At 62.2% G+C, this 57,671-nt stretch carries 36 protein-coding genes (1 of these 36 only partly in view); 27 read left to right on the top strand and 9 right to left on the bottom strand.

The genetic code is table 11. The features are described from left to right. A protein-coding gene (gene creD, locus HMPREF1022_RS05720) for a cell envelope integrity protein CreD (RefSeq protein ID WP_009302297.1) crosses the window boundary here: on the top strand, window positions 1-980 show its 3' portion. 622 nt of this gene lie to the left of the window's left edge; 980 of the gene's 1,602 nt are visible here — the last part of the coding sequence; its start codon lies beyond the left edge, outside the window; its stop codon occupies window positions 978-980. A gap of 77 nt (window positions 981-1,057) precedes the next feature. Here the strand turns inward: creD and HMPREF1022_RS05715 are convergent, their stop codons facing one another. Next, complete coding sequence (locus HMPREF1022_RS05715; protein ID WP_009302295.1) at window positions 1,058-2,314, bottom strand: competence/damage-inducible protein A; 1,257 nt, start codon at window positions 2,312-2,314, stop codon at window positions 1,058-1,060. A gap of 196 nt (window positions 2,315-2,510) precedes the next feature. On the opposite strand from HMPREF1022_RS05715, the gene HMPREF1022_RS05710 reads away from it, so the two are divergent. The 19 genes from HMPREF1022_RS05710 to HMPREF1022_RS05615 all read left to right on the top strand — a co-directional run bounded on the left by HMPREF1022_RS05710 (window position 2,511) and on the right by HMPREF1022_RS05615 (window position 22,814). Continuing rightward, complete coding sequence (locus HMPREF1022_RS05710) at window positions 2,511-3,797, top strand: O-acetylhomoserine aminocarboxypropyltransferase/cysteine synthase family protein (RefSeq protein WP_009302293.1); 1,287 nt, start codon at window positions 2,511-2,513, stop codon at window positions 3,795-3,797. A 708-nt stretch (window positions 3,798-4,505) separates the two neighbouring features. Further along, a complete protein-coding gene (locus tag HMPREF1022_RS05700; protein ID WP_009302291.1) occupies window positions 4,506-5,090 on the top strand; it encodes a flavin reductase family protein in 585 nt (194 codons plus the stop codon). A gap of 279 nt (window positions 5,091-5,369) precedes the next feature. Then, window positions 5,370-5,825: a hypothetical protein gene (locus tag HMPREF1022_RS05695; RefSeq protein ID WP_008685008.1), complete on the top strand. Its 456-nt coding sequence runs from the start codon at window positions 5,370-5,372 to the stop codon at window positions 5,823-5,825. A 348-nt stretch (window positions 5,826-6,173) separates the two neighbouring features. After that, complete coding sequence (locus HMPREF1022_RS05690; protein ID WP_008685009.1) at window positions 6,174-6,944, top strand: DUF4198 domain-containing protein; 771 nt, start codon at window positions 6,174-6,176, stop codon at window positions 6,942-6,944. Between the two features lie 153 nt (window positions 6,945-7,097). After that, window positions 7,098-7,709 carry a cobalt transporter CbiM gene (gene cbiM / locus HMPREF1022_RS05685; RefSeq protein WP_009302287.1) on the top strand — a complete coding sequence of 204 codons (612 nt, stop codon included), beginning with the start codon at window positions 7,098-7,100 and terminating at the stop codon, window positions 7,707-7,709. A gap of 26 nt (window positions 7,710-7,735) precedes the next feature. Then, window positions 7,736-8,419, top strand: coding sequence for a hypothetical protein (locus tag HMPREF1022_RS05680; protein ID WP_009302285.1), 684 nt, complete (start codon window positions 7,736-7,738; stop codon window positions 8,417-8,419). 198 nt (window positions 8,420-8,617) lie between these two features. Then, on the top strand, window positions 8,618-9,379 hold the full coding sequence (locus HMPREF1022_RS05675) for an energy-coupling factor transporter transmembrane component T family protein (RefSeq protein WP_008685014.1): 762 nt from the start codon (window positions 8,618-8,620) through the stop codon (window positions 9,377-9,379). Continuing rightward, on the top strand, window positions 9,372-10,127 hold the full coding sequence (locus HMPREF1022_RS05670; protein WP_008685016.1) for an energy-coupling factor ABC transporter ATP-binding protein: 756 nt from the start codon (window positions 9,372-9,374) through the stop codon (window positions 10,125-10,127). Before HMPREF1022_RS05675 ends, HMPREF1022_RS05670 begins: the two co-directional genes overlap by 8 nt. Window positions 10,128-10,492: 365 nt before the next feature. Continuing rightward, complete coding sequence (locus tag HMPREF1022_RS05665) at window positions 10,493-12,190, top strand: sensor domain-containing diguanylate cyclase (protein ID WP_009302280.1); 1,698 nt, start codon at window positions 10,493-10,495, stop codon at window positions 12,188-12,190. 237 nt (window positions 12,191-12,427) lie between these two features. Beyond that, the gene (locus HMPREF1022_RS05660) at window positions 12,428-13,441 is read left to right on the top strand and encodes an RluA family pseudouridine synthase (RefSeq protein WP_009302277.1); all 1,014 of its coding nucleotides are present in this window, start codon (window positions 12,428-12,430) and stop codon (window positions 13,439-13,441) included. Next, complete coding sequence (locus HMPREF1022_RS05655) at window positions 13,420-14,034, top strand: CDP-alcohol phosphatidyltransferase family protein (protein WP_009302275.1); 615 nt, start codon at window positions 13,420-13,422, stop codon at window positions 14,032-14,034. Before HMPREF1022_RS05660 ends, HMPREF1022_RS05655 begins: the two co-directional genes overlap by 22 nt. Window positions 14,035-14,489: 455 nt before the next feature. Continuing rightward, window positions 14,490-15,146 (top strand): lysophospholipid acyltransferase family protein, encoded by a 657-nt coding sequence (locus HMPREF1022_RS05650; protein WP_009302274.1) that lies wholly within the window; start codon window positions 14,490-14,492, stop codon window positions 15,144-15,146. A gap of 7 nt (window positions 15,147-15,153) precedes the next feature. After that, a complete protein-coding gene (locus tag HMPREF1022_RS05645; RefSeq protein WP_009302272.1) occupies window positions 15,154-16,068 on the top strand; it encodes a phosphatidate cytidylyltransferase in 915 nt (304 codons plus the stop codon). Window positions 16,069-16,112: 44 nt separating this feature from the next. Beyond that, window positions 16,113-17,471 carry a ribosome biogenesis GTPase Der gene (gene der, locus HMPREF1022_RS05640; RefSeq protein WP_009302270.1) on the top strand — a complete coding sequence of 453 codons (1,359 nt, stop codon included), beginning with the start codon at window positions 16,113-16,115 and terminating at the stop codon, window positions 17,469-17,471. Window positions 17,472-17,884: 413 nt separating this feature from the next. Further along, window positions 17,885-19,015, top strand: coding sequence for a branched-chain amino acid ABC transporter substrate-binding protein (locus tag HMPREF1022_RS05635; RefSeq protein ID WP_009302268.1), 1,131 nt, complete (start codon window positions 17,885-17,887; stop codon window positions 19,013-19,015). A 188-nt stretch (window positions 19,016-19,203) separates the two neighbouring features. After that, window positions 19,204-20,112, top strand: coding sequence for a branched-chain amino acid ABC transporter permease (locus HMPREF1022_RS05630; RefSeq protein ID WP_009302267.1), 909 nt, complete (start codon window positions 19,204-19,206; stop codon window positions 20,110-20,112). A 2-nt stretch (window positions 20,113-20,114) separates the two neighbouring features. After that, on the top strand, window positions 20,115-21,335 hold the full coding sequence (gene livM, locus HMPREF1022_RS05625; RefSeq protein WP_008685034.1) for a high-affinity branched-chain amino acid ABC transporter permease LivM: 1,221 nt from the start codon (window positions 20,115-20,117) through the stop codon (window positions 21,333-21,335). Continuing rightward, window positions 21,332-22,117, top strand: coding sequence for an ABC transporter ATP-binding protein (locus tag HMPREF1022_RS05620; RefSeq protein WP_009302266.1), 786 nt, complete (start codon window positions 21,332-21,334; stop codon window positions 22,115-22,117). The genes livM and HMPREF1022_RS05620 overlap by 4 nt, the downstream gene beginning before the upstream one ends. Next, window positions 22,110-22,814, top strand: a complete 705-nt coding sequence (locus HMPREF1022_RS05615; RefSeq protein ID WP_008685036.1) for an ABC transporter ATP-binding protein — start codon at window positions 22,110-22,112, stop codon at window positions 22,812-22,814. Before HMPREF1022_RS05620 ends, HMPREF1022_RS05615 begins: the two co-directional genes overlap by 8 nt. Before the next feature lie 16 nt (window positions 22,815-22,830). Here HMPREF1022_RS05615 and HMPREF1022_RS05610 read toward each other — a convergent pair whose 3' ends face one another. Both HMPREF1022_RS05610 and HMPREF1022_RS05605 read right to left on the bottom strand, forming a co-directional pair. Continuing rightward, window positions 22,831-23,250, bottom strand: a complete 420-nt coding sequence (locus tag HMPREF1022_RS05610; RefSeq protein ID WP_009302265.1) for a pyridoxamine 5'-phosphate oxidase family protein — start codon at window positions 23,248-23,250, stop codon at window positions 22,831-22,833. A 110-nt stretch (window positions 23,251-23,360) separates the two neighbouring features. Further along, the gene (locus HMPREF1022_RS05605) at window positions 23,361-24,446 is read right to left on the bottom strand and encodes a glycosyltransferase family protein (protein ID WP_008685038.1); all 1,086 of its coding nucleotides are present in this window, start codon (window positions 24,444-24,446) and stop codon (window positions 23,361-23,363) included. Window positions 24,447-24,612: 166 nt separating this feature from the next. On the opposite strand from HMPREF1022_RS05605, the gene HMPREF1022_RS05600 reads away from it, so the two are divergent. The 4 genes from HMPREF1022_RS05600 (at window position 24,613) to HMPREF1022_RS05585 (ending at window position 31,978) form a co-directional block, all read left to right on the top strand. After that, complete coding sequence (locus HMPREF1022_RS05600) at window positions 24,613-25,635, top strand: glycosyltransferase (RefSeq protein ID WP_009302264.1); 1,023 nt, start codon at window positions 24,613-24,615, stop codon at window positions 25,633-25,635. A gap of 266 nt (window positions 25,636-25,901) precedes the next feature. Next, window positions 25,902-26,492, top strand: a complete 591-nt coding sequence (locus HMPREF1022_RS05595) for a tetratricopeptide repeat protein (protein ID WP_008685040.1) — start codon at window positions 25,902-25,904, stop codon at window positions 26,490-26,492. 186 nt (window positions 26,493-26,678) lie between these two features. Then, on the top strand, window positions 26,679-27,959 hold the full coding sequence (locus HMPREF1022_RS05590) for a metallophosphoesterase family protein (protein ID WP_009302263.1): 1,281 nt from the start codon (window positions 26,679-26,681) through the stop codon (window positions 27,957-27,959). Then, window positions 27,959-31,978, top strand: a complete 4,020-nt coding sequence (locus tag HMPREF1022_RS05585) for an AAA family ATPase (RefSeq protein WP_009302262.1) — start codon at window positions 27,959-27,961, stop codon at window positions 31,976-31,978. Before HMPREF1022_RS05590 ends, HMPREF1022_RS05585 begins: the two co-directional genes overlap by 1 nt. Before the next feature lie 61 nt (window positions 31,979-32,039). On the opposite strand, the gene HMPREF1022_RS05580 is transcribed toward HMPREF1022_RS05585, so the two are convergent. After that, window positions 32,040-32,981, bottom strand: coding sequence for a DMT family transporter (locus HMPREF1022_RS05580; RefSeq protein WP_232221555.1), 942 nt, complete (start codon window positions 32,979-32,981; stop codon window positions 32,040-32,042). A 184-nt stretch (window positions 32,982-33,165) separates the two neighbouring features. Between HMPREF1022_RS05580 and HMPREF1022_RS05575 the strand changes: the two genes are divergently transcribed. Then, entirely contained in the window at window positions 33,166-33,573 is a 408-nt protein-coding gene (locus tag HMPREF1022_RS05575; RefSeq protein WP_008685044.1) for a hypothetical protein, read from the top strand. A gap of 173 nt (window positions 33,574-33,746) precedes the next feature. Beyond that, window positions 33,747-35,366: an outer membrane homotrimeric porin gene (locus HMPREF1022_RS05570; protein WP_008685045.1), complete on the top strand. Its 1,620-nt coding sequence runs from the start codon at window positions 33,747-33,749 to the stop codon at window positions 35,364-35,366. A 136-nt stretch (window positions 35,367-35,502) separates the two neighbouring features. Here HMPREF1022_RS05570 and HMPREF1022_RS05565 read toward each other — a convergent pair whose 3' ends face one another. The 3 genes from HMPREF1022_RS05565 to HMPREF1022_RS05555 form a co-directional block, all read right to left on the bottom strand. Further along, a complete protein-coding gene (locus HMPREF1022_RS05565) occupies window positions 35,503-36,360 on the bottom strand; it encodes a DegT/DnrJ/EryC1/StrS family aminotransferase (protein WP_008685046.1) in 858 nt (285 codons plus the stop codon). A gap of 73 nt (window positions 36,361-36,433) precedes the next feature. Then, window positions 36,434-38,593 (bottom strand): RelA/SpoT family protein, encoded by a 2,160-nt coding sequence (locus HMPREF1022_RS05560; RefSeq protein ID WP_009302260.1) that lies wholly within the window; start codon window positions 38,591-38,593, stop codon window positions 36,434-36,436. A 167-nt stretch (window positions 38,594-38,760) separates the two neighbouring features. Beyond that, window positions 38,761-40,446: a peptide-binding protein gene (locus tag HMPREF1022_RS05555; RefSeq protein ID WP_156802856.1), complete on the bottom strand. Its 1,686-nt coding sequence runs from the start codon at window positions 40,444-40,446 to the stop codon at window positions 38,761-38,763. Between the two features lie 124 nt (window positions 40,447-40,570). Between HMPREF1022_RS05555 and HMPREF1022_RS05550 the strand changes: the two genes are divergently transcribed. Continuing rightward, window positions 40,571-43,828, top strand: a complete 3,258-nt coding sequence (locus HMPREF1022_RS05550; RefSeq protein WP_008685049.1) for a DEAD/DEAH box helicase — start codon at window positions 40,571-40,573, stop codon at window positions 43,826-43,828. Between the two features lie 159 nt (window positions 43,829-43,987). On the opposite strand, the gene HMPREF1022_RS05545 is transcribed toward HMPREF1022_RS05550, so the two are convergent. Further along, complete coding sequence (locus HMPREF1022_RS05545; RefSeq protein ID WP_009302258.1) at window positions 43,988-52,420, bottom strand: VCBS domain-containing protein; 8,433 nt, start codon at window positions 52,418-52,420, stop codon at window positions 43,988-43,990. A gap of 624 nt (window positions 52,421-53,044) precedes the next feature. Then, window positions 53,045-57,658 carry a VWA domain-containing protein gene (locus HMPREF1022_RS19065; RefSeq protein ID WP_156802855.1) on the bottom strand — a complete coding sequence of 1,538 codons (4,614 nt, stop codon included), beginning with the start codon at window positions 57,656-57,658 and terminating at the stop codon, window positions 53,045-53,047. Window positions 57,659-57,671: the final 13 nt, after the last annotated feature.

Below are 57,671 nucleotides of genomic sequence, written 5' to 3'. Positions count from 1 at the left end.
GCTCCCTGGTCTACACCGCCAGGCTGCGCATGGCCGGGCATTTCACGCTGCCGCCTCTCGAAAGCCTGAAACGCATTGCCCCGGACCTGGAAAGCGTGGACTTTCAGCGGGCTTTTGCCGTCGTGGGGCTCTCCTGGCCCAGCGCCCTGCGCACGGTGGGCCCCTTTGTCTGGAACCGGGCCGAACTGGCCGCAGAACCCGGCACTCAGCCCTTTAGCGCCGTGAAGGAGGGCTTTCGCATTCCCGTGCCGCTGTCGCCGGACGTCAAACAGTATGATTTCTCCCAGGAGCTGGTTTTCAACGGCAGCAGCGGCATTTCCTTCACGCCCGTGGGCGGCGTCACGGCTGTCAGCCTGAGCTCGCCCTGGCCGCACCCCAGCTTCAGGGGCGACATCCTGCCCGTGAAGCGCGAGGTTTCCGCCACAGGCTTCACGGCGGTTTGGGACATTCCCTCCCTGGCCCGTTCCTACCCCAATCTGGGCACGCTCAAAACCTGGCCGGACCGCTTCACCTCCTTCGCCGCCGGAGTGGCCTTGTACGAATCCGCCAGCCATTACCATCTGATAGAACGCTCGGTGAAATACGGCATCCTGTTCATCGGACTTACCTTCCTGGCCTTCATCATTTTCGAATTGAGCCTGAATGCCCGCCTGCACCCGGTGCAATACGGCCTGGTGGGTCTGGCCATGGTGGTTTTTTATCTGGTGCTGCTTTCGCTTTCCGAGCATTTCACCTTTCTGCCGTCCTATGCGGCGGCCTCGGCCTGCACGGTGCTGATGATCGCGTTGTACGCCGGTGCGGCCATGCGCAGCGTACGGCAGGGCTTCAGCGTGGGACTGCTGCTCACGGCCCTGTACAGCCTGTTGTACGCCATCCTGCAAATGGAGGACTATGCCCTGCTCATGGGCACGGCCCTGGTGCTGGTCATGCTCGGCGTGCTCATGGTGGTGTCGCGCAATCTGGCTTTTGAGCGGACATGAACGAGCGCGGGGCGGTCTCCGTACTTCGGAGACCGCCCCGCGCTGAAAAAAAGCCGTTTAGTTCAGGGAGTGCGGCCCTATTGTTCCAGATCCGGGGACAGGCCGAAAAGATAACGCCGCAAAAGGTCCAGAGCGTGGCTGGCGGCCCGGTTGCGGGTCCAGTCCCGGCCGAGATAGCGGCCCTGGGGGCGCATGACGCGCAGCCGGACGCCGTCTTCGGCGCTGAAGGCGATATAGACCAGGCCCACGGGCTTTTCGGGCGTGCCGCCGTCCGGTCCGGCAATGCCCGTAATGCCCAGGCCGAAATCACTGTTGTAGCGCGTGCGCGCGTTTTCAGCCATGCAGCGGGCCACTTCCGGGCTCACGGCCCCGTGCGCGCGCAGCATGTCCCCGGGCACGCCCAGCAAACGGGTTTTGGCCTCATTGGCATAGGTCACCAGGCCCGTGCCGAACACCGCCGACGCGCCGGGCTGATCCGTGATCCGCTTGGCCAGCAGGCCGCCGGTGCAGGATTCCGCCGTGGTCAGGGTCAGCCCGCGCCGGATCAGCTCCGGCAGCACCACGCTTTCCAGGCCGGCGACATTCACGCCGTAAACCACGTCCCCCAGACGTTCGCGCACAGCCGCCACCAGAGGCGCGGCCAGCGCCTCGGCGGCTGCGGGGTCGTCAGCCTTGGCCGTGACCCGCACAAACATTTCCCCCTCGGTGGCGTAGGTGGCGGCCGTGGGATTGGCCCCGTCCGTCAGGTCCTTGATGCGCATGGCCGCCGCGCCTTCGCCGATGCCGAAGGTGCGCACCATGAAGGAAGCGATGGCCCCGTGGGCGTAGCGCTGCAAAAAGGGCGTCACGCCCGTCCGCAGCATGGGCAGCAACTCTGACGGCGGGCCGGGCAGCAAAAGTACGAACTTGCCGTCCCCGGCAGGCACGGCGCAGCCCGGCGCGGTGCCCACGGCATTGGGAAAGGCCACGGCCCCGCGCGGCAAAAAAGCCTGCTTGCGCTGATTGGCGCCCATGGGGCGGCTGCCGAAATACTCTTTGAGCCGCTCCAGGCTGTCCGCGTCTTCCTCCAGCGGCGCGCCGGTCACGCGGGCCACGGTTTCCTTGGTCAGATCGTCGTCCGTGGGTCCCAGGCCGCCGGTGGTGATGACCAGATCGCTGCGCGTGAGCGCCTCGCACAGCACGGCTTCCAGACGCCCGGCATTGTCGCCCACCACATGAACGTGCAGCAGATCCACGCCTAGGGCCGAAAGTTCGCGCGCCACATGGGCCGCGTCGGTATTGATGGTATGGCCGAGCAAAAGCTCGGTGCCCACGGAGATGATTTCCGCCTTCATATGACCTCGCTTGCTTCTGAATGATCCACCAAGCGAAGTCTACGCCTCAGACCTCCTGGCCGCAACGCCCGGAAGCCGGGAGTATCGCGCTTTTTTCTTGACAGGACGCCGGGTTCCGGAGAAAATAATTCTTATTTATTTAATAAGATTTAGGCATTTGATTTCCGTCCAAACCCGCCTTTTCCGGAGCAAGCCCATGAGCGCCACCCGTCCCCTGCACTTTGAAACCCTGCAAGTTCACGCCGGTCAGGAACAGGCTGATCCGGCCAGCGGCGCCAGGGCCGTGCCCATCTATCAGACCACGTCCTATGTGTTCGGCAACTGTGACCACGCCGAGGCCCGCTTTAATCTGAGCGAGCCCGGCAACATTTACGGCCGCCTGACCAACCCCACCCAGGAGGCTTTCGAAAAACGCGTGGCCGCCCTGGAAGGCGGCGTTGCGGCTCTGGCCATGTCCTGCGGCGCGGCGGCGGTCAGTTGCACACTGCTCAATCTGGCTGGAGCGGGTCAGCATATCGTGTCGGAAAAAACCCTCTACGGCGGCACCTACAATCTGCTGGCCCACACCTTGAAAACCTGGGGCATTACGACCACCTTCGCGGACCCGGACGTGCCCGGCTCCTTTGCCGAAGCCATCCGGCCCGAAACCAGGGCCATTTATATCGAAAGCCTGGGCAATCCCCACAGCAACATCGTGGACATCGAAGCCCTGGCCGCTCTGGCCCACAGCCACGGCATCCCCCTGGTCGTGGACAATACCTTTGCCACGCCCTGGCTGCTGCGCCCGCTGGAATACGGCGCGGACATCGTGGTCCATTCGGCCACCAAGTTCATGGGCGGCCACGGCGCGGCTCTGGGCGGGGTGATTGTGGACGGCGGGCGCTTCGACTGGACGGCTTCGGGCAAGTTTCCCCAGTTCAGCGAGCCGGACCCCGGCTACCACGGCCTGAGCTTCGTACAGGCCGCCGGAGCGGCGGCCTTTGCCGCGCGGGCACGGGCCGTGCTGTTGCGGGACATGGGCGCGACAATCGCTCCCCTGCACGCCTTTCTCTTTTTGCAGGGGCTGGAAACCCTTTCCCTGCGCGTGGAACGCCATGTGTATAACGCCCTGGCCGTGGTGGATTTTCTGCGCGCGCATCCGTGCGTGGAGCGGGTCAATCATCCCAGTCTGTCGGAAAGTCCCAGCCACACCCTGTACAAAAAGTACTTTCCCAGGGGGGGCGGTTCCATTTTCTCCTTTGAAGTCAAGGGCGGCGCGGCCGAGGCAAGGGCCTTCATCGACCGGCTGCGCATCTTTTCCCTGCTGGCCAATGTGGCGGACGTCAAATCTCTGGTCATCCATCCGGCATCCACCACCCATGCCCAGCTCAGCCCGGTGGAGCTGGCCGAAACCGGCATTAGGCCCAACACCGTGCGCCTGTCCATCGGCATCGAGCATATCGACGACATCCTGGCCGATTTGGGTCAGGCCCTCAGAGGCTAACGCCTGTCATCCGGAAACGAACCGGCGGGGCAGGCCCCAGGGCAGACACATCTAAAAAGTCTTTATTCCCCGATAGATCAGGGAACGAACAAAAAGAGGCGAAACCACCTTTGCTCCGCTGCTCCGCCGGAGCGAAGCGCAGGCGGATGGCTGGTGCCGGGAGAATCCTAAAAAATGCGCTGGCCGTTGCCGCGTCAGCGGCTTGCTTGAGCCGTTCACGGCGAAGCCGTGTTACGGATCAAGACAGCACCGCCACGGATAGCGACAGCGATTTTCCTAGATATAATTTTGTGTAGCCAATTGCTGTCGTTATCCGTACGGCTAAAGCTCCTGAGCCGCAACGGCTGAAGCAAGATTTTTGCGTGCCGACAAGGAAAATGGCGCTTTTTGCGCGGAAACCGACCAAAAGGCGGCCCAAAGGGCCGTGCCCGTTGGCGAGCCGTGCGAGCCTTACGGGCATCGAGAGCAGGGCTGTACTCAAGTACATGAGCAGCAAAAAGCACCAGATGACGTCGCCAGCGCCAAAAAGGCTGGTTTTGACGGATAATCCCGTCAAATAAGAGGTCAGCAAAAGCTGAAATTAGATGCGTCTGCCCTGGGGCAGGCCCTGGGACGTCTTGCCCTCCGTTCCGCCAAAACATAACATACTTAATAGCCCGCCATGCGCGGGCCGCTTTGTTTCCAGCCCCTCAGCCCAAGGAGTCCGCCATGTTCGCATCTCTGGGAGCACTGCCCTTTGCCCTGCCCGCGCCCGCCTTTCTTGTCGGCAGTTATGACCGGGACGGGCGGCCCAACATCATGACCGCCGCATGGTCCGGCATCTGCTGCTCGCGCCCGCCCTGCATCGGCGTGGGCATTGCCCGCGAACGCTGGAGCCATGCCGCCCTGCAGGAACGCCGCGCCTTTACCATCAGCATCCCCTCCGCCGCCATGGCCGCACAGGCCGACGCCGCCGGGATGCGCTCCGGGCGGGATACGGACAAGTTCGACCTCCTGGGCCTCACGCCCGTCAAAGGCGAGCTGGTGGACGCGCCCTATGTGGCCGAATGCCCGGCCGTGCTGGAACTGCGCCTGCGCGAGCAGCATGAACTGGGCACGCACACCTTTTTCATCGGCGAAGTCCTGGACGTGAAGATCCGCGAGGATTGCCTGGACGCCAAGGGCAGGCCGGACCCTGCTCTGATCTCCCCGTTGCTCTACGCGCCCGTGAGCAGAAATTACTGGTGCCTGGGCGAAGATCTGGGCAAGGGCTTCTCCCTGGGCAAGGAGGCCGCCGGTCTCGGACAGCCCTGAACCAGACGGCCCCGGCATGGGCCAAGGTCTCATTTGGAAAATCAGACACACAAAACCCGTAGGCTTTTCGGCGGCGCAACCGCCATGAGGCAGCAAAGAAGCACGTTTTTTCGCAATCAGATACGCGAGAGCTTATCTTGTCATTTGAACAGGCATTGGATAAACTTATGCAAGGCCCGGTGTCCGGGGCCTTGGCGCGGAACAAAATGTTTTGTCCGCTGCCGCGCAGCACAGACTGCCAGCCGATTTGCAGGCGCATCATTCGCAGGAGAAATCTTCATGTTGAAAAAATGTGTGGCCTTTGTGTTCGTCATGCTGCTGGCCCTGCCCGCCATGGCCGAGGAGCTGAGCACGAAATATTTCACGGTCAATGTGCCTGACGGCTGGAAGGCCGTCATGCCGCCCACGGAAAATCAGGGCATGACCAGCGCCATCTTTGCCAAAGCCACGAGCGGCGTTTCCGTAACCATGGTGGTGGGCCCCAGCAGCGGCTCCGACGCCAAAACCATTGCCGGCATGTTCGCCACCCAGTTCAAGGCGGAAAAGCCCCCGGTGGAAAAGAACGGCCAGTACACCTTCAACTTCACCCAGCAGGGCGTGCCCTGCCAGGCCTGGGTCGCCACCCAGGGCGACGTGTTCATGGTCACCTCTTTGGCCGGCAACCACAAGGAAGCGCTGGACTTCATCAAAAAGAACGTCAAAAGCGCCGACTTCCCCAAACTGCTTCCGCAATAGGCGAAGCAGCCGCAGTAGTGAAAAGCGCCCCGCAAGGGGCGCTTTTTTTACGCGATCTCCTACCGGCCGACGCCGGAAAAAGGAACCCGAGGCCGGCCGGGTTTCAGCCAGGACCGGCTCCCAACGCAAAAAAGGATAGCTATCCTCCCGCCCCACGCCGATTGGGACCGCCCGGAATGACCACCAGTGCGGCGTCCCGCCGGTCCGCCGTAGCCTCCGCGCGTGCGGATTCGCTTCAAATATCTATTGCTACTTTTTTAAAATTTGTGTTACCTATAGATTCGCATATGCACGCGGGCGGGTCTGAGTCGGTATCCGCCGTCATCACAAGCCATAAAGGACAAAACTATGTGGAAAATCTGTTGCGCAAGCCTGGCCCTCTTGTTCTGCGTCGCCGCGCAGGCCGAGGCGCATTTCGGCATGGTCATTCCCTCCACCGCCACGGTGACGGAGAAAAAAGACGCTGATCTGAAACTGGATATTTCCTTCTCCCATCCCATGGAAATGCAAGGCATGGATATGGCCGCGCCCAAGGCCTTTACCGTCACCCTGGACGGCAAGAGCGAAGACCTCAAGGCAAGCCTCAAGCCCGCCACCGTCATGGGCCATAAGGCCTGGCAGGCCGCCTATAAGATCAAGAAGCCCGGCGTCTACCAGTTTGCCGTGGAACCCGAGCCCTATTTCGAACCCGCCGAAGATACTTACATCATCCACTATACCAAAACCGCCGTTGCGGCTTTCGGTGGCGAGGAAGGCTGGGATGAGCCTTTGGGCCTGAAGACGGAAATCGTGCCCCTGACCCGGCCTTTCGGCAATTATGCGGGCAACGTCTTCCAGGGTCGCGTGCTGCTGGACGGCAAGCCCGTGCCCGGCGCTGAAGTGGAAGTGGAAAGCTACAACAAGACCAAGGGACATACGGCGCCCAATGAATATTTCGTCACCCAGGTGGTCAAAGCCGATGAAAACGGCGTGTTTTCCTACGGCGTGCCTTGGGCGGGCTGGTGGGGTTTCGCGGCCCTGAACACGGCCAAGGAAAAGCTGGACTACAAGGGCGAGCCCAAGCCCATTGAGCTGGGCGCGGTGCTCTGGCTGGAATTCGTGGCTCCCAAGACCAAATAATTCCAGAGTCGGTTTTTAGAAGGATTTGGCAGACGGGCTTTGCCCTGTCGCGGACGAGCATTTCAGGCGTTGCTCTAAAGATGTGCCGCAATCCCGCGCCGGGCCGAACACTCCCTCCCCCGGCCCGGCGCGGGATTGCTCCAAGGAAACAGCATGCATATCGCGGAAGGCGTTCTTTCCCCCGCCGTGCTCGGCGCGGGTGCGGTCCTGGCGGCGGTCGGCACGGCCATCGGCCTGCGCAGGCTGGACTATGACCGGCTGATGACTGTGGGCATTCTTTCAGCGGCTTTTTTTGTGGGCTCACTGATCCACGTGCCCGTGGGTTTTTCCAGCGTCCATCTGATCCTCAACGGCCTGGTGGGCGTACTACTGGGCTGGGCGGCCTTTCCCGCCATTCTGGTGGCGCTGCTCCTGCAGGCTTTGCTCTTCCAATTCGGCGGCCTCACAGTGCTGGGCGTGAACACCTTTACCATGGGCTTTTCCAGCGTGCTGGCCTGGTATTGCTATCGGGGCATCGCCCACATCTGGCCCGGCCCGGCGGGCATCCGCGCGGCCGCCTTCTGCGGCGGAGCGCTGGGCGTGGCCCTGGCCGCCGTGCTTACCGCCCTGGCCCTGGCCTTTACCAGCGAAGGCTTCTGGGCCGCCGCGCAACTGCTGCTTCTGGCCCATCTGCCCATCATGCTGGCCGAAGGACTGATCACCATGTTCACTGTGTCCTTTATCGCGCGAGTGCGGCCCGAGATGCTCCAGACCGCGCACGCCTGAATCCGCCGCATCCGAAGGAATTTACCATGAACAACGCTCCCTTCCTCGCCCCATGCCGCCCGGCGGCCGCGCTTTTACCGCTTCTGCTGCTGGCCGTGCTGGCCGCGGCGCTGCTGGCTCCGGCACCCGCCCTGGCCCACAGGGTCAATATCTTCGCCTGGCTGGAAGGCGGCGACGTGGTTGTGGAATGCGGCTTCAACCGTAGTTCGCCGGTCAAGAACGGCTTGATTACCGTCTTTGACGCGGTGGACGGCAAGGAACTGTTGCAAGGGCACACCGACGACGCGGGACGGTTCAGCTTCCCCGTGCCGCAGGCGGCGCGCGAAGGCCACGGCCTGCGCATCCGGATCAACGCCGGTGAAGGGCATCAGAACGAATGGGGCATGGACGCCTCCGAATTTTCCGGCGCGGCCGCACCCACGGCAAGCCCTGCGGAAAAGGTGGAAGGGACGGAAAAGACTGAGGGCGCGGCGGCCCCTGCCACAACCGCCGCGCCTTCCGCCCCGGCGACTCAGGCCGTTTCAGGCGCCACGCCGGACCAGGTGCGCGCCATCGTCAACGCCGCTCTGGACGCCAAGCTGGGACCCATCCGGCGCGATCTGGCGGCCCAGGTCAATGCCGGACCGGGCATTCAGGAAATTATCGGCGGCATCGGCTGGATTCTGGGGCTGGTGGGCATAGGCCTTTACTTCAAGGGACGCCGCATGTAGAGGACAGCCTAGCTAAATACCGGAGCGGGCGTCCTCAACACTTTGAAATTGTACAATCTCAAAGGTAATCTGCTCTAACGATCAGTACGGACGGCTTTTGCCGTGCGCACTGAAAACATGCGACGGGGAGCCGCAAGCGGCGGATACCAATCGCGGCACGCGACTTTTATTGAGAATTCGCATACAAAAGAATGCATCGTGTTCGACCAGCCCTTTGTCCGACCGTCGCCCCTCCAGGCCATTGACCCGCGCGTGCGCTTGGCGCTCGCCGCACTGACCGCCGTATGTCTGGCCCTTTTGCAGAATCTGACGGCCTGCTGGCTGGGTCTGGCCCTAGGGGCGGTTCTGTTGGCGGTTGCTCGTCCTCCGTTGCTGCCCCTGTTGCGACGGCTGGCGACAGTAAACCTCTTTATTCTCTTTCTCTGGTGCGTGACGCCCTGGACCACCCCGGGCGCGGTTCTGGCCCAATGGGGCATCTTTGCCGTCAGCGTCGAGGGCGTGCGTCTCTCCCTGCTGGTGAGCATCAAATCCAACGCCATTGTCTGCGTTTTTCTGGCCCTGGTCGCCAACATGGATTCGCCCACTGTGGGCCATGCCATGGAACGGCTGTGCTGCCCCCGGAAACTGGTTTTTCTCTTTCTGTTCACGGGCCGCTATGTACACGTGCTGGCCACGGAATGGCAGACGCTCAACGTGGCCGCGCGCCTGCGCGGTTTTACGCCGCGCACCAACCTGCACACCTACCGCACATTGGCCTCCCTGCTGGGTCTCCTGCTGGTACGCAGCTACGAGCGCTCCTTGCGCGTGCGCGAGGCCATGCTGTTGCGCGGCTTCGAGGGTCGTTTCCGGTCCGTGGCCGTATTTCGCGCCCGCCCCGTGGACGCGCTGTTCGCTCTGGGTCTGCTGCTCTGCCTGGCGGGCATTGTCTGGACGGAGTATGAAGGAGGCCCGCATGTCTGACACCCCTCTTTCCGGCGCTTGCGAATCCGCCATCTTCAGCCTGGAGCAGATGCACTTCGCCTACGCCCGTGAGGGCGAGGCCCGCACGGTGCTGCGCGATGTGAATTTCTCCCTTTTCCCCACGCAAAAAGTCGGCCTCTACGGCCCCAACGGCAGCGGCAAGACCACTTTTTTCCGCTGCATCACCGGACTGGCCCGGCCGCAACAAGGGGTGATCCGTTTTCACGGACACATCCTGAGCGCAGAAAAAGACTTCCGCGAGCTGCGCTGCAAAGTGGGTTTTGTGCTCCAGCACGCCGAGGACCAGCTTTTTTTTCCCACCGTGCTGGAAGACGTGGCCTTCGGCCCGCTCAACCTGGGACTCACGCCCGACGAGGCGCGCCAACGGGCTTTGGAAACCCTGGAAAATCTGGGGCTCGCGGGTTTTGAGCAGCGTCTCACCCACCGTTTGTCCGGCGGCGAAAAAAAACTGATCTCCCTGGCCACGGTGCTGGCCATGCGGCCCGAGGCCCTGCTGCTGGACGAGCCTACCAACGGTCTGGACAACGACGCGCGCCAACGGATCATTGACATCTTGCGCGGTCTTTCCACAGCCCGGATCACCATTTCCCACGACTGGGATTTTCTGGCCCAGACCTCCACGGAATATCTGACCATTCTGGACGGACGCCTCACCTCCTGCGCCCCTTCCTTCGCCCACGCCCATATGCACGCGCATCCGCTGGGCAACGAACCCCATGAACATTAGAGTGGATTCCCTTTGAAACGCCTCGCGTTTTAAAGATTCATTCAGCCGAGCACCGCGGTTTTCGGCTGAATCCCCGCCGCCTCGCATTTCAACTTTGAAATGTTCTAACACCGCATAGCTGCTGCCGATGCCCGCAAGCGGCCCCCTGCCGCGCCCGGCGTCTTATCAGCTGCCCTGTAATTATTTTCTGGACTCAAACGCCTTTTACGCATAGTATTGAGATATAAGTCCTATAGTCGCCGCTGCTGCGGCAATCGTCCTGTTCCGCGAAATAGCGTCTCTGAAGGCTTGCCCGACGCGGAAGTTTACGATAAAAAGTGGCCCTTTCGTTATCCTGCCCTCCAAAGCCGGAAGAGGTTCCTGCCATGGTCCATTTGCCCCGCCCCACAGGCTGCCAGATACAACTCGGCTCGCCCGACCCATTGTGGGAATGGCATATTCCCACGGACGCGCTTTTTCTGAGCGAGGGCGCCCGCCGCAAGCTGCGTCTTGAAAAAGATACCCCACCCACCATGGCGGCTTTTGCGGCGCACATCCCGCCGGACTGCCTGCCTTCGCTGCACGAGTTGCTGGAAGGCGTGCTGAGCGGGGCCAGCGGGCCCATGCTGGAACTTGTCTACCCCTTTGACGACTTACTTGTGCGCGCCTGCCTGCTGATTGTGGAGCGAAATAATGAAGGCCGCGCCGTGCGCGGCGTCGGCCAGTACAGCGTCTCCGAGACCCTGGCCTACCGCCCCTCCGTGACTACCGGCACGGGCACGCCGGACACGGGTTACTGGCAGTGCTCCCTGACGGAGCGGACTATCCGCATGGACAGCCGCTGTTGCGCCCTGCTCGGCTATGCCGATCCCCGGCCGATGGTCATCAGCCCGGAACAATGGCGGCAACGTCTGCACCCGGAAGAAGGGGCAGCCTCGAGCTGCCGCTATCAGCTCACCCTGGAACTGCCCCAGTGGGGCGACAGCATTGAGGACGTGCTGCGCGTCCGCCTGGAAAACGGCGAATACGCCCGCTTCGCCCTGCACGGCACCGTCCTGGAACGCGATGCCGACGGCCACGCCAAAGAGCTGGCCGGCAGCCTGCAACGCATCGACGCCGCCAGCGCTCCCGCGCGGGACAGCTCCCAGGACGCGGGCCGCCTGCTCCTGGCCATCAACGCCGCGGGCGACGGCCTCTGGGATTGGGACGCCGCCACCGATGAAGTCTATTACAGCCCGCGCTATCTCTCCATGCTGGGGTACACGGCGGAACAGTTTGCCGGTGATCTTGAAACCTGGAAAAAAAAGATCCATCCGGACGACATCCACAAAATCGTGCCGCCGCAGGCGGCTCTGGTGGAGTCGCCGCGCTACGGCGATTCTTTTGAATGCACCTACAGGATAATGCGCGCCGACGGCACCTGGGCCTGGATACTGGGACGCGGCTATGTGACCCATCGCGACGTCAACGGCAGGGCCACGCGTCTTGTGGGCCTGCATACGGACATCACCACCACCCAGGGCGACAGGGCCAAACTGGAGGATATGGTCAGAAACGACGCCCTCACCGGCCTGCGCAGCCGCACCTTTTTCAATATGGAAGTGGAGCGCATCGAGCAGAACCATATCCGCCCGGTGAGCGTTATCGCCTGCGACGTCAACGGTCTCAAGCTGATCAACGACTATCTGGGCCACGCCACCGGCGACACATTGCTGGCGGACACGGCCCTGCTGCTGCGCCGCTCCCTGCGGGCCACGGACTGCATCGCCCGCATGGGCGGCGACGAATTCACCATTCTGCTCCCCAGTTGCCCCGAGGAAACCGCCCTGAAAATTCTGCTTGAGCTTCAGCGTACCTTTGAGGAGCACAACAGCGCGCCCGACGCCATGCCCCTGCTCCTGGCTTTCGGCTGTGCCAGCGCGGAAACCAAGGACATGCCGCTTTCCCGGACGCTGGTGGAGGCGGACAGGGAAATGCTGCGCCAGAAGCATGCCCAGCGCGGCGCGGCTCATGAAAAGATCAAGGAATGGATCGAGCGCAATAAAAACGTCACAGTCTGCCTTGAGGACTGCCGCTACATCTGACGCGCCGCGCGCGGGAAAGGCGGATTTTGTAACATAACCGCAAAATTACAGAAAGGCTGACGCAAGAGTATTTTTCTCTTTTGCTTTGGGCACAAAGCTCATCCCGTCCATTCGATTGCCTGGCCCGGTGCGCAGGCCCTCTTGACGGCGGGCGCGCCTTTGGGCCACAATCCGGTCATGCCATCGGACGATACCCCCTCAGATCCCGACCCCGCTCCTGACAGTCAGGACAGCCCCATGGTGGGCCAAGCGGAAAGCGGGCAGAAAATACTTCAGTTCCTGCAACGGCGGCTCAATCTGCCGCCGACCCTGTTGCACCGCTGGATCCGCACCGGCCAAGTGCGCCTCAACGGCGGCCGCTGCAAACCCTTTGTGCGCGTAAAGACCGGCGATGTGGTCCGCCTGCCGCCCTTTGCCCTGAAAATGGCGGCCCAGAGCGGAGCCGCGCCGGTCAGGACGACGGACGCGGTCCCCGAGCCTCCGGCGCGCCCCCCGGCTCTGGAAGCGTCCGCGCCCCTGCCGCCCGTGGTGGGCGCGGAAGGCCCGGTCTGGGCACTGTTCAAGCCCGCCGGTCTCCCCACGCATCCGGGCACCGGGCACAGTGACAGTCTGGCTACCCGCCTGGCCGACCACTACGCCCAGGCCGCCTTCAAACCCACGCCCGCCCATCGGCTGGACAAGGACACCTCCGGCATTCTGCTGGTGGCCGCCACGTTTTCGGCTTTGCGCGAGCTCCAGGAGGCCATCCGCCAACGGAGCCTGATCAAGGAATACGTGGTCTGGGTCCGCGGGCGCTGGCCCTGGCCCGAAGCCCGCCTGCTGCGTCACCAGTTGCGCAAGGGCCTGGAACGCGGCTTTGAAAAGATGCGGGCCGTGCTCACCGCCGCCGGGGAGGAACGCGCCCAGGAAGCCCTGTGCCTGGCCCGGCCCCTGCGCGTATGCGAGCACGAAAGCCTGCTGCTGATCCGCCTGTTCACGGGCAGGACGCATCAGATCAGAGTGCAGCTGGCGAGCCTGGGGCATCCCGTGCTGGGCGACGTCAAATACGGCCCACCGGAACAGCGCGTTGGGGGGGGGCCCATGTACCTGCACGCCCTGCGCGTGATCCTGCCCGGAGGGCGGATTTTCGCCTGCCTGCCGGACTGGGACGCAGAGCATGCCGTGGGCGTCCTGCCGGAAGTCATGATGGACGGCACCGCATTTCCGGCGCGGGTGGGGGAGGAAGAGACATGCCCAGCATCTACGGACTGAAACCAGCCTTTCAGAACCTGCTGCGCCCTCTGACGGCGCGTCTGGCGCGCAAGGGAGTTACCGCCAATCAGGTGACCTGCCTCGCTCTGGCGCTTTCCCTATTGTTGGGCGGCGTGCTCTTTGTCTGGCCCGTCCCGGTGCTTTTCATCCTTTTGCCGCTCTGGTTGCCCGTCCGTATGGCGCTCAACGCCGTGGACGGCATCCTGGCCCGCGAGTACGGCCAGAAAAGCATCCTGGGCTGCTATCTCAACGAACTGGCTGATATCCTTTCCGACGCGGCCCTGTACCTGCCCTTTGTCCGCCTGCCGGATTTCGGCGCGGGCTGGGTGCTGCTGTTCATTTTTTTGGCCGCATTCACAGAAACAGCCGGCATCATCGGACCGCTGGCGGGCGCGTCCCGCCGCTACGACGGCCCTCTCGGCAAAAGCGACCGGGCCGCTGTTGTGGGCCTGCTGGGCCTTCTGGTGGCCTGCCTGCCGCTGCCTGCCGTTTTTCCATGGGTGTTTCCCATCCTTTCGCTTCTGCTCTGCCTGACCTGTGTCAATCGCGTCCGGCATGGTATTGCCGAAGCCCGGAGCGCCACCCCGAACTGATCATCACGCAAAGCGCCGGGGATAGACATGCGCCCGCAGGAAGAACATTTTTCATCTCGCACGACGGCTTTCAGTTCTTCCACCGCCACTGAACCCGCAACAGGCGCGGTGGTGCGGATGTACCGCAGGCACGAGCATTGAGGGCGCGCGGTTCCTCCGGCTGACGAACCGGATCTGCCTGACTAGCGCATCTTCGCCTGGGATCAGCGCGGCCTCGGGCGTACCCGGTCCGCGCTCATGTGGACGCCCTGCCTGGCGGGGAAAAAGCCCCGATCTGGACGCCGCGCTGACACGTGTGCGCCGCGCGCGGCCCCAAGTGGCACGACATCCGGAACAGTTGACAGCGGCGCAATCCGCATTGCGGCTGTCGCGGAAATAGACTAAAATAAAAGTTCTATAGCGGTGCTGAAACAAGCGGATCCAAAAGGCCTTCGTCACTGCGAGGAAATACCGTGATGGCATGGCAGGAACAAAAAATGGCCTTGCTGGCCTGCTTTTTGCGCGGTTTGACGGGCGTCCGCTGCCTCTGGCCCCACGCACGCGCTTCACGGCGGCAAAGCATTTACTACGCAAATCATACAAGCCACCTGGACGCCCTGCTGATCTGGGCCTGTCTGCCGCGGGCCGCGCGCATGCGCACGCGTCCCGTGGCCGCTGCGGACTACTGGAATAAAAGCCGGATGCGGCGTTTTTTCGCCCTTGAGATATTCAACGCCGTCCTGGTTCCGCGCCCTGCGGAACACTTCTCCCGGGAAGACGCGCAGCGCAGCCTAGCCCCGCTGCATGCGGCCCTGGAACAGGGCGACAGCCTGATTTTTTTCCCTGAAGGTACGCGCAACAAAGGCGAGGCCCGCCTGCTGCCCTTCAAAAACGGCCTGCACCGCCTGGCACAGGCCCACCCCGACGTGGATCTAGTGCCCGTCTGGCTGGACAATCTGAACCGCGTGCTGCCCAAGGGACAATGGCTGCCCCTGCCGCTGCTGTGCAGTCTGATCATGGGCGAAGCGCTGCCGCCCTGCACAACAGGTGAGCACCACAAACTTTTTCTGCGCCGGGCCGCCGCTGCCCTGCTTGATCTGGCCCCCTCCCGGGCGGAACTCTCCACCTCATGAGGCCGCCATGTTGACCCTGCTGCTGGGAACTCTGCTTTTTCTGACCGCAAGCACCCTGATCGGCTATTGGCTCGCGCGGCGGCACGGCCCCGATGTGCCGGAATGGATAGCGAATCTCCAGGCCCGCAACCGGGCATGGTGGGCGATGATCGCGGTTTTCGGCTTCGCGGTCTGGCTGGGCGCGTGGGCGGTGACGACTCTGTTCATCTTCGTCTCCTTCAATGCCCTGCGCGAGTTCGCCACTCTAGCTCCGTCCCGCCCCAGCGACCATCGGGCGCTCATCTGGAGTTTTTTCGTCTTTCTGCCACTCCAGTACGGCCTGATCCTCTACGGCTGGTACGGCCTGTACTCCATCCTGATCCCGGTATACGCCTTTCTGCTCCTGCCCTGCTTCACGGCCTTCAGCGGTGACTGCTCCCATTTTCTGGACCGGGTGGCGCGTGTGCAGTGGGGCATCATGCTCTGCGTTTACTGCATCTCCCACATCCCGGCCCTGCTTCTACTGCCTCTGCCCGACGGTATGGGCATGGGCCTGGTGGTCTTTCTGATAGCCGTAGTGCAGGCCAGCGACGTATTTCAATACATCTGCGGCAAAGCCCTGGGCCGCCACAAGCTCGCACCTGCCATTTCCCCTTCCAAAACCGTGGAAGGCCTCGTGGGCGGCATAACGCTCGCCACCCTTCTGGGCGGGGCGCTTTCTTTTCTGGGGCCATTCAACCTCTGGCAGGGCCTGATCATCGCCCTGCTGATATCCGTCGCGGGCTTCTGCGGCGGCTTTGTCCTCTCGGCCATCAAACGCGACCGCCAGGTCAAGGATTGGGGCACCTTCATCCAGGGACACGGAGGCATGCTTGACCGCGTGGACTCTCTGTGTTTTGCTGCACCGATTTTCTTTCACGTCATCCGATACTGGTGGACCTGAGCTTTTGCCCTCAGCCTGTTCACCAAATCATATAAGGTTAACCCATGTCTGAAACCCTGCCCTATATCGTTCTGGTGGGTCGCCCCAATGTGGGCAAATCCACCCTGTTCAACCGTCTGATCCGCAGCAACCGGGCCATCACCCATGACAGGCCCGGCGTCACGCGCGACCGCATGGAAGGCGTGGTGCGCCGCAAGGACCTGCCCTCCTTCGGCATTGTGGATACCGGCGGCATCACCCTGGACGCGCACGCCGCCGTGACCGAAGGCCCCGAAGGCATCCGCGGCTTTGAGCGGGACATCCTGGCCCAGGCCGAGGCCGCCCTGGCCGGGGCCGCCGCCGTGGCTTTCGTGGTGGACGGGCGCGACGGCCTTCTGCCCCTGGACGAACATCTGGCCGCGCATATCCGGCGCATGGGCCTGCCCACGCTCTGCGTGGTCAACAAGGTGGACGGCGAGGAGCGCGAGGACCTGCAGATGGCCGAGTTCCACAGCCTGGGCTTTCCCCTGCTGCCCGTCTCCGCCGAGCACGGTTACAACATCAACGCCCTGTGCGAGGATCTGGCCGCCCTGCTGCCCGAAGGCGCTGTCGAACCCCCGGCGCCCCCGGCCCTGCGCCTGGCCATGCTGGGACGGCCCAACGCGGGCAAGTCCTCCCTGATCAACGCTCTGGCCGGGGAAGAACGGATGATCGTCTCCGACGTGGCCGGCACCACACGCGACAGCGTGGACGTGCGCTTCAGGCGCGACGGGCAGGATTACGTCTTTGTGGACACCGCCGGAGTACGCCGCCGCACCAGAATCACGGACAGCGTGGAAAAATATTCGGTCAACGCGGCCATCAAATCCAGCACCAAGGCCGACGTGACCCTGCTCACCCTGGACGCCACCGAAGGCGTCAGCCAGCAGGACAAACGGCTCATGGACATGCTGGACACACGCAAGACTCCCTTCATGGTTCTGATCAACAAATGTGACCTGATACCGCCCGCCGCTCTGGCCGCCCTCAAAAAAAACATAACCGAAACACTGGCCTTTTGCGGGCATGTGCCCATCCTGGCGGTTTCGGCCCGGACCGGCACGGGCCTCAAAAAGATCCTGCCCCTGGCCCGGAAGATTCATGAGGAATGCCAGGTGCGCATCCCCACGGGCCGGCTCAACCGGGCCATGGAAGAGGTGCTCACCCGCCATCAGCCGCCGGTGGTCAAACGGGTACGTGCCAAGTTCTTCTACCTTACCCAGGCCGAAACCGCGCCGCCGACCTTCGTCTTTTTCGTCAGCGACGCCGAGCGTGTGCCCGAAAGCTATACCCGTTACCTGGAACGCGCTTTGCGCAAACTCTTCGGCATCAGCCACGCGCCCATGCGCATCCATCTGCGCTCCAGCCACAAGAAAAAAAGTTGAGCGTCACGCTTTCGCGGAATGCCCCGAGGCCGGGCATTTTCCGCAAAGCGGCGAAAACAGCCGCTTGCGGGCGCGAAGCGCATTGACAGAATCCGCGCAATAATGCAATAGAAAGGCCTTATCTATATGCAGACTGATGACAAACTCCGCTTACGCGGTGTTTGCGCCGCCATCGGCTCGTTTTCAGGAAAACTTGCCGGGCGGAAAGGCACAAAAATCAGTCGCTGCGTTGCTGCCTGTTTCCTTAAGCCGCGTTGCGGCTAAAGGAGAATGCCCGGTGCTGCCGGGTACCCTTCGGGCAGCTGACGCACGGCAACGCCGTGACCCGCTTCTGATTTTTGGTCGCGTTGACTTTGTCAACGCTCTTATGCGGAGCGCGCTCCGCACGCACATTTTTTCCGGAGGAGGGGCAGATGAAAAGAGGCATGACCTTGCTTGCGGCAATGGCTTTCTGCGTGGCGATGACCGCGCCCGCGCTGGCTGCGGATCCCATTAAAATCGGCGTCCAGGGCGCCCATTCCGGCGATCTGGCCTCCTACGGCGTGCCCAGCCTGAACGCCGCCAAGCTCGTCATTGACGACGCCAACGCCGCGGGCGGCGTGCTCGGCGGGAAGGTGGAAGTGGTCTCCCAGGACGACCAGTGCAAGCCTGAAATGGCGACCAACGCGGCCACCAAGCTGATTTCCGACAAAGTCGCCGTGGTCATCGGCCCCATCTGTTCCGGCCCCACCAAGGCCGCCCTGCCCCTGTTCCAGGACGCCAATCTTATCGCCGTGTCCCCCACGGCCACCACGCCCGGCCTGACCGAAGACGGCAAACATCCGCTCTTCTTCCGCACCGTGGCCAACGACAACGCCCAGGCCCGGCTGACCAGCGACTTCATGCTCAACAAGTTGAAGGCCAAAAAAGTCGCCTATCTGCATGACAACGGCGACTACGGCAAGGGTTTTGCCGACAACAACCGCGTGTTCATGGAAAAGGGCGGCGCGGAAACCGTGCTTTTTGAAGCCGTTACCCCTGACGCCGTGGACTTCTCCGCCGTGGTGCGCAAACTGCGCCGCGCCAAGCCCGACATCGTGGTTTTCGGCGGCTACCAGCCCGTGGCTTCCAAGCTGATCCAGCAGATGCGCCGCGACCGCCTGACGACCCCGTTCATCGGCCCCGACGGCGTGAAGGACGAGACCTTCCTTAAAATGACCGGCAAGGACAGCGAAGGCGTATATGCCTCCTATCCCAAAGACACCAGCACCCTGCCCGAATACAAGAAGGCGCGTGAGGCCCACGTCAAGGCTTACGGCAGCGAGCCCGGCTTCGGTTACTATAACGCCTATGCCGCCGCCCAGTGCCTGCTGGCCGCCATTGAAAAGGCGGGCGGCACGGATACGGCCAAAATCAAGGAAGTCTTGCGCACCAACCCGGTGGACACCCCGCTGGGCAAGATCAGCTTCAATGAAAAGGGCGACGCCGCCGGCATGGCGCTCTCCATCTATCAAGTCAAAAACGGCAAGTTCGTGGAGCTGGACCACAGCCTCACGCTTCAGTAGCACTGGCGGGGGCGCGGGACGCCGCGCCCCCTTTTCCGCCCCGCGGCGGCGCGGCAGTCTCAGGTCTGCTCTTGCGCCCGCCGCGTGCGGCGCTTGCGCGCGGGGATGATGCCTGCGCGCGCATCAGCATTCACCAGGCAGCCGGCAGGCCGGTAATCTGGCGGGCCCATGCCCGCGCGCGGGAAAGCATGGACATCCAATTTTTCATAGAGCTCTTTTTCGGCGGGCTGACCAGGGGCAGCATCTACGCGCTGATTGCTCTGGGCTATACTCTGGTATACGGCATCATCGAGCTCATCAACTTCGCCCACGGTGAAATCTATATGCTCGGCGCGTTTACGGCCCTGCTGGTGGCCGGTGTTCTGGGCGTCTACGGCTTCCCGGCCGCGGGCATCCTGATCATAGCCGCGCTGGCCGCCGTGATCTGGTGCGCGGCCTACGGCTTCACCCTGGAAAAAGTGGCCTACAAGCCCCTGCGCGGCGCGCCGCGCCTTTCCCCGCTGATTTCAGCCATCGGCATGTCCATTTTTCTGCAGAACTACGTGCTGCTGGCCCAGACCTCCGACTTTGTGCCCTTTCCCCGCCTGTTGCCGGAAATGGAATTTCTGGAATATGTCAACTACGTCATGGGCCCCAGCGACTTTCTGATTCTGCTGGTCAGCACCCTGGCCATGGTGGCCCTCTCGCTCTTCATCCGCTTCACGCGCATGGGCAAAGCCATGCGGGCCACGGCCCAGAATCGCAAGATGGCCCTGCTGCTGGGCATCAACGCCGACTGGATCATTTCCCTGACCTTCATCATCGGTTCGGGACTGGCCGCGCTGGGCGGCGTGCTGATCGCCTCGCACATGGGCCAAGTCAACTTCGGCATCGGCTTCCTCGCCGGGCTCAAGGCCTTTACCGCGGCGGTGCTCGGCGGCATCGGCTCCATCCCCGGGGCCATGGTGGGCGGCCTTGTGCTGGGCTTGGCCGAGAGCTTCACCACCGGCTATTTCTCCGGCAACTACGAGGATATTCTGGCCTTCGGCATTCTGATCCTGATTCTGATTTTCCGCCCCGACGGCATTCTGGGCAAAGCCAAGGTACAGAAGGTGTAGCCATGCGGCGCGTATTCAAGGCCGTGCTCACGGCAATCTGGTTCATGGCGCTGACCCTGCCGGTCATGGGCATCAAGCTCAACACGCTGGAGAACAGCGTGACCTGGCGTTTCGACCGCATTCTCTGGTTGGGCGCTGGCGTTTTCGTCCTGGCCGTCATCTGGGACTGGTGTTTCTCGCGCAAGGCCAAGGGGCTGCCCCTGGTGGCTCTGCCCGAAGGCCTCGGCGCGGGCCTGCATCTCCTGGCCGGACGGCCCCGGCTCAAGGCGGGCGGGCTGGTTGTCCTGGCCCTGTTCATGCTGGTCATGCCGCTGGTCAGCTCCTTTTATCAGACCAATATCATGATCTCGGCCCTGCTCTACGTCATGCTGGCCTTGGGCCTGAATATCGTGGTGGGCTTGGCGGGCCAGCTGGTACTGGGCTATGTGGCCTTTTACGCCGTGGGCGCATATGCCTATGGCCTGCTCTACCAGTTCTTCGGCTGGGGCTTCTGGGCCTGTCTGCCCGTGGGCGGCGTAATGGCCGTGCTTTTCGGCCTGGCCCTGGGCTTTCCCGTGCTGCGCCTGCGCGGCGACTACCTGGCAATCGTCACTCTGGGCTTCGGCGAAATAGTACGCCTGGGCCTCCAGAACTGGACCAGTCTTACCGGCGGGCCGCGCGGCATCAGCGAGATTCCCCGGCCCGGCTTCTTCGGCATGGAGATGGACATCAACACTTCCACCACCTATGTTTATTACTTGGTGCTGGCGGCGGTGGTCATCACCATCATCGTGATCTCGCGACTTAAAAATTCGCGGGTGGGACTGGCCCTGCAGGCCCTGCGCGAGGATGAGATCGCCGGTGAGGCCATGGGCATCGACATCACCCGGGTCAAGCTCTCGGCCTTTGCCCTGGGCTCCTGCTGGGCCGGGTTCGCGGGCGTGATCTTCGCGGCCAAGACCACCTACATCAATCCCTCCAGCTTCACCTTCATGGAGTCGGCCATGATTCTCTCCATGGTGGTGCTGGGCGGCATGGGCTCCATCGCGGGCGTGGCCATCGCGGCCATGATCCTGATTCTGGCCCCGGAATATCTGCGCGCTTTTTCCGAATACCGCATGCTGATTTTCGGCGCGATCATGGTGATCATGATGATTTTCCGGCCCCAGGGCCTGATCAGCGGCGAGCGCCGCCGCTACAGAATCAGCGCCCTGCACGGGGCCCACAACGGAGGCCGGTCATGACGCCGGTTCTGGAAGTTTCGGGTCTTTCCCAGGATTTCGGCGGGCTGCGCGCCCTGAGCGATCTGGACCTGCATGTGGACGCCAATGAGATCGTGGCCCTGATCGGCCCCAACGGCGCGGGCAAGACCACGTTTTTCAACTGTGTCACCGGCATCTACACGCCTACCGAAGGCAAGATGTATCTCTATGACGCCGACGGCGAAAAACATCTGCTCAACGGCAAGAAACCGCATAAGATCACGGCCATGGGCATGGCCCGCACATTTCAGAACATCCGCCTGTTCAGCGACATGACCGTGCTGGAAAACGTCATGGTGGGCCGCCACTGCCGCACCCGCGCGGGCATCTGGGGCGCGCTGTCGCGCAACGGGCGAACCCGCCGCGAGGAACAGGAAAGCGTCGACATCAGCTATGCCTTGCTGGAAAGCCTGCATTTGCAGGATCTCTGGAATGAGCGGGCCCGCAACCTGGCCTACGGCGCGCAACGCCGCCTGGAGATCGCCCGCGCCCTGGCGACCGAACCGCGCATGCTGCTGCTGGACGAACCGGCCGCGGGCATGAACCCCCAGGAAACCCACGAACTGGAAATTCTGGTGCGCGGCATCCGTGACGCCCGCAACCTTTCCATTTTGCTCATCGAGCACGACATGAGTATGGTCATGTCTCTTTCAGACCGCATCTACGTCATGGAATACGGTTCCTGCATCGCCTCGGGCAAGCCCGGGGAAGTGCGCGCCAACCCGCGCGTGATCAAGGCCTATTTGGGAGAAAGCGATGCTTGAACTCCGCAATGTGGACACCTATTACGGCAACATTCAGGCCCTGCGCGACGTTTCCCTGCGCGTGAACGACGGCGAGATCGTCACCCTGATCGGTGCCAACGGCGCGGGCAAATCCACGACCCTGATGACCGTCTGCGGCATCAACAGGCCGCGCCAGGGTGAAATTCTCTGGAACGGCATGCCCATCCACGAGCTGCCGCCGCATGAAATCGTCTCCATGGGCATTTCCCAAGTACCGGAAGGCCGCCTGATCTTCCCGGACCTCAGCGTGCGCGAAAATCTGGATCTCGGCGCGTTTCTGCGCCGGGACAGCCAAGGCGTCAAAGAGGACATGGACTACGTGTTCAGCCTCTTCCCCATTCTGGCCGAACGCCGTCGCCAGGCCGGGGGCACCCTGTCCGGCGGCGAGCAGCAGATGCTGGCTATCAGCCGCGCGCTCATGGGCCGGCCCAAGCTGCTCCTGCTGGACGAGCCCTCCCTGGGTCTCGCGCCCATCATCATCCAACAGATTTTTGCCATCATCCGCAAAGTCAATGCGGACGGCACCACGGTCTTTCTGGTGGAACAGAACGCCAATCAGGCCCTGCGCGTCGCCCACCGCGGCTATGTGATGGAAAACGGCCGCGTCGTCATGGAAGACACGGCCGCCAATCTTCTGCAAAGCGATGAAGTGCGCAGCGCCTATCTCGGCGTATAATCCCGCCGGGCGACACTCAGGCCAATGCAAAATCCTCTGATCTGAACTTGCTGTAGAAGCGTCCGGACTCGGCGGTGAAACGCAATACGCAATAATCCGGATCAAGCAGGCCCAGGGGATAATAAAGCGTGTCGCCCTCACGCCAGATCGCGGATTTGCTCTCCATATCCTCCAGCACCTCCATCCCGCCACGGAACATCACGCCCCGGAAAAAACGCCGGTCGCAGAAATAGACGCAAGCCTGCGGATTATGGCGGTATTGCCGCACGCGCAGGGACGAGGCATTGGTGGTGAAGTAGAAAACCCGCAGGCCTTCCCGTTGGCGAGGGGCCAGCATGGCCTTGATATTGGGAAAGCCGTCGGCATCCAGGGAGCCGATGAAGGCGGTACTTTGCCTGTCGATAAATTTGCCCAAGGTCTGCTCGGGATTTTTCACGTTCGCCTCCCAGACAGGGTTAAACATCGGACAAGGCGTTACAACTCCGTTCAGCGGTGGAAGGCCGGAAGCAGATCAAGTTAAGAATTGGCACTCTCAAGGTTATTGCTCTATCCCTCCAGTACGGCCGGAGCGCCCTGCAGCGGCAGATTGCCGTGGCGGATGAAGTGGTCCACCAGGCCGAAAACCAGCTCGTTGCCGCAGAAGTTTCCCGCCGCGATGGCCGCCTTGAACTCCGGCAGCCGGGCTTCGAAGCGCCGCAGCAATTCCGGCTCCAGGCTGAGCATGTCCGCCCGCATGCCGTAGTTCAGGCGTTCCACATAGAGGGCGTTGAAACGCTGTTCCACCATGGCCTTGAGCGGCAGGGTCAGGATGGGTTTGCCCAGGTGCAGCGCCTCGCTCATCAGGGTGTGCCCGCCGCCCTGGATCACGTAGGAGCAGCCCTCCAGCAGCCGCAAAAATCCCTCTTCGCTCTTGCGCATGAAAACCACATTGCCCTCGCGGCCTTCCGTACGGCCATAGCCGTAAACATAACAGGTTTTGTCCGTGGCCGCGCGCAGAAAGTCCACCAGCTTCCGGTGGGTGGAATTGCTCTGATAGACCAGCACATGCCCTTCGTCGCGGGGATGGAGAGCCAGCACGCTGTCGCGCAGAATGGGCGGAGCCACGCGTGCCTTGTAGCGCGGGAGCACGGGCGGCGCGTAAAAGGAAATGATCAGGTTTTCCGCCGTGGGCCGGAACAGATAACGCGGAGTCAGGCCCTGCACGAAACTGTCCCACCACATATCCGGCGGCAGATTGTGGCGGCAGCAGGTGATGATATGCTGATGGTCCAGCGTCAGACAGGGCAGGCCCGCCTCTTCGGCGGCGCGCGGCACGAAATACTCCAGGTCGGTCATGCAGACGTCGGGCTTGAACTCGTCCATGAGCCGGAGCACCCGGTCGATATAACGTCGCCGGTGCCAAAGCAGAGGCACGGCACGGGTGACGGTGGCACCCAGATCCACCTTGTAGTTCTTGAACACCGTGCCCAGATTGGGCAGGCGCCGGACAGGAAATTCCGGCTCCAGGATTTTCGGGGCGTCATCGTCGGCCACAAAGAGAAATTCATGGCCGGAAAGCCGACGGGCAATGGTCAGGCCCCGCATGGCGTGCCCATGCCCGGTGCCGTGAATGCCGTAAAGTACGCGCGCCATGGTGCTCCTTTCTGTCGGATTTCGCGCGCAAGCCTACCAACGCGCCACAATCCAGTCAATGCGCTTCACGCGAGCATGCGCCCTTGACGCCTGCGGGCCTTCTTTCTACCATTTACGCTAACAGGCTTGAACGGCGCGCACAGCATGCGCTCGCAAAGGAGCAATAATGGAGCAGGACTTCCAGAGCCATCCGTCCGACGTCGCGCCGGTCTGCAACGTGACCATTCCGGTATTCAACCGCCCCGGCGCCACGCGGGAGACACTCCTTGCCCTGCGCCGGACCTCGCAGGAAGTGCCCTTTGACATCACAGTGGTGGACAACGGCAGCGATCCAGATCTGGTCGGCATGCTTCTGGAGTTCCGGGAGCGCGGCGTCATCGACCATCTTTTCCTCCTGCCCCGCAACATGGGCGTGGCCTGCGCCGCCAATGTGGGCTGGGAACTGGTGCCCGCGCCCATCTATATGAAGCTGGACAATGACACGGCCATGCGCCGGACGCGCTGGCTGCCCGGCCTGCTGGCACTCTGGCGGCACGGCAGGCCGCAATCCAATCTGGGCGGAGCCTTCAATCTGGACATGCTGCGCCGCCATCCCGGCGCGACAGCCACGCCGGAAGGCATGCTGGGCGTGTGCCCCGGCAATCTGCCGGGCCAGGCCGTGCTGATCCCCAAAGCGGTTTCGGACGAACTGGGTTTCTGGAACGAGGAATACGGCCTTTACGGCGGCGAAGACGGCGATTACGGCCTGCGCATGAGCTGCGCGGGCTTTCCGCAGTATTACTACCACGGTCCGGATTATTTCGAAAATCTGCCCGAAGAGGACGCGCAGGCCACCTACGCCGCCAGGGGTATCGACAAGCGGCGGCTGCATCGGGAGTTGGTGGTCACGGACAATCTGCTGCCGGGCAAACTCTTTCTGAACAAAATCCTCTATGCCTCGGGTGTGCGCTCGTTGAGACCCATGCGCCGCTATGAAATTCTCGATATTGCCGACGGCTGCCGGGTCAGTGTGGCCGAACGCAGGGAATACCGGGAATTCCGGCGGGATCTGGCTCCGCATCTGGCCGCCGTAAACCGCAGCTTCAAGGAACATCTCATGTCCTTCCGGCCGGATCCGGCCACGGCGCAGGCCCTCAAAGCCGGTCTGGCGCGGCACGGCCAGGATGGTCGGTCCGGCGGCGCGCCTTGAACACAGGACCGCGACTGTCCCGAGAGGCGGTTCCGCCACTTGCCCTCGGCGGGCGAATCCGGCATACTAGAGCGGATAAGCTTTAAGAATGTGCATTCTCAAAGTTTTTAAGACGTTCACTTCGGCGCTTAGTTATGCTGTCGTCATCCGCAAGGCGGCATAGCCGTCAACGGCTGACGCTCGCGACGGGCGCCTGCTCACGCAGCCGCCAGAGCAATTCCACTTTGAAATTGCTCTAATGAAAAAGGTCATTACGAAAATCCGTCATGAACGCACGCAAAATCCGCGAAAATCTGGGCCGTGCCAAGGCCAGCTGTCAGCGCCGTGACTTCCCGCGCGCCGTGTATCTGACCATCGCCGCCTTCAAGGAACTGGGCGGGCAGACCGCGCCCACGGACCTGCGCGGCGATTTCCGCAACGCCTTGACCGTGCTGACTTCGGATCCCCAGTATAAAAAAGAGTGCGGCCAGCCCCTGAGCTACCAGCCGGGCAAAGAACGCGAGCTGCTCATCTTTTTCATCAAATTGTACAAGGAACTGCGGGGCCAGGAAAACCAGGAGGATTACGAAACCACCCTCCAGCGCAAGCTCAATCTGGACCGCTGCATCAAGGAGGGCAAGCTGCTCCTGAACCAGGGCAAGGGCTCCGAAGCCGACGCCAGCTTTGCCGAGGCCCTCAAATACTATAAAAACGAATTTTCCGTCTTTTCCATGATGGCCAAAGCCATGCTTGAAGCGGGCGAATATGTCCGCGCCTTGGGGCATGTACGCAAAGGCCTCAAGGAACGCCCCGAAGACGCGGAATTGCTCCAACTGGCCGAGGAATGCCTGCGTCTGCGGGCCCAAGCCGGCAGATAGCCCGTCCCGCCATCCCCTTTCTTCTCCCACCGTTACAGCGAACTATTTTTCGTCATTGAAATATTCCGGAAAAATTCCGGGCAGATGGCCGTCGCGCTTGTCATAATGCTTGAAAAAGTCTAGATTTTTCACCGCTATTACTCCCTACATACGACCTTTTCATCATCCGCAAGCGAGGCTTTGCGCATGGACGCCATCCGCTACATCCACGCGGCCGATCTGCATCTGGACACGCCCTTTCAGGGCCTTTCGCGCGAGACCGCCCAGGGCGGCCATCTGGCGCGCCTGCTGCATGAAGCCACCTTCACGGCCCTGGAGCGCCTTTTCCGCTTCTGCGAGGCTGAAAAGCCAGATTTTCTGGTGCTGGCCGGCGATATCTACAATCAGGAAAACCACAGCGTCAAAGCCCAGCTCAAGTTGCGCGACGGCTGCGACCGTCTGAACAGACTGGGCATCCGCGTATTTCTGGCCCACGGCAATCACGACCCGCTGGACTCGCGCCTCAACGCCGTGGAATGGCCGGACAACGTCACGGTTTTCGGCCCGGAACCGGAACGGCATGTTCTGGAAAAAGACGGCCGACCGCTGGCCGTTATCCACGGCATCAGCCACGCCCGGGCCAGGGAGGGCCGCAATCTGGCCCGCCTGTTCGAACGCGACGCGCGGTATGACTGCTTCCAGCTGGGCGTGCTGCACTGCACGGTGGAAGGCGAGAGTAAGGCCGACCGCTACGCCCCCTGCTCCCTGGATGATCTCAAGGCCGGGGGTCTGGACGCCTGGGCCTTGGGGCACGTGCACGAGCGCCGCGTACTTTCGGAGACGCCCTTTGTCGCTTATCCCGGCAATGCTCAGGGCCTGCACGTCAATGAGCCGGGTCCGCGCGGCTGCCTGCTGGTCACGGTCGCGCCCAGAGGCGGTGCCTACGCCTGTGCCTCCACATTTCTGCGCCTGGGACCCGTGCAGTGGGAGAAGCTGGACCTGGACCTGGACGGCGTGGACCATCTGGACGAGGTGGAACGCCGCCTGAACCACTGCCTGGAGAAAGCGGCGGAAGCCGCCGATCCTGGCTGCGAGGCCCTTATGGCCCGCGTAACCCTGAGCGGACGCACCAGTCTGGATGCCCTGCTGCGTGACGCGGCCAATCAGGAGGATCTGGCCGAGCGCCTGCGCCATCTGAGTTCGGGCACGCCGGGAGTCTGGCTCAAGGACCTACGGGTGGAAACTCGTTCCCTTACGGAACGCTCCGAATACCTGCAGCGCGAGGATCTGCTGGGCGAAGCCATGCGTCTGGCCGAACGCATGCGCGAAAGCCGGGAAGTCCTGCAGGAAGTGGCCGGTCCGGCTCTGGCTCCGCTGTTCGGCCACAACCGTCTGCGCAAGGTGCTGGCCCAGCCCGACGAGACGCAAATGCAGGCCCTGCTGCAGGAGGCCGAACGCCTCTGCATGGATCTGCTGGAGGTCCGCTGATGTATATTGAATCCTTCCGCATCGACGGCTTCGGCATCTTTTCCGGCGTGCAGGTGGAGAATCTGCCGCCGGGCCTGTCCATTTTTCTGGGCCGGAATGAAGCGGGCAAATCCACCTGCCTGGAATTCCTGCGCTCCATGCTCACAGGCTACCCCGATCCCCGCAGCCGCGAGGCCAAACGCAGCTATGCGCCCCTGCGCGGCGGCCAGGCCGGAGGCAGCCTCGTGCTGCGCGCGGACGAGCGGGAACCCCTGCATCTGACGCGGCGGCCGGGTTCGGGCGGCGGCATGCTGACCCTGAGCGAGGCGGACGGCGGCATGCTGCCGCCCGAACTGTTGCGACAACTGCTCTTCGGCGTCAGCCGCGAGGTCTACCGCAATGTCTTCGGCTTCAGCCTGAGCGAGCTGGAGAGCTTTGAAAGCCTGAGCGCCGAGGGCGTGCGCAACGCCCTGTACGGCGCGAGCTTCGGCCCGGGCCTGCGCGCGCCCGGCGACGTGCTGAAGATCCTGGAACGGCAGGCCGAGGACATTTTCAAGAGCGGCGGCAGCAAACCGGCGCTCAACGCGGCCATCCGTCAACTGGAAGAGCTGCGCGGCAAAATCGAGGACGTGGCCGCGGAATGCGCGGGCTTTGACGGCCTGGCCCTGGAGCTCTCGCGCAAAAAAACGGCCTTGGCCGACCTGCGCCGCCATAAAAGCGAATTGGAAGAGGAGCGCCGCCTGCTGGAGCGCCGTCTGGGCGTCTGGCGGCAATGGGACGAATGGCGCATGGCCGGTGTCCGGCTGGAACGCCTGACCCCGGTGAGCGAAAGCTTTCCCGAAGACGGTCCGGCGCGCCTGGCCCGCGCCCAGCAGGCCCGCGAAACCTGCGAACGCCAGTTGGCCGCGCACCGGGAAAAACTGGCCCGCCTGCGCGAACGGCGCGACGCCGTACAGGTGAATCAGGCCCTGCTGGACGCCCTGCCCGAGCTGCGCCGTCTCTCCGAGCGCAAGAGCGGTTACCGCCAGGCCCAGAGCCTGCTGTCCGGCCAGGAGGACAATTGCCGCCGGGCCGAGGCGGATCTGAACCGTGAGCTGACCCGGCTGGGGCCCGGCTGGAGCTGCGAGCGCATCCGCACCACGGACCGCTCTCTCTTTGCCCGCGAAGATCTGGAAAAACAGGCCCGCGAAATGGCGGCGGCGGATTCGGCCCATCAGGCCGCCGTGGACGCTCTGACCAAGGCCAACCGCGATGTGGAATGCGCCGAGCGGGATGTGGCCGCGGCCCGAAACGCTCTGACCATGCTCCCCGCGCCCGTGGCCGCCCTGGACGACGAGGCCCGCGACGATCTGCGCCAGACCCTGGCCCGGCTGGAGGAAGACCGCCGCCAGTTGCCGGGCCGTCAGCGCGCTCTGCACAATGCGCGCACCACATTTGCACGAGCCTATGATCCTCTGCGCCTGGCGGCCCCAAGCGGGACATCCGGTAATGGCGACAATGGCGGCGGCAACGGCGGAACTTCCGCTCACAACGGACCGCGTGAGATTCTTGAGGGCCTGCTGGCTCGCCAGGAGGAAGCCCTGGCATTGGCCGGCGAGGTGCAGGAACGCCTGCGCGAGGCGGGTGAAGCCGCCCAGGCCGTGCAACAGGCCGGAGAACAGGTGGACGCGTTCAAGAACCGCATGGATGAATTGCGCGAGGCCCAGCGCCATGCCAGCGGCCCCAGCCGTGAGGCTCTGGACGCCCGCGCGGCGGCCCTGCGCTCTCTGCGGGCTCTGTCCGCCAGCATGGCTACAGAGCGCGAACGCCTTCAGGAGCTGGACAACAGGATCAACAGCGAACAGGCCCCCTCGCCGGTCAAAAGTCTGCCGCTGATCGTGGTGGGCGCGGCGCTCATCGCAACGGGTGTGGGCATTCTGCTGGCTTACTGGCGCTGGGGTTTGACCAGCTTCCCGCTCACGGATGCGCTGGCCCTGCCCGTCAGCCTCTGGTCCGGCTATCTGGTACTGGCCTGCGGCGTGGGCTTTCTGGCCGGGGGCCTGCCGCGCAGCGGTCCCGAAGCCAAGCGCCACCAGCGGGAAATGGCGCAATTGCAGAGCCGCCGCGAGACCTGCGCCCTGCACGTGGCCGAACTGGGCGAGCAGGCCCGCCAGCTCTGCGCCGCTGCGGGTGTGGAGAGTATGGATCTCGTCACCTTGGAAGCCACGGAAATGCTTCTGGAGCGCGAACGCGAGCAGTGTTTCAACGAAGAACGCTCCCTCCGGGACATGGAGGCGCTGCAACGCGAGATGGGCCTGGCCAAGACTCAGGTGGGCGTTCTGCAGGGCAAGGCCCACGAAATGGAAGGTGCTGTCCAGCAGACCCGCCGCCGCTGGCATGAGCTCATGCTGGCCCAGCGCGTCAGCAATGTGCCGTCGCCGGAAAGCGCGGCCGCCTTTTTCGCCAGGGCTGAATCCGCCCGTCTGGCTTTTGGCGGCGTGGCCGCCGCCGAAGCTGAACTGCGCGCCCTGGAGGACGATCTCCGCGGTCTGGAAGAGCGCATGCGCGCCGTGCCCGCCGTGGCCGAACGCCTGACGGAAGAGGCGGACTGCGCAGCTCTGGTGGAATGCGTGCGCCAAGTGCTGGAATCCTGCCGTGAGGCCGACGCCGCGCGTGAACAGCGCATCAAGGCGGCGGCCGCCCTCCAGAATCATGAAAACGAGCTGGAACGGGCGCAGAACCGCCAGAACGAGGCCTTGGAACACTTGCGCGCGGCGGAAGAACGTCTGGGAGCGGCCCGCGAGACCTGGAGCCGCTGCCTGAAGGGGCTCGGCCTGGGCGAGGATCTGGACCCGGAAACCGTGCGCGAAGCCCTCAAGTACATGGAAAACTGCCTGGCGGCCGAGTCGGCTCTGGAGCGTGCCCGCACCGAACTGGCACAAGGCCGCGCGGAACTGGCGGCCCTGCGCGAACCACTGGCGGCCCTGCTGGCCTCCCTGTCGCGGGATCCGCTTCAGGATGCGGACGCCGCTCCGGACTGGCTGGCCAGCCTGGACGCCGCCCTGGCTGCAGCCGAAAGCATGGCCCAGGCCCAGGACGAGCGCGCCCGCCTCTCCGGCCTGCTGGCCGAGGAGGAGGACGACGTGCGCGCGGGTGAGGCGGCCCTCGGCGAAGCCCGCAACAATGAGCGTAATTTGCTGGCTCTGGCCGGGGCGCGGGACGCCGAGGACTTTTTACGTCTGGCCGCCCTGCGCGACGAGCAGCGGGATCTGGCCCGCCGCCGTCAGGACCTGGAGGACGCCCTGCGTCTGGCCGCCGATACCCTGCCCTTGCCGGAATTTCTGGCCTCCTTCCGGGAAGAGGAACAGGAGAGCCAGGAAAAACGCAGCGCCGCCATTCAGGAAGAACTCAACGGCATCCAGGACGAGGAACAGGAGCTGGCCACCGCCGTGGCCGGTCTGAGCGCCAAGGTTACGGCCCTGGCCCGGACCGACGATCTGGCGGAACTGCGCCAGCAGGAAGCACTGCTGCTGGAAAGCATGGAGCGTATGGCTCTGGCCTGGAGCCGTCGGGCCCTGGCCCGCGAAATCCTGCTCAACGCCAAGCGCATTTTTGAGCGCGAGCGCCAGCCGGAGGTCATCCGCCAGGCCTCGGACATCTTCGCCCGCATCACGGGCCGCCGCTGGCGGGGCATCAGCGCCTCGCTGGAAAATTCGAGCCTGAGCATTTTGCCCGACCAGGGCGAACCGATGCCGCCGGAATCCTTGAGCCGCGGCACGCAGGAACAGGCCTATCTGGCCCTGCGCCTGGCCTACATCAAAAACCACGCGGCCCATGCCGCGCCCCTGCCCGTGATCATGGACGAGGTGCTGGTCAACTTCGATCCGGAACGGGCCGAACGCACAGCGCGGGCCTTCGCGGAACTGGCCGACGGCAAGGAAGGCCCGGCTCATCAGCTGCTCTACTTCACCTGCCAGCCGCATATGGTGGATGTGCTGCGCGCCGCCGCGCCGGGCGCGGCCCTGTTTACCGTGGAAAACGGCGGCATCACGGCGGGATAAGCCGCAAGCCCAAGGATACATAAAAAACACGGGCCGGTTGCATACGCGACCGGCTCGCTTTTTATGCCTGCATGCGCTGACGCGCCGCCCTGTAGTGGGCTCTGCGTCGGACATTGCGGCGGTGCAGGATCTGCCGCGCCTGGGTAAGCAGATAAACGCCGGACAAAATGCCCCCCGCTCCGAAGCATTCCTGCCAGTAAAAATCCTCATCCAGCACGATCACACCCGCCGCCACGCCCACCAGGGGCATGATGTTCAGAAAAACGGCGGCCAAGCTGGCCCCGACCATCTTGACGCCGAGATTCCAGAAAACCATGGCGCAAACTCCGCCCATCCAGATAATATAGGCCATATAGGCCATTCCCGCCGGGGACAGCGGCGCGTAGTGCAGTTCATCCGTGATCAGGCCGTAGACCAGGGTGGTCAGCGCCCCGAACACGCCGGCCCAGGCCGTTGTGCCCAGTGCCGAAAGATGGTGCATGACCCGGAAGCCGATCAGCATATACGCGGCCCAGCCCAACTGGGCGAAGAAAAAAAGCAGATCGCCGTAATTGAAGGAAATCCGCAGCAGGATCGCCAGCGAGCCCTTGCTGATGAGCACCAGGACGCCCAAAAGGGAAATGACAATGCCCAGCCACTGGATGGGCAAAAGCCGCTCACGCAGAAAAAGCACGGCCAACAGGGCCGTGACCGCCGGTGTGGTGGAGGCGATCAGGGTGGCATTGCCCACAGTGGAATACTGCAGGCCGGTGAACTGGGCCACATTGTTCACGGCCACGCCGCATACGCCCATGCAAAAGAGCGGAAAGAGCGCCGAGAGAGGGGGCAGCAAAGGCGTTCTGTGCCGCCAGCGCATGATCAGAAAAATAGTGGCGCTGATCAGCACGAAGCGCACCACGGTCAGGCTCACCGGCGTGATTTCGCGCACGGCCAGTTTGATGAAAAGCGGCTGGATGCCCCAAATGGCGGCGGTCAGGGCCAGAAGGCCGTAAAATTTCCCCACTGCTTGTCGCCGTCGGTTCATGCTCTGCTCTCGAGGTAAGAAGGATCGGCGCAGTTTGCGTCAAATTCCACGCAAATGCCATCCGTATATATAATTTTTTTTGAAAACGAATTTCAATTCTATTGACAGGAATCCCGACCTGTGCAAAAGTCAGCCATCCACACATGCAACGCGGAGAAAAAATATGGATTCTGCCTGCACAGCCGTGCAATCTTTGGATGTCAGCCACAGGTTCAGCCATGACAATCTTCACATCCGCTTTAATTCACGTTTTGATCCACCGCAAGCCAGTGTCTTGATAAATCTTCTGCAACGCTACTATCAATCATGCAAGCGTATTTTCATTGATGTCCGTGAGGTTGAACAGCCGAACCCTGTCGCAGCCGCCGCGCTCAAGGCCGCTTTTCTGCATGCCGATTACGAGCCGCAACAAATTGTTTTCAAGGGCAACAGCGGCTTTGCGCTGGCGGTCAGCGGCAACAAGGTGCTGCTTGTGCCGGAAAAGAAGCCTGAAGGGCACGTCTGCCGGGGTAACTGCGCGCACTGCCGTTGCGGGCACAAGAAGGCGCGTTCCGAGTCCAAGACCGCGTAATATCCGCCCCGGAAAGGATTGGGGCTTTTCCCGGGCGGATTGTGGGAAATAATTATTGTTACATTTTATAAAATCGTGTTATTGTTATAAACGCAACAACGCTGCCGGGTCCGGACAGCCAAGGGAAGCGCCGGAAGGCGGGCGGCATAAACCATAGCCCTGAGGAGAGAGGCATGAGCAAAGAAAGGAAAAATCCGGGAAGGTTCAAGAAACAGTGCATGGTGGCCCTGCTGGCCGCAGGCCTGTTTCTGGGCGCGACGGGGAGCGCCAAGGCCATTGATTTCAAGGCCCAAGGCGAATGGCTGGTGGGCTTCGGCGCCGGCGACGACTCGCTGATCAGCAAAATGAATGACAAAGGCGCCAGCAAACAGAAGGCTGACAGCGACGACAAGTTCGCCGCCGCACAGCGCGTCCGTCTGCAGATCGACGCGGTGGCTTCCGAAGCCCTGTCCGGCACCGTTTTCTTTGAGATCGGCGACCAGACCTGGGGCAAGGCTGACGAAGGCGGCGCACTGGGCGCGGACGGCAACGGTGTTATCAAGCTGAAGAACGCCTATATCGACTGGATGGTGCCCCAGACCGACCTGAAGCTCCGCATGGGCCTTCAGGCCGTGGCCCTGCCCAACGTGGCCGGCGGCTCCGCCGTCATGGACGGCGATGTGGCCGCCGTTGTGGCCAACTACAAGTTCAACGAGAACGTGGGGCTCACCGCCCTCTGGATGCGCCCGGTCAACGATAACTACTCGGGCTGGCTGGATGCCAATGACAATCGCCGGGAAGCAAATTACCTGGACAACATCGACCTCTTCGCCCTGAGCCTGCCGCTGACCTTCGACGGTTTTGAAATCACGCCTTGGGTCATGTACGGCATGATGGGCAAGAACGCTCTGGACGGCCTGGATGCCGACGACAATAGCAACCCCTGGTCCCGGCCCGGCAGAGCCGGGAGTAACCAGTGGGGCACAGCGGACGGCGCTCTGAGTTATACCCTTAACGGACTGTATCCGGGCTTCAATCACAATGGTCTGGGGAGCACCAGCAAGGCCTACGGTTCCATGTTCTGGGCCGGCCTGCCCATCGCCATCACGGCTCTGGATCCCTGGAACTTTGAGCTGGATCTGAATTACGGCTACGTGGAAGCCATGGGCCGCTTTGACGTGGAAAAACGCTTCGGCTCCGGCGACTGGAAGCGCGGCAGCACCGAGCGTCAGGGCTTCCTGGCCAAGGCCCTCGTTGAATATAAGATGGAATGGGGTGTTCCCGGCATCTTCGGCTGGTACGCATCGGGCGACGACGGCGACGTGAAAAACGGTTCCGAACGCATGCCTTCCATTGCGGCCGCGGGCAACTTCACCTCCTTCATGGGCGACGGCAACTTGGCCTGGGCCCCCAATGGGGCATGGTATGACCGCGATCTGAGCTACGCGGGCACCTGGGGCGTGGGTCTGCAGATCCGTGATATGAGCTTTGTGGAAGATCTCAAACACACTTTCCGCGTGGCCTACTGGGGCGGCACCAACAGTCCCTCCATGGTCAAGTACATGGACAGCTCCACGGCCTGGAGCTCCGGTTACGGCACCAACGACGGCCCGTATCTGACCACCAACGACGGCCTGCTGGAATTCAACCTGGTCAACTCCTGGCAGATCTACGAAAACCTGGAAGCCAACCTGGAACTGGGCTACATCGTCAACATGATTGACGACGATACCTGGAAGAAAGGCTATATGCCAGACTCCTACGAGAAGCAGGACGCCTGGAAAGCCCAACTCGTCTTTGCCTATACCTTCTAGAGCAGTTCATGCCTTACATGTTCCGGTAAACGGTTAACGCCCCTCTACGTGTGCGATTCCTTCCCGCGCACAAACATAAGGCCGTCCCACGGGGGGACGGCCTTATGCGTTGGAAGATATCTGCCGAGGTCACTGTTTACAACTGCCGCAAGACAATATCCGAAATGTTTTCGACCTGTTCAGGCGTCAGCTCGGCATACAGCGGCAAACAGAGCACACGACGGGCCAGATCCTCGGCTTGAGGGCAGCGGACGCGGGACACAGGAGGCAGATAGGAGAGTTCCGTCAACGCGGGGTAAAAATAACGCCGGGGATGGATATGTTTTGCCTCCAGCGCGGTTTTGACTCGCAACAACTGAGTTTCGTCTTCGAAAATTATCGGATAGTAAGCGTAATTGTAGGACAAGCCGGAGGCTAGACGGGGTCGCCGCAGGCGCCCCCGCGCCGCTGTTGACGTCAACAGCGCATCATAGCGCGTGCAGATTTCCTCCCGCAGGCGGATGTTTTCCGCCAACAAGGGCAACAGGCAGAGCCCCATGGCAGCATGCAGTTCCGACATTTTAGCATTGATGCCCAAGGTCAGGTGCTCGTCGCCGATATGGCCGAAGGCGCGCAACAGCTCCACGCGGCGTTGGTCCTCTATGTTGTGAGTCACCAAACAACCGCCTTCCACCGTATGGAAGAGCTTGGTGGCGTGGAAGCTGCATGCCGCGTAATTCCCGAACTCAAGCAGGGTGTGCCCATTGAGCGTCGAACCGAAAGCATGGGCCGCGTCATACATGCAGGTCAGGCCGCGCTCTATACAGAGCCGCTCCAGCCTATCCACATCACAGGCATTGCCGTAGACGTGCACCGGCAGCAGGCCCGCCACGTCAGGATGCACGTCCAAGGCCTCCTCCACCGCCTCCGGCGCCAAACAGAGCGTATCGGGATCAATATCCGCGAAAACGGGCGTGCAGCCCTCCCATAACAGAATAAGGGTTGCATAGATCAACAGTCATATTGCTAAAGAGGAATGTGCTTATAATACCTATAATCTCAAAGAAAAGAATGCACTTTACTTTTCCTCACACATCCTCAGTGTCGCGCACCACTTCCAGGATGGACGGCAGGGCGCGGATGGCCTCGATGAGCTGGTAGAGCTGTGTAGCGTCGCGCACTTCCACGGTAAAGCGCAGCTTGGCGCGGCCGTCCACCATATTGTCCATGTTCAGGCCGGTGATGTTCACATTGTTTTTGGCCAGGACCTGGGCCACTTCCGCCAGCACGCCCTGCACGTTTTTGGCAATGATGAAGATACCGGCTTCGTAGGGTTTTTCCTCCGCGCCGTCCCAGTGCACGGAGATCAGGCGCTCCGGCTCCATATTGGCCACATTGGGGCAGTCCGCCCGGTGCACGCTGACGCCCATGCCCCGGCTGATATAGCCGATGATGGGATCGCCCGGCACAGGGTTACAGCATTTGGCGAAGCGCATCAACACGCCGTCCACGCCGGAAATGCCCACGCCCTCGGTCTTGCGGACGGCCTCTTCCTTGCTCTCCTTGACGCTGGGGGCCGCGGGCGCGGCCGGGGCGGCCTCATTGGGGTGGAGCACGGCATAGAGGCGGTTCAAAATCTTGCGCGGAGTCAGATGGGCGTACCCCACGGCGGCGATCAGGTCGTCCACGCTTTCGAAATTCATTTCCTGGGCCACCAGGGCCAGATGACCTTCCTTGAGGGCCTTGCCCACATTGAGGCTGACCTTGCGGCCTTCTTTCTCCAGCATGTCGCGGCCCAAGGCCACGGCATGGGCCCGCTCCTCCGTGCGCAAATAGCGCTGAATGCGGCTGCGGGCCTTGGCGGTCTTGACCAGCTTGAGCCAGTCCCGGTTGGGATTGCGCGCCGGGTCCGTGACGATTTCCACGATATCGCCGTTTTTCAGCTCCGTGCTCAGAGGCATGAGCCGCCCGTTGACCTTGGCCCCGGCGCAGTGCTGGCCCACCTTGGTGTGGATCAGAAAGGCGAAATCCAGGGGCGTGGCTCCCTCGGGCAGCTCCTTGACGTCCCCGGCCGGGGTGTAGACATAGACCTCGTCCTTGAAGAGGTCCATTTTCAGCGCGTGCATGAATTCGCGCGAGTCCGTCTCGTCGCCCTGGCGTTCAAAAATTTCCCGCAACCAGGAGAACTGCTCCAGATCCTTGCTGTTGACCCGGCCTTTTTCCTTGTACAGCCAGTGCGCGGCCACGCCGTGCTCGGCCTGGCGGTGCATGTCCTCGGTGCGGATCTGAATTTCGATGCGCTCGCCCTCGGGCCCGATGACCGTGGTGTGCAGGCTCTGGTAGCCGTTGGCCTTAGGCATGGAAATATAGTCTTTGAAGCGCCCGTGCACGGGCCGCCACTGCGAGTGCACCAGGCCGAGCACCGCGTAACAATCCTTAATGTCCTTGACCAGCACGCGGAAGGCCATGATGTCGTGCATTTCATCCAGGGTCAGGGACTGGGACTGCATTTTCTTGTAAATACTGTACTTGTGCTTGATGCGGCCGTAGACTTGGCCCTGAATATGGTTGGAAGCCAGAAGATCCCGGATCAGCCCCACCACCTTGTCGATGATGTGCTTTTCCACCACCTGATGCTTATCCAGCCAGTGGTCGATCTGGTTGAAAACATCCGGCCGCAGATATTTGAAGCTCAGATCCTCCAGGTTGCGCTTGAGCATATAGAGGCCCAGGCGGTTGGCCAGAGGCGCGTAGATGTCCATGGTTTCCTGGGCGATGCGCTTCTGCTTGTGGGCTTTCTGGAAATCCAGGGTGCTCATGTTGTGCTGGCGGTCGGCCAGCTTGACCATCAGCACGCGCATGTCATGGCTCATGGCCAGGATCATCTTGCGGATATTCTCGGCCTGGGCTTCCTCCTTGTTTTCAAACGGGATCATGCTGATTTTGGTGACCCCGTCCACAATGTCGGCCACTTCCTCGCCGAAATTCTCGTCTATCTCCTCAATGGTGGCCTTGGTGTCCTCCACGGTGTCATGCAGCAGGCCCGCGGCCACCGTGGGCTCGTCAAAGCCCATTTCCGCCAGGGTGTCGGCCACGGCCAGGGGATGGGAGAGGTAGGGCTCGCCGGAAAGGCGTGTCTGCCCGGCGTGGGCCGTGGCGGCGAACACATAGGCCTTCTGGATCAGCTCCAGATCTGCGTTCTGGTTGTTGGCCGCCACTTTGTCGAGAATTTCCTGAATGCGGATCATGGGTCAGCCCTGCCAAGCTGTGAAAAATGAGCGGGATGAGACACTTTTTTGACTATGTTCCGACAAGAGCGGCCTTGTCAACGGCGGAAAAGCCCCGGCCGCGCCCGGCCCGCGCGTCTGGCCTCGCGGTCGCGGACAGCCCGCCGCAACCCGCCTGCCGGTCGCCCCTACTCCACCACCTCATAGCGCTGCAAGGCCTTGGGCACCCACCACTTGTCGAAATTGTACATGATTCCGGCCAAAGCCGGTTTGATGCCCATGAAGCGCCGCTGCACCACGGGCAGGGCGTAAGGCACGAACAAAAAGCAGTAGGGCTGGTCATCGGCCAGGATTTCCTGGGCCCGCGCGTACAGCCGCGTGCGCACGGCCTGATCCGGCGTGGAGCGCGCCTCTTCCAGCAGGCGGTCCAGCTCCGGATTCTTGTAATGAGTAAAGTTCAGGCCGCCGTCATGGGCCTGGGAGGAATGCCAGACCTGAAAGATGTCCGGGTCCTGGGTGATGGTCCAGCCCAGAATCACGGCGTCGAAACGGCCCTTGTTCACGAATTCGCGGATAAAGGCCGCCCACTCCACAGTGCGGATGCGCACGTCGATGCCCACGGCCCGAAGTTGGGACTGGATCACCGTGGCCGTGAGAATACGCTGCTCATTGCCCTGATTGGTCAGAATGGTGAAGGCCAGGGGCCTGCCGTCCTTGGTCAGCACGTTGTCGCCGCCCGTATCCCTGAAACCGGCCTCGGCCAGCAGGGCGCGGGCCGCCGCCACATTCTGCGCCACGGGCTTGAGCGTGGGATGATAGGCCCAGGAGCCGGGCTTGAACGGCCCGAAGGCGGGCACGCCCTGCCCCAGCAATACGCCCTTGACGATTTCGTCGCGGTTGATGGCCATGGATATGGCCCGGCGCACCCGCACATCCTTAAAGAAAGGATGCTCCAGGTTGAAACCCAGAAAAACATAGACCGAGGCCAGGTAGCGGTATTTATGAAACTGCTCCTCCCAGAGCGGGCCGGAGGTCTGGCGCAGATACTGCAGGGGGCTCAGGTCCATGACGTCCAGGCGGCCCGCGCGGGTTTCCATGAACATGGTGGCGCTGTCCGGAATAATCCGGTAGACCACTTCGCTGATGTGGGGCTTGCCGTCGAAATAGGTGGGCGAGGCCGTGAGCGTGATGCGGCTGCCCGGTTCCCAGGATTTCAGGCGGTAGGGCCCGGCTCCCACGGGTTTGCGGGCAAAGGGGGTTTCACGGATATTCTGCCCTTCCAGAATGTGTTTGGGCAGAATGGGGCTCATCCAGGAGGAAACGGCCCTGGCGAAGAACTGCTCGTAACGCACCTCAAACGTATAGCGGTCCAGCACGCGCAATTCCTTGATCCGCAGAAAATCCTCGGCATAGGGGCTGCCCGTGGCCGGGTCAATGACCAGCTTATAGGTAAAGGCCACGTCCTCGGCGGTGAGTTCCTGCCCGTCCTCCCACAGAATGCCCTTGCGCAGGGTGAAGCGCATCAGCCGTCCGCCCTCTTCCATGCTCCAGGATTCGGCGGCCCAGGGCTCGGGCTGCAAATCCTTGTTGTAGCGCAACGGGGCCACATAGAGCATGTCGGCCACTTCATGCGAGGCCGAATCCGAGGTCAGGTAGGGGATCAGATTGGAGGCCTCGCCGATGCTGCCGAAGAGAATGCGGTCGCCGTAGGCCGGGGATTCGCCCTTGCCGGAAGACGAAACATGGGGCGCGTCCTCCATCGGCATGTCCTGCGACGGGTCTTCCGCCGCTGTTGCGGAACGGGCCGCCGACGGATTGAGGGCCGCCAGCCAGGGCAGCATCATGACCATCGCGGTCAGGAATATTTTTTTCATAATTTGCGCGCTTGCGGTTGCTTTCATCCTGTAACCTGTGCTAGTTGTCACAAATGTCAGAACAGCGCCCTGCGTCAGGCGGCTCCGGGGGGAACGCCCGGCGCGGGACTATCTTGAGGGATGCATGAGCCGATCAGAACAAAGCGTCGTCCGTGAAATGTGTCAGGCGTTTTTGCACGACAGCGTGCCGGAATATATCCGTGACGCCGCCTACTATATCCTGTCCGAAGGCGGGGTGCAAAAAATAAATATTCAGGAAGGCGAGACCTGGGACGTGCAGGGCGTGATCCAGGGGGAAGATCTCCAGGTCTATACGCCGAGCCTGAGTTTCACCATCACGGACCGCAGCACGCGCCACCAGTGCAACTGCTCGGACGCCTTCACCGGCATCTGCCGGCATGTGGCGGCTCTGGCCCTGCGCCTCATTGAAGAGCTGCGCAAGGAACAGGGCGACCCCGAGGAAACACCGTCGCCCACCACGGACTGGAAGCAGAGCTTCCGGAATTTCTTCTCCACGGACATGGAACCCGAGCCGGGCCGCCATTACCTGATCTTCCGCTTCGCGCCGGAGCAGGGGCGGCTGCTGGTTTCCTTTTTCCGGGGCAGGCAGAACAAATCCGGACTGTCCAGCGTGCACAACGAAGTGACCCTGGAGCAGATCATCCAGAACCCGGACTGGTGCGAATTTTCGCCCCAGCTGCCGCATGTGGCCCGCCAGATCGGCCAGCATCTCGACTATTACGGCCATCGGGTGGAAATCCCCGACGGCCTGACCTCCTGGTTTTTCTGGTCCGTGCGCAAGGAATATTACCTGCTCTGGAAGGATACGGACAAACCCTGCCGCATCGAAAGCACGCCCTTCGCCCTCAAGCTCAAGCCCAATCTGGACGATGCGGGTTTCAGCTTTGAAGTGCTGCTGAAACGCGAAGGCCGCCCGCCTCTGCCCATCCGCGCGGGCAATTCCGCCGGGCAGGGCGTCTCCGGGCAAGCCAACCTGGAGGACGCGCCCATCACCTTTCACGGCCAGATGCCGCTCTGGGTCTGCTACCAGCACAATTTCTACCCCGTGCAGACCGGGCTTTACCCGTCCCTGGTGCGCAACCTGATTTACGAGCGCCCGGTGGTGCCGCATGAGGAAATCTCGGAATTCCTGGACCGCGTCTGGACCCGCCTGCCCGCCTCGGAACTCTACGAGCCGCAGGAATTCCTCAAGCTCATGGAGCCGGTTTTCCAGCCCGCCACCTACAATCCCAAGCTCTTTCTGGACGAGGAAGGCAGCCTGCTGACCTTGGAAATCGACAACATCTACGAAACCAAGCACGGCGAATTCACGCTCAACGGGCCCAACCCGGATTTCCAGACCGGCAGCTACAGCTATGAGGGCCAGACCTGCCTGGTGCGCCGCCATCAGGAGGAGGAAGCCCAGCTCATGAACGAGCTTTCCGGCATGGACTTCCAGGCCCGTTCCAGCAAACTCTGGTTTCTGGAGCCGGAGGAAGCCATTGCCTTTCTGCTCGACTCCTACCCCAAGCTGGTGGAAAGCTACCGGGTCTACGGCGAACGCGCCCTCTCGCGCTACAAGATGCGCACGGCCAAGTCCACCATCACGGCCCAGGTGACCAGCAACGAAAAAGAAAAGTGGTTTTCCCTGGACATCAGCGTGGACTACGAGGGCCAGACCCTGCCCCTGGAAAAGATCTGGAAGGCCTGGTCGCGCGGCAAACGCTATGTGCAGCTCAAGGACGGCTCCTACACAAGCCTGCCCGAAGCCTGGCTGGAAAAGCTCTCGCACAAGCTCACGGCCCTGGGCCTGGACCCCAGCAAGCCCCCGCAGCAGAAATTCAAGCAGTTCGAGGCCCCGGTGCTGGACAGCCTGCTGGAAGACCTGCCCGGCGCGGCCACGGATTCCTTCTGGAACAATTTGCGCGAGAAAATCCGCTCCTTCCGCGAGGTGCGGCCCATCGACCCGCCCAAGGGCCTCGACGCCAATCTGCGCGCCTACCAGGCGCAGGGCCTGTCTTACCTGAACTTCCTTTCGGAATACGGCTTCGGCGGCATCCTGGCCGACGAAATGGGCCTGGGCAAGACCGTGCAGACCCTGGCCTTTATCCAGTACATGGTGGAAAGCCATTACGAAGGCCCCAACCTCATCGTGGTGCCCACCTCGGTGCTGCCCAACTGGGAGCGCGAAGCGGAGAAATTCGTGCCCGGCCTCAAGCGCCTGACCATCTACGGCACGCGGCGCGAGGGCATGTTCAAGCACATCGCGGGCTCGGACCTGGTCATCACCACCTACGCGCTGTTGCGGCGCGACCTGGAGGAGATGGAAAAGTACGAGTTCAACACCGTGATTCTGGACGAAGCCCAGAACATCAAAAATCCCAACACCATCACGGCCCGCGCCGTGCGTCGGATCAACGCCCGCATGCGGTTGTGCCTCTCGGGCACGCCCATTGAGAACAATCTCTTCGAGCTCTGGTCCCTGTTCGAGTTCCTGATGCCCGGCTTCCTGGGCTCGCAGCACGCCTTCCAGCGCGGCATCGTCAAGCCCATCAAGGACGGCGACGCCGAAACCCTGGACTATCTGCGCACCCGCGTGCGGCCCTTTATCCTGCGCCGCACCAAGGCCGAGGTGGCCAAAGACCTGCCGCCCAAGGTGGAAAGCGTCACCTGCTGCGCCCTGGAAGAAGCCCAGGCCGAGCTCTACGCAGCCCTGGCCCGCAAGCTGCGCGCCCAGGTGCTGGCCGATGTGGACCAGAAGGGCCTGGCCAAAAGCCAGATGTCCATTCTGGACGCCCTGCTCAAGCTGCGCCAGATCTGCTGCCACCCGCGCCTGCTCAAGATGGACCTGCCCGGCTTTTCCAATAATCTGCCCTCGGGCAAGTTCGACGCCTTCAAGGACATGGTCCTGGAAATCGTGGAAGGCGGGCACAAGGTGCTGGTCTTCTCCCAGTTCGTGCAGATGCTGCAGATCATCAAGCAGTGGCTGGAATTCTCCCAGGTGCCCTTCTGCTACCTGGACGGAGCCAGCAAGGACCGCTTTGATCAGGTGGACCGCTTCAACAACAGCCCGGACATTCCCATTTTCCTGATCTCGCTCAAGGCGGGCGGCACGGGCCTGAACCTGACCTCCGCCGACTACGTCATCCACTACGACCCGTGGTGGAACCCGGCCGTGGAAAGCCAGGCCACGGACCGCACCCACCGCATCGGCCAGACCCGCCAGGTCTTTTCCTACAAGCTGATCTGCCAGAACACGGTGGAGGAAAAGATCCTCAAGCTGCAGGAAGCCAAGCGCGGCGTGGCCGAAGCCATTATTCCGGGCCAGGACACCTGGAAGTCGCTGACCAGGGAAGATCTGGAAATGCTCTTCGAAGTTTAGGAGCCGACTCTGAAAAACGCTGTCAGCAGGTCGACATTTGTAAGGTTCTCATGGGCCAAAACAGGCTGACGCTGCCCTCAGGCCGCAATGCAAAAGGCCCGTGCCGGGAATCCCGGCACGGGCCTTGTTTATACCGGACGCTGTCCGGCTGTATGTTTTTTAGCTGTTTTCCATCTGCACCTGGGTCATAGCCTGCTCGGTCTGCGCCTGCATCGTATCCACATGCACGTCCGAGCCCACGGTCACAGTCACGTCGCCGTTGGTATAGGCGTGGTAGCCGTCAGGGGCATCGTCCGCCTTGGTCCAGCCGTCGCCCAGCGACAGCGAGCTATCGTTCACAGTGATGCCGATGTTGCTCAAGGCGTCCATATTGGTCAGATTCGAAACGTCTTCGCCGCTGATGATCACTTCCACATCGGTGACGTTGGAATCAAGCTGCCCGCCCTGGAAGAGCGAATCCATATTGTCGCTGCCTACCAGGAGCACGTCCATGCCGGAACCGCCGTCAATGACGTCATTGGGGTGATACATCATGATGTCGTTGCCGTCGCCGCCGTATAGGTGGTCCACAGCCGTGTCGTCGCCGCCGTCCAGGAAGTCGTTTCCGGCTCCGCCGTAGAGGTAGTCGCTGCCCGCTCCGCCATACAGGATGTCGTCGCCCTGACCGCCGGAGAGGATGTCGTCGCCCTCGCCGCCGTGCAGGGTTTCCGCCCCTTCGCCGCCGAACAGCACCTGAGCGGCGTCGGCATGCGCGTCACCGAGGTTGCCGCCGGCGCTGGGTGAAGGTGTGGCAAGGTTGACGTCCACATGGCCCGAGACGGGATCGTTAAGGTTGTCGGACACCGTGTAATCAAAGTGTTCGGTCAGGTCATGGCCTTGGGCGTGAGCAGCGGCCAGATCCTTGAGGCTATCCGCCGAGGTATCCAGCGTATAGCTGTACTGGCCGGTATTCGCGTCAAAGTGCAGTGTGCCGAACGTCCCCTGCACATCGCCCTGGGCGTTCATATCCGCAAAGTCATAGTGCAGCGCGTCGCCCTGCTCCTGGCCGTGAACCGGCACGTCATGCGTCGGCAGGCTGTTGTCGTGCTGGTCGGCGTTAGTGTCGTTGGACGTGATGCTGAAGTCCGCGTCCGGCACCAGGCCGGTCAGGCCCAGCACCAGGGCCGCCTGGCCGATCTGCGGAGCCTTGTTGGTGCCGTCGATGGTCACAGTCAGATTCTTGGACGTGGCGCTGTCATGCCCGTCGCTGACCTTGATCTGGAAGCTCAGGTTCTCCTTGTCGCCTTCCTTCATACCGGCCTGCACGGCGGGGTCGGCCTCGAACCTGTATGTCCACTTGCCGTCAACGTTTTCGGTAAAGCTGAACGTGCCCTTGCCGTCGATGGTCACGACGCCGCCCTCCCCAACCGGGTATTCCTGGTCGCCGATCACCACGGACAGGGTGTGGCTGTCGTTGGCGTCCACGTCGTGGAAGTTCAGGGAACCGGCATTATTGGCCGCCGTGGCCGTATCAATGACCGGCGCGTCGTTGGTGCCTTCAATATGCACGGTCACAGTCTTTTCCGTGGTCGCGCCTTCCGCGTCCGTCACCGTCACGGTGAAGGTGTCGGTTCTCGTTTCACCTTCGCCCAGGACTTCGGCCCGCTCGTCCAGAGTGTACTTGTAGGTCCATTGGCCGTCTTCACCACGAACCAGTTCCACCTTGCCGTAGCTGCCGTCAGTAGCGGTGACGGACGTCACCGTGCCGTCCACATCCTTGGCAATGAATGAGCCGGACAACGAATCCGCGCTGTCCGCGCCGTTTTCCACCACCGGGCTGTCGACGTTGGGCTCCAGATCAATGGTCAGGTCCGGCGCGGTATTGGTGCCGGTAATGTCCACCTTGACGTTCAGGCTGGTCTCATTGTCCTGGCTGTCCGTCACCGTCAGAATCACCGAGGTTTCCGTGAGGCTGCCCGAGGTCAGGGCGCGCACGGCATCGGACTCGTTATTCAGGTCGAAGGAGTACGTACCGTCCTGGTTGACCCTGAATGTACCGAAGTCATTGGTAATGCTGCCGTCGTCATTGAGCACCGCATTGTGCAGGGGCTTGCCGTCGGCGTCCGTGGGCACCTTCAGGCCGTAGCGCAGCGCGCCGTCAGACTGATCCACGCTATCCGCATCATAGGCTGTGGCCTGGCCGCTGTCGCCGGCCCTGTCACTGTCGCCCTCGCGCACGGTCAGCACCTTGTCCACGGAGAGCACCGGCGCGTCATCCTTGCCGGTGACGTTCACCGTGATCTCCACGGTGCTGGTCTTGCCGTGTTCGTCCGTGGCCGTGATATGGAAAGTGTCCGTGCCCGGATGGTCGGCGTCCAGGCCCTGCACGGCCGGATCGGCGTTGTTCAGGGTGTAGACATACTCGCCGTTCACCAGTTGCAGGGTGCCGTACGTACCCTGCACCACCGTGCCGCTCCTGCCGTCCTCGGCAGTGGCGGTAAAGGTCAGGTTGCCCATGCCCTCGTCGTCATGGAACAGGCCGCTCAACATGCCGCTGTCCGTCAGGGTTCCGTCTTCGGTCACAGCCAGGGTCACGTCGGTCGCCGCTACTTCCGGACCGTAGTTGGTTCCGTTGATGGTGACGGTCACATCCTGCGGCTCGCTGTAGTCCTTGCCGTCGTAAGCCACCACCTGGAAGGTCTCGCTCAGATGCGTACCGGCGGTGAGATGCACGATGCCGCCGGGATAGTTCTGTACCAGATCCTGCGGCAGCTTGTTCGTATCCAGATGGAAAGTGTACGTGCCGTCGGGGTTGATTTCAATGGTGCCGTACTCGGTCGGCATGGACGTGACATGGTTGCCGTCCTGGTCAACGAAGTAATACGTCACCGATTCCGTGCCGCCGGTGGGCTTGCCGTCCGCGTCCAGCGCGTGGTCAATGTCCGTGGCCGTCACCGTGCCCGTGGCCGTCATGTCGCTGGTCAGGCCGTCGTGGCCCGTCTCACCGATGGACGCATCCGTCGCGCCGGTGATGACCGGGGCGTCGTTGGTGCCGTAGATGTCGATCGTGATCTTGGCGGCCGAGCCACCGGCTTCCACCACCTGGCCGTTGAGCATCAGGGTGAAGTCCTCGGTGACCTTTTCGCCGTCGGCCAGGCTCTGCACCAGGCCGGGCTTGCCGTCCTCGCCGTTATACAGGGTGTAAGTGTACTTGCCGGTGACCGGATCAATGATCAGATAGCCGTACTGGCCGTCCACATGGATGGCGCCACCGTCCGCGGCGCTGCTCTGGACCTGCTGGCCGTTCGAGCCCTGGATGCCGAAGACGCGGTCCGGAGCATCCGTTCCATCATCCCACTTGGCCTCAAGCCTGCCTTCAAAGGTCGTCGTCTCCACATGATCGGTGGCGCTTATATCCCTGCCGTCTTCCGACACGGAGCCGTGCAGAATGCTGCTGTCGTCGAATTCCAGGCTGTGGCCGGGATATTCGCCGCCGCCCTGGCCGGGATCAGCCGGATCAATGGTGATGGTGATATCATGGCCGCTCTCGGACATGGCGCCGTGCGGGTCCACCACCACGACCTGAGCGTGGTCGAGCAAATCCTTTCCCGCTTCCTGCGCGGCCTTGAGCGCGGTGTCGAGATCCGTGCTTTCGTTGTCCAGCGTATACTTGTAGTGGGTGATGATGGTACCGTCCGCCGCCGTTTCATAGGTCAGGGTGATGGTGCCGTAGTCGGTCTTGAGCTCGGTGACGGGATTGCCGTCCTCGCCCACCAGCATGTAACGGAGGCCGGTCTGGTCATCCACGTCGCTCATGGCGTCCTTGGGCAGGGTGCCGGTAAAGATGACGCCCGGATGGTCCGTGTCGGAGGTCTGGCCGTCGTCTTCAAAGACGTCCTGCTGCACCTTGCCGATGAAGGCCGCCTCGTGATTCTCGCCCACGGTCAGGACCGGCTTGTCATTGGTGCCCTTGATCTCGATGGTGATTTCCCGTTCAACGGTCTTGCCGCCCTCAATCACCGCCTGGACCTTGAAGGTTTCGTACTTGGACTCGCCGTCGTTCATGGCCTGGACGAGAGCCGAGCCGTTTTCGCTCAGGGTATAGGTGTAGCTGCCGTCGGGGTTGACCGTGAGCGTGCCCAGCGGCTGACCGTCAGCCCCGTCCGCGAAAGCGGTCTGGCCTTCATTGCTCCAGGTCGCATGGCCCGTATCCTCGGCATCCACGATATGGTCGAGGCCGAGCTGGCCGTGGATGGCCGGATCTTGGGCGGCGTGGTTGACGTCCTCACCACTGTCTTCCCGGATGGAGGTCTCGCCGCTGACGGTGATGACCGGATTGTCCGCCGAGCCGGTGACGTCGATGACCAGCTTGCCCGAGGTAGAGGCGTTCTGCGGGTCGGTGACGCGAATGTTGAAGTCTTCCTGAGCCAGAATATCCTGCTCGGAGAGCTTCTGCCCCGCGTTCAGGGATTCCAGCAATTCGGGATGGGTCAGGGTGTACTTGTACGAGCCGTCCTGGTTCAGTTCCAGCACGCCGTACTTGCCCTCCACGACCTGCACCAGCTTGCCGTCATGTTCGATGCTGAAGCTGAGGTCGCCGGGGTTGTGCTCGGCATCCGGGTCGTCGGCAACCAGTTGGCCGGAGATGACCGTGTTGCCGTTTTCCACCAGCCCGTCCGCCGTGATTTCGCTGCTCTCCACCCCATCGACGGTGAAATAGGGTCGGTCGTTGGTGCCGTGGATATAGAGATCCAGCTTCTGGCTGGTGACCATGTCGTCGGCATGCCGGTCGTCGCGCACGGCCAGATCGTAACCGGCCAGCTTGAGCAGTTCGCCCGCGTTGAGGGCGTTGACGTCGGCGTTGTCCGCCAGGGTAAAGGTATAGTGGCCCTCGGCATCAATGGTCAGGGTGCCGTAGAGCTTGCCGTCCTGTATCACGTCGACGGAGCCCGCGTGGAACGTGCCGTCAGGGTCGGTGAAGCCGTAGACCAGATGGTTGACGCCGTTTTCGTCCACGGGATTGTCCACCGGCGTGACTTCAAACGTGCCGCCCGCCGTCTGGGACGCGTGGTTGTCCACGTTGGTATTGAAGTTCACCCCGTCTTCGGTGACCTGGACGACTTGAGCGTCGGTGGAATCAAGACGGATGGCGTCGTCCTGGCCGTGGATGGTGACGGTGACCTCCTTGATGTCGAACGCGCCCTGCGAGTCCTTGACCACCACGTGGAAGGTTTCGGTGCGCGTTTCGCCCGTGCGCAGCTCCTGCACGGCCTCGCTGCCGTTGTTCAGCGTATAGGTATACTCGCCCGTCTTCGGGTCAATGCTCAACGTGCCGTAGGTTCCGTCCATACTGGAAGACATGCCGGGCGTGTGGCCCTGATCCGTATGTTCCATATCATTGGCCGTGATGCCGAAGGTGAAGCTCTCGCCCCTCGCGCCGCCCTGGTCCGGGTCGGTCACGCCGACCGTGCCGGAGGCGGTCAACGTGCCGTCTTCCGTCACGCCCAGGTCCGGCTGGTTCAGCGTCAGCTCGGGCTGGTCGTTAGTGCCCTTGATGTTGGCCGTGGCCCAGGTTTCCAGCGTGCCGCCCTTGCCGTCGGAAACGGTGAAGTGGATGTAACGCTGAATGGTTTCCCCGGCGTTCAGTTCCTGAACCGTCTGCGCGTCATTATCCAGCACAAAATAGTACTTGCCCGTGGCGGGATCGAGATGGAAGACGCCGATGTCGGTCTTGTAGGTCAGCCAGCCCTGATCGTCCGTGCCGGTCTCGCCCTGCCAGGCGCCGGGATTATGCGTGTCGGACGCGTTTGCGTTGAGAGAATAGGTCAACTCGTCGCCTTCCCAATCCTTGATGACGTTCTGGCCGGTCTCGCTCCGTTCCTTGCCGTCCGTGGCGGTGTTGCCGCCCGGCACCACGCCGGCTTCCACCACGTTCACCTGGCTGCCGTTCACCAGATAGGGATTGTCGTTGCTTCCGGTGATCTCCACCTCGACATGTTCTTCGGAATACGCGCCGTGCTCGTCAGTCACCCGGATCGTGTAGCCGTTGCCGCCCGTGGGGTCCACCTTCTGGCCTTCGGCCAGCTTCTGGGTTTCCGGCGACTTGTTGTCCAGCTCGTACCAGTAGCGGCCGGTATTCGGATCAATGTGCATGGTGCCGTACTGGTCGGGAACCGAGGTGATCGGATTGCCGTCCGCGTCGTTGCCGAAGCTGTAATGGAGTTCGGCGCCGTGGTCGACATCCGCGCCCGTGGCCTGGCCGCCGTCGGTATTGGTATACTCATTGCCGGAATTCGCGCCATGTTCCGTCACTTCCAGCTTGGCATTGTCCACCGTGAGGGTAGGCTGATCGTTGGTGCCCTCCACGGTCACGCCCAGCATGTGATGGCCCTGCGCGCCGTATTGGTCCGTCACTGTCGTGGTGAAGTGAAAGTCGAACTTCTCGCCCTGGGCCAGATGATTCGCGGCTTCGGTATTCAGAACAAAGGTATAGTCCCCGGTCACGGTGTCCAGGGTCAGGGTGCCGTAGTTGGTTTCGATGGTCTGGACGGCATGGCCGGTCGCCGGGTCGGTGGACATGGTGCTGCTGTTGATGAGCAGGGATTCCGTCACCTGCTTGCCGTCGGCCCCGACAACAGGCTGGCGGTTATCGCCGGAGCCGGTATACATATTGACTGTAATGCCGGACTCGTTGATGCCGCCTTCCTTGCCGTTCACGTCGATGCCGTAGGTCAGCTGGGCGTCATTATCCCGGTCGCTGCCCTGAAGAGTGCCTTCCACCTCGACGCGATGGTGATCCGGAAACACAAAACCGTTGTCCTTGCCGTCGGGCGTGGTGGATTCGTTGCCGCCCGGAGCCACGCCGTCCTCGCGCACATGCACCTTGCTCCAGCTGATGGTCGGGGCCTCGTTGGTGCCTTCAATGCAGATGGTCAGGCTGCTGTTGCCGGTCAGTTCGCCGTCCGAGGCGCTGACATCAAAGGTCAGGTTCCACTTGTCGCCCTGGCCCATGGCGTCCACAAAGCCGCCCGCGTCGGTATTGAGCTCAAAACTGTAATGGCCGTCGGCGTCCAGCGTAAAAGTGCCCGCTTCGGTGACGATGGTGGTCGTGCCCGCGTCGTCGGTGCTGACGCTGAGAACCTTGAGCGTCGTCGTTTCATCGGCATTGTCGGGATTGGTCAGGGTCAGCTCGCCGCCCGCGACGATGCCGGAGGTGACCACGCCGTAGGTCAGGTCCGACCCTTCGTGGTCAAAGCCCTGAAGCTGTCCCTCAAAGCCGAGACGATGCTCGCCGCCGGGAATATGGCCTTCGCCGCCGGTGTAATCCTTGGTGGCGCTATTGGCTGACGCGGCGTCTTCGCCGAACACGCCCATATCCTTGACGTGCTCGGTCACGGCCGTGATGACGGGCACGTCGTTGGCGCCCTTGATGGTGATGTCCAGCGGGACTTCGGCATGCGCGCCGTGTTCGTCCGTAACCACCACGGTCACGCGCTGGGTCACGTCGTCGCCGTCGCCGCGGAGCTTCTGAACGGCTTCGCTGTTCTTGTCCAGGGTATAGGTGTATTCGCCGGTATCCGGATCAATGGTCAGGGTGCCGTATTCGTCCGTAATGCTGGTAATGGGATTGCCGTCGCCGTCCGTGCCGAAGCTGTAGTGCAGGTCATGGCCCGCGTCCGGGTCGTCGCCCAGGGCCGTGCCGCTGTCGGTAATGGCGCCTTCCACCGCGTTCGCGCCGTCGTCGGTGACGGTAAGGTGGTCCTTGCCCAGTTCCAGAGTGGGCACGTCATTGCTGCCCACCACGTTCACGGTCACGGTCGTGGTGGCCGTGCCGCCTCGCCCGTCGCTGACCTGGACGGTGAAGTTCTCGTTCACCACATCGCCCTCGGCCAGGCCGTTGGCCTTGTCGTTATCCAGTACGTAGGTATAGGAGCCGTCGGGATTGATGGTGATAACGCCGTATTCCGTGGTGATGCTGGTAACCAGGCTGCCGTCGGGAGCCACGAAAGCAAAATGCAGCGCGTCGCCGTCGGGATCATAGGCATTGACCTGGCCGCTCGCCGTGGGAACGCCCTCCTTGGCATCGTTGCCGCCCACAAAGACACCGGCTTCCACCACGCTCACCGTGCCGCTGATGGAAATCACGGGCGCGGCGTTGGTCTCCCCGGCGTCTGGGCTGACCACGCCCAAGGCGTCCACGTCCTCGGCAGAGGGCCGGTCCAGGTTCATGCCCCAGTCCAGCTCATTCAGATGGTTGATGCCGTCGAGCAGGTCGCTGTTGCCGAAATCATTATAGCGGGCGGCGCGGGCGGCCGCTCCCGCCGCCGGACCGGCGGCGGGCATCAGGTCTGGACCGAAGGCGCTGAAAAAGTCCGCCCCGGCCACCAGGGTGCCGTCCACTTCAAAATCCGGCATGCTTTCCTGGGAATACTGGGTGTAGAAATTGGTAAGCTGAATGCTGGAGCCGTCGTCAAAACTGAAGACGAGGTTGTCTCCCGCGCGCTCCATGGTAGCCTGATCCGTGGGGAATTGCAGGACCAGGCGGGAATCGGCCACACTTTCCAGAACTGTATGCTGTCCCGCTTGCGGACGGGTAAGGATGATATCTGCCATTGTATTTGCCTCGTTGGTTAGCGGGGAAAGGCCCGGAGGCCGTCCCGTCAGTGCTCAGCGATTTATTGTAATATGCAAAACACGCGCCGTCGGAAAATCGACGCCGCGTCAGAGCGCAACAGTGCGCCCTGGCGGCAAAGGCCAAAAAGCTCATGATAATTCGGAAATTCCGGCGAGAAAGAAAGGCAAACTCACACAAGGAAAGGGAAGGCGAACAAAACGTGCGTATCTTTCCGAGCTTGCGCTACGACCTGGCGGGCCATGTAACAGGGCGACAGACGTGTTCTTTCCGGGACGCGGAGAGCGTCCGTACTGGCAGAGGGCGGGTTCGCGGGCAACCCGCGCTACGGGATAAGGTGTCGTTTATTACGTACCGTTTCCCATGCAATTCCTATCTACGGTTTTTAACAACTGAAGTCAATAATGACCGTATATGATATATAATCATATATAATAAAAAGTAAATATTCCCAGGCCATAAAAAAATATAGATAATGGCAAAAAGCAGACGGAATGCGAAAAATAAGGCGTCGCCGTGCCGTAAAAACGGCAAAAGGCCCGCGCCGGATATCCGGCGCGGGCCTTGCGTTTTTTGCTGCCGGGAGCTGTCGCCCCGGCCTTGCCTTATCCGTTGTTCATCAGATTGATGGCGGCAACGTCACTCTGTTCCTGCATGGTGTCCACATGCACGTCCGGAGCAACGGTCACGGTCACGTCGCCGTTGGTATAGGCGTGGTAGCCGTCAGGGGCGTCGTCCGCCTTGGTCCAGCCGTCGCCCAGCGACAGCGAGTTGTCGCCCAGGGTGATGCCGATGTTGCCCAGGGCGTCCATATTGGTCAGATTTGAAACGTCCTCGCCGCTGATGATGACTTCCACATCGGTGACGTTGGCATCAAGCTGCCCGCCCCGGAAGAGCGAATCCATACTGTCGTTGCCCACCAGCAGCACATCCATGCCGGAACCGCCGTCAATGACGTCATTGGGATGGTAGACCAGCATATCATTGCCGGAACCACCATGGAGATAGTCCACCTCCGTGTCGTTTCCACCGTCCAGATAGTCGTTGCCCGAACCGCCGAAGAGTATGTCGCTGCCGTCGCCGCCATAGAGCTTGTCGTCGCCGCCCATGCCGAGGAGCACGTCGTCGCCGCTGCCGCCGAAGAGCTGGTCGTTCCCGTCCTGCGGCGTTTCCAGGCCTTCCAGCCTGGCGGCCAGGGCATCCAACTGGTCGGGGTCGTCGGTGACCGCGTGGGTGACCGCATGGGCAAGATCTTCCGGCTTGCCGGACGCGGCGTTCAGCTCATTCCGGAGGTAGTCCAGCGTATTCTGGGCCTCATTCGCGGCATTGCTGCCGTCGCCGATCAGCAGGTCGTCCCCGCCCTGGCCGAAGAGGACGTCATTGCCCGCGCCGCCGATCAATGCGTCGCTCTGGTCATACTCGTTGTGCACCAGATGGTCCTGAATCTCCTCGGCGTGTTCCTTCACGTATTCCACAATGACGGCCGGGGTGACGTCCTCTTGACCCAACATGGCCGCCACATAGGCCGCCAGCGTCAAGTCGTTTCCTTCAAGTTGCATCCTGGCCGCATCGCCGAACAGCACGTCGTCGCCGAGGTTGCCGAAGATGGTATCCGAGGCGGGCGCGGCGCGGAAGAGCTGATTGAGCGCGGCCTCCAGCTCGCTGGATGAATTGATGACGTGCGCCTGACCGTCGGAGTCGTACTGGTTGAGACCATTCTGGGTTACTCCGGAACCGATGCCCACGGCTTCAATGTCCGACAGCCCGTTCAGCTTATTGTAGGAGTCCGCGTTGACCCCAAATGTGACGTCAGTGTTGCCGGTGCCCTTATAAGCCTCCCATTCCCGAGAATAGTTATCCTTCAGGCAGGGAAAGCTGTTGGGAGTGGTGGTGAGCGTGTACTCGTAATCGCCGATCTGTATTGTATCGCCCTGAGCCATGCCCCGGATGTCCACCGTGGCCCCGCCACGCACCGTTATCTTGTCCGGGTAATAAAAGGTCGGCACGCCGTCGGTGATGAAGATCGTCTTGTTTTCAGCGCCGGGATGTTCCTGGAACCACTTGCTCATGATGTCGAAGACGGCCATGTAATTGGTGCCGCCGGTGGCCGTCAGCTGGTCGATGGTCGCCTTCAGGGCGGTGAGGTCAGCGTCCTTGGTCAGATCATATTCCTTCGGCTGCAAGGCGTTGCTGCTGAAGGAGACAAAAAGCACCTTGACCGACGCGGCATGGCTGTCAACGGCCTGTTCGTGCAGGCTGTCCACATAGTGCTTCAGGGCATCCTGGGCGGTTGTAAAGCCGTTGTTCTTCATGCTGCCCGAGGTATCAAAGGCGATGGAGATGTTGTAGTTCCCGCCGTAGGCGAAAGCGCCGGTGGAGCCCTGAATCAGATCGCTGCCTTGTGTGCCCGCGGTCTGTTCCGACGTTACCTGCACCTGCACGTCGGCCGTATCCTGCGCGCCGTGCTTGTCTTCCACAGTGTACTGGAAGTTCAGGTCCTTGATGTTGCCCTTGTCGCTGCTGACGGAGATTTCGCCCTTCTCCCAATCCACCTTGATGCTGCCGCCGTCCACCGTATAGGAGGCCGTGCCTTCCGTAATGACGTGCTCCGTGCCGGTGGAATCCGTGATGGTGATGCTCTTCAGATGCAGCCCGTCGTTGTCGGCGGCTTCGCCCCGGTGATGGTCGGGGTCGCTGTCGTTGTGCACCAGATCGTCAAAGGAGATGATCTTTTCTCCATGACTTTCTCCGCCGCCCTCCTCATAATCCGTGGTCGTGAAGGTAAAGCTGCCGCTCGCCCCCTTCGTATGTTCGGCGGTGATCGCGGAATTCTTGGAGGCGTTCAGGTTGCCGTCAACGGCAAGACCGCCGCTGACCGTCAGATCCGCCCTATTGTTCAGATTCAGATTGCCCGACGTGTACAGGAAACCGTTGACTATCAAGGCCGAGGAGTTCCCCTTGAACGAGCAATCCCCATCGACAATAGTGACGCAATTCAGCGTCAGCTTTCCCGTAACGTCGGGATTGCCCGTGATATACAGCAGCTTGCCGCCCTTGGCGGCCTGATCGGCGGCGTTTTGAAGCTGAGCCAGCGTGGAGCCGCCTCCCCAGTCGAACGTAAGGGTATTGTCCGCCCGCGCCAGGGCATCCATGTCCACAGCATGGCCGGCCGCGTCCTGGAAAAACTTGCTGAAGAAGTCCTCTCCGGTTTGAGTGTGGTTCCCGGAGGTAATGCCCTTGTAGCCTCCCAGCACAGCCGACGTATCGACGTAGGAGACGTTGTTGGCGACGCCGCCCACGGTGATCACGGCATGGGACTCGGCAATGGTGGCGCTGACGGACACGGAGCCGGAGCTGGGGCCCGTCACGACCTTGTCGATGTGGAACACGTCGTCGTGCGCCACGGGGGCCTGATTCTCCGCGCGAAGGACAACGCTTTCATGCGCGATGTCGCCGTCGCCGTCCGTGGCCGTGATATGCAGCGTATGTTCGCCGCCCGTCGGCATGTGACCGCTCTCAAAAGTGTACTGGTACTCGTTACCCTCGCCGTGGCTCACGGTCACGCTGGAACCGTCCGAAAGCTCGGCGCTCCACGTTCCGTCAGCGTTGTGGGTAAGCGAAACGCTCTGGTCGCCGTCGTCCACCGTGAACTCCAGCGTTGCGCCCCCGGCGTCCGCCCCCATATCGATGAGGAACGTATCGCCGGCGGATTCGCCCGCATGCACGGAACTTCCATCCAGGCCCGTAATCGTCGGCACGTCGTCAATGATGTCCACCGGCATCTCGATGGTGGACTGATTGCCGGCAGCGTCTTCCACCACCAGCCTGATGCTGTCGCCGCCCTCCACGGTGTTGGGACCGGCGTTCGGTCCGGAGTTGATGGCATCATGCAGCGTATACTGCCATGCGCCGCTGGAATCCTGGCTCACGGTGCCGTGCGCTCCCTGGCCATCCACGGCCACACCCACAATGGTGAAGCCTTCCGGAACCGTGATAGTCGCGCTTTCGCTGGCGTCGTCTCCATCATCCAGGCCCTTTTCATCCACGGTCACACGCGGCTCGTCCTGAACCGCCATATCCAGCTTGACGTCCTTGGAGTCGCCGTCAGCGTCCGTAATGGTAAGGACGAAGCTGTCATGCGCGCCGCCCTTGATGCCGGGCTTGGCGGTGTAACTGTAGGAGCCGTCGGCATTGATGGTCAGCTTGCCGAAGCTGCCATCCAGCGTAACGGAGCCTTGTTGCGCGATATTGGTTATGTCATAGGTGTACGTATCATCTACCTGCACCGTGAAGGACTTGCCGTCGCGGTCATCCATGCCGAAGTCGTAGCCGATGCTGCCCGCTTCCCTGTTGATGGTAGAACCGGACACCACAGCATCCTGGTGGTACCCCTCGCCATTGACCGTCAGTGTGGGCGTTCCGTCCACAATGGTGATATCCAGGCTGCCCGTCTCCGAGTTGACGCCGTCGGAAACTTCCAGAGCGAAAGAATCTGAAAGATTTTCATCGGTTGCGTAGCCCGGGTCGCCGTGCTGCGCGCCGCCGTCGGCGATGGCGTATTCGTACATGATCGTGAGGTTGCCGTCCGCATCCCTGCCCACGGTCAGATGCAGCTCGCCCTTGCCCTCGGAAGCAATGGTCTTCTCCGTGCTGAACTCGCCTTCGGGCACATCGAACGTCTCGCCGCCCACCTTGATGGTGCCCGCGCCCGCCAGCTCCACATCAATGGCGCCGCTGGCCGTGTGGGCATCGGCATCGGCCTCATTCAGCGTTTCCTCGCCGCTGCCGATGTTCACCGGATGCGGCAGAAGAGCCGTGTCATTGGCTGTGTCGCTGTTGCCCGCAGGGTCGGTGACGGTGGCGTCAACCCGCACTTCCTGGCCCTCAGCAGGCTTGGTCACGGTCACGTCCAGACCGTTGCTCAGCATCTCATCGGTCACAAGGCCGTTGAAGATCTCCTTGCCGCTCTGGTCCGTCACCACCAGCGTGTCGCCGGCGGCCGTGCCTTCACCCAAGGTCACATGGGCCGTGATCTCGCCGTCGCCCAGCTCGTCCTTGCTGATGAATTCGTCGTTGTTCGCATCCGTGGTGATTTCCACGCCCACAGCCGGAGCCGTCGCGTCCAGGTGCGCCGTGTCATTGGCCGTGGCTTCGTTGCCCGCAGGGTCGGTCACTGTGGCGTCAACGCGCACTTCCTGGCCCTCAGCAGGCTTATTCACGGTCACGTCCAGG

The sequence above is a fragment of the Desulfovibrio sp. 6_1_46AFAA genome (assembly GCF_000224635.1).
GTDB classification, from domain to species: Bacteria; Desulfobacterota; Desulfovibrionia; order Desulfovibrionales; family Desulfovibrionaceae; genus Desulfovibrio; species Desulfovibrio fairfieldensis.
This window is presented reverse-complemented; position numbering and strand designations above follow the sequence as displayed.

Excerpts from the sequence above, each read along its gene's own strand:
- HMPREF1022_RS05715 (WP_009302295.1), bottom strand. The coding sequence starts at position 2,314 with ATGAAGGCGGAAATCATCTCCGTGGGCACCGAGCTTTTGCTCGGCCAT.
- HMPREF1022_RS05710 (WP_009302293.1), top strand. The coding sequence starts at position 2,511 with ATGAGCGCCACCCGTCCCCTGCACTTTGAAACCCTGCAAGTTCACGCC.
- HMPREF1022_RS05700 (WP_009302291.1), top strand. The coding sequence starts at position 4,506 with ATGTTCGCATCTCTGGGAGCACTGCCCTTTGCCCTGCCCGCGCCCGCC.
- HMPREF1022_RS05695 (WP_008685008.1), top strand. The coding sequence starts at position 5,370 with ATGTTGAAAAAATGTGTGGCCTTTGTGTTCGTCATGCTGCTGGCCCTG.
- HMPREF1022_RS05690 (WP_008685009.1), top strand. The coding sequence starts at position 6,174 with ATGTGGAAAATCTGTTGCGCAAGCCTGGCCCTCTTGTTCTGCGTCGCC.
- cbiM (WP_009302287.1), top strand. The coding sequence starts at position 7,098 with ATGCATATCGCGGAAGGCGTTCTTTCCCCCGCCGTGCTCGGCGCGGGT.
- HMPREF1022_RS05680 (WP_009302285.1), top strand. The coding sequence starts at position 7,736 with ATGAACAACGCTCCCTTCCTCGCCCCATGCCGCCCGGCGGCCGCGCTT.
- HMPREF1022_RS05670 (WP_008685016.1), top strand. The coding sequence starts at position 9,372 with ATGTCTGACACCCCTCTTTCCGGCGCTTGCGAATCCGCCATCTTCAGC.
- HMPREF1022_RS05665 (WP_009302280.1), top strand. The coding sequence starts at position 10,493 with ATGGTCCATTTGCCCCGCCCCACAGGCTGCCAGATACAACTCGGCTCG.
- HMPREF1022_RS05660 (WP_009302277.1), top strand. The coding sequence starts at position 12,428 with ATGGTGGGCCAAGCGGAAAGCGGGCAGAAAATACTTCAGTTCCTGCAA.
- HMPREF1022_RS05655 (WP_009302275.1), top strand. The coding sequence starts at position 13,420 with ATGCCCAGCATCTACGGACTGAAACCAGCCTTTCAGAACCTGCTGCGC.
- HMPREF1022_RS05650 (WP_009302274.1), top strand. The coding sequence starts at position 14,490 with ATGGCATGGCAGGAACAAAAAATGGCCTTGCTGGCCTGCTTTTTGCGC.
- HMPREF1022_RS05645 (WP_009302272.1), top strand. The coding sequence starts at position 15,154 with ATGTTGACCCTGCTGCTGGGAACTCTGCTTTTTCTGACCGCAAGCACC.
- der (WP_009302270.1), top strand. The coding sequence starts at position 16,113 with ATGTCTGAAACCCTGCCCTATATCGTTCTGGTGGGTCGCCCCAATGTG.
- HMPREF1022_RS05635 (WP_009302268.1), top strand. The coding sequence starts at position 17,885 with ATGAAAAGAGGCATGACCTTGCTTGCGGCAATGGCTTTCTGCGTGGCG.
- HMPREF1022_RS05630 (WP_009302267.1), top strand. The coding sequence starts at position 19,204 with ATGGACATCCAATTTTTCATAGAGCTCTTTTTCGGCGGGCTGACCAGG.
- livM (WP_008685034.1), top strand. The coding sequence starts at position 20,115 with ATGCGGCGCGTATTCAAGGCCGTGCTCACGGCAATCTGGTTCATGGCG.
- HMPREF1022_RS05620 (WP_009302266.1), top strand. The coding sequence starts at position 21,332 with ATGACGCCGGTTCTGGAAGTTTCGGGTCTTTCCCAGGATTTCGGCGGG.
- HMPREF1022_RS05615 (WP_008685036.1), top strand. The coding sequence starts at position 22,110 with ATGCTTGAACTCCGCAATGTGGACACCTATTACGGCAACATTCAGGCC.
- HMPREF1022_RS05605 (WP_008685038.1), bottom strand. The coding sequence starts at position 24,446 with ATGGCGCGCGTACTTTACGGCATTCACGGCACCGGGCATGGGCACGCC.
- HMPREF1022_RS05600 (WP_009302264.1), top strand. The coding sequence starts at position 24,613 with ATGGAGCAGGACTTCCAGAGCCATCCGTCCGACGTCGCGCCGGTCTGC.
- HMPREF1022_RS05595 (WP_008685040.1), top strand. The coding sequence starts at position 25,902 with ATGAACGCACGCAAAATCCGCGAAAATCTGGGCCGTGCCAAGGCCAGC.
- HMPREF1022_RS05590 (WP_009302263.1), top strand. The coding sequence starts at position 26,679 with ATGGACGCCATCCGCTACATCCACGCGGCCGATCTGCATCTGGACACG.
- HMPREF1022_RS05585 (WP_009302262.1), top strand. The coding sequence starts at position 27,959 with ATGTATATTGAATCCTTCCGCATCGACGGCTTCGGCATCTTTTCCGGC.
- HMPREF1022_RS05575 (WP_008685044.1), top strand. The coding sequence starts at position 33,166 with ATGGATTCTGCCTGCACAGCCGTGCAATCTTTGGATGTCAGCCACAGG.
- HMPREF1022_RS05570 (WP_008685045.1), top strand. The coding sequence starts at position 33,747 with ATGAGCAAAGAAAGGAAAAATCCGGGAAGGTTCAAGAAACAGTGCATG.
- HMPREF1022_RS05560 (WP_009302260.1), bottom strand. The coding sequence starts at position 38,593 with ATGATCCGCATTCAGGAAATTCTCGACAAAGTGGCGGCCAACAACCAG.
- HMPREF1022_RS05555 (WP_156802856.1), bottom strand. The coding sequence starts at position 40,446 with ATGAAAAAAATATTCCTGACCGCGATGGTCATGATGCTGCCCTGGCTG.
- HMPREF1022_RS05550 (WP_008685049.1), top strand. The coding sequence starts at position 40,571 with ATGAGCCGATCAGAACAAAGCGTCGTCCGTGAAATGTGTCAGGCGTTT.
- HMPREF1022_RS05545 (WP_009302258.1), bottom strand. The coding sequence starts at position 52,420 with ATGGCAGATATCATCCTTACCCGTCCGCAAGCGGGACAGCATACAGTT.